At 72.1% G+C, this 55,443-nt stretch carries 60 protein-coding genes (2 of these 60 running past the window's edge); 18 read left to right on the top strand and 42 right to left on the bottom strand.

The features are described 5' to 3' along the window. The 9 genes from NE236_RS13045 to NE236_RS13005 form a co-directional block, all read right to left on the bottom strand. Positions 1–279: the 5' end (the start) of a DoxX family protein gene (locus NE236_RS13045; RefSeq protein ID WP_252842177.1), read on the bottom strand. The gene continues 390 nt to the left of window position 1, outside the view; 279 of the gene's 669 nt are visible here — the first part of the coding sequence; the start codon lies at positions 277–279; its stop codon lies beyond the left edge, outside the window. Positions 280–393: 114 nt separating this feature from the next. Continuing rightward, positions 394–1,224: a tryptophan synthase subunit alpha gene (gene trpA, locus NE236_RS13040; RefSeq protein WP_252842176.1), complete on the bottom strand. Its 831-nt coding sequence runs from the start codon at positions 1,222–1,224 to the stop codon at positions 394–396. A gap of 77 nt (positions 1,225–1,301) precedes the next feature. After that, entirely contained in the window at positions 1,302–2,528 is a 1,227-nt protein-coding gene (trpB, locus tag NE236_RS13035) for a tryptophan synthase subunit beta (RefSeq protein WP_252842175.1), read from the bottom strand. Between the two features lie 109 nt (positions 2,529–2,637). Further along, on the bottom strand, positions 2,638–3,444 hold the full coding sequence (trpC, locus tag NE236_RS13030; RefSeq protein ID WP_252842174.1) for an indole-3-glycerol phosphate synthase TrpC: 807 nt from the start codon (positions 3,442–3,444) through the stop codon (positions 2,638–2,640). Positions 3,445–3,673: 229 nt separating this feature from the next. Then, a complete protein-coding gene (locus NE236_RS13025; protein ID WP_252842173.1) occupies positions 3,674–4,114 on the bottom strand; it encodes a DUF2752 domain-containing protein in 441 nt (146 codons plus the stop codon). Positions 4,115–4,346: 232 nt separating this feature from the next. Then, positions 4,347–5,213 (bottom strand): response regulator transcription factor, encoded by an 867-nt coding sequence (locus tag NE236_RS44460; protein ID WP_252842172.1) that lies wholly within the window; start codon positions 5,211–5,213, stop codon positions 4,347–4,349. Position 5,214: 1 nt separating this feature from the next. Next, positions 5,215–5,805 carry a Trp biosynthesis-associated membrane protein gene (locus NE236_RS13015; protein WP_252842171.1) on the bottom strand — a complete coding sequence of 197 codons (591 nt, stop codon included), beginning with the start codon at positions 5,803–5,805 and terminating at the stop codon, positions 5,215–5,217. Further along, positions 5,802–6,170 carry a phosphoribosyl-AMP cyclohydrolase gene (hisI, locus tag NE236_RS13010; protein ID WP_252842170.1) on the bottom strand — a complete coding sequence of 123 codons (369 nt, stop codon included), beginning with the start codon at positions 6,168–6,170 and terminating at the stop codon, positions 5,802–5,804. Before hisI ends, NE236_RS13015 begins: the two co-directional genes overlap by 4 nt. 9 nt (positions 6,171–6,179) lie before the next feature. After that, positions 6,180–6,407 (bottom strand): hypothetical protein, encoded by a 228-nt coding sequence (locus tag NE236_RS13005; protein ID WP_252842169.1) that lies wholly within the window; start codon positions 6,405–6,407, stop codon positions 6,180–6,182. Between NE236_RS13005 and NE236_RS13000 the strand changes: the two genes are divergently transcribed. Beyond that, entirely contained in the window at positions 6,376–6,789 is a 414-nt protein-coding gene (locus NE236_RS13000; protein WP_252842168.1) for a PadR family transcriptional regulator, read from the top strand. The genes NE236_RS13005 and NE236_RS13000 overlap by 32 nt on opposite strands. A gap of 23 nt (positions 6,790–6,812) precedes the next feature. Here the strand turns inward: NE236_RS13000 and NE236_RS12995 are convergent, their stop codons facing one another. From NE236_RS12995 to NE236_RS12985, 3 genes are all read right to left on the bottom strand, one after another. Continuing rightward, the gene (locus tag NE236_RS12995; RefSeq protein WP_252842167.1) at positions 6,813–7,016 is read right to left on the bottom strand and encodes a cold-shock protein; all 204 of its coding nucleotides are present in this window, start codon (positions 7,014–7,016) and stop codon (positions 6,813–6,815) included. Between the two features lie 288 nt (positions 7,017–7,304). Next, positions 7,305–9,080, bottom strand: coding sequence for an ABC transporter ATP-binding protein (locus NE236_RS12990; RefSeq protein ID WP_252842166.1), 1,776 nt, complete (start codon positions 9,078–9,080; stop codon positions 7,305–7,307). Beyond that, positions 9,077–10,873, bottom strand: coding sequence for an ABC transporter ATP-binding protein (locus NE236_RS12985; RefSeq protein ID WP_252842165.1), 1,797 nt, complete (start codon positions 10,871–10,873; stop codon positions 9,077–9,079). The genes NE236_RS12990 and NE236_RS12985 overlap by 4 nt, the downstream gene beginning before the upstream one ends. Before the next feature lie 112 nt (positions 10,874–10,985). On the opposite strand from NE236_RS12985, the gene NE236_RS12980 reads away from it, so the two are divergent. After that, positions 10,986–11,624 carry a TIGR03085 family metal-binding protein gene (locus tag NE236_RS12980; RefSeq protein ID WP_252842164.1) on the top strand — a complete coding sequence of 213 codons (639 nt, stop codon included), beginning with the start codon at positions 10,986–10,988 and terminating at the stop codon, positions 11,622–11,624. Positions 11,625–11,795: 171 nt separating this feature from the next. Next, the gene (locus NE236_RS12975) at positions 11,796–13,025 is read left to right on the top strand and encodes a HEAT repeat domain-containing protein (protein WP_252842163.1); all 1,230 of its coding nucleotides are present in this window, start codon (positions 11,796–11,798) and stop codon (positions 13,023–13,025) included. A gap of 79 nt (positions 13,026–13,104) precedes the next feature. Here the strand turns inward: NE236_RS12975 and NE236_RS12970 are convergent, their stop codons facing one another. Continuing rightward, positions 13,105–14,241, bottom strand: coding sequence for an FAD-dependent oxidoreductase (locus tag NE236_RS12970; protein WP_252842162.1), 1,137 nt, complete (start codon positions 14,239–14,241; stop codon positions 13,105–13,107). A 102-nt stretch (positions 14,242–14,343) separates the two neighbouring features. Between NE236_RS12970 and NE236_RS12965 the strand changes: the two genes are divergently transcribed. The 3 genes from NE236_RS12965 (at position 14,344) to rfbB (ending at position 17,775) form a co-directional block, all read left to right on the top strand. Continuing rightward, positions 14,344–14,904, top strand: coding sequence for a TetR/AcrR family transcriptional regulator (locus NE236_RS12965; protein WP_252842161.1), 561 nt, complete (start codon positions 14,344–14,346; stop codon positions 14,902–14,904). 27 nt (positions 14,905–14,931) lie between these two features. Further along, complete coding sequence (locus NE236_RS12960; protein WP_252842160.1) at positions 14,932–16,305, top strand: glutamine synthetase family protein; 1,374 nt, start codon at positions 14,932–14,934, stop codon at positions 16,303–16,305. A 441-nt stretch (positions 16,306–16,746) separates the two neighbouring features. Then, entirely contained in the window at positions 16,747–17,775 is a 1,029-nt protein-coding gene (gene rfbB, locus NE236_RS12955) for a dTDP-glucose 4,6-dehydratase (protein WP_252842159.1), read from the top strand. A gap of 46 nt (positions 17,776–17,821) precedes the next feature. On the opposite strand, the gene NE236_RS12950 is transcribed toward rfbB, so the two are convergent. The 12 genes from NE236_RS12950 to NE236_RS12895 form a co-directional block, all read right to left on the bottom strand. Continuing rightward, positions 17,822–18,802 carry an aldo/keto reductase gene (locus NE236_RS12950; RefSeq protein WP_252842158.1) on the bottom strand — a complete coding sequence of 327 codons (981 nt, stop codon included), beginning with the start codon at positions 18,800–18,802 and terminating at the stop codon, positions 17,822–17,824. A 30-nt stretch (positions 18,803–18,832) separates the two neighbouring features. Further along, the gene (locus NE236_RS12945; RefSeq protein WP_252842157.1) at positions 18,833–20,239 is read right to left on the bottom strand and encodes a sugar porter family MFS transporter; all 1,407 of its coding nucleotides are present in this window, start codon (positions 20,237–20,239) and stop codon (positions 18,833–18,835) included. A gap of 12 nt (positions 20,240–20,251) precedes the next feature. Then, on the bottom strand, positions 20,252–21,301 hold the full coding sequence (locus NE236_RS12940; RefSeq protein WP_252842156.1) for a glucose 1-dehydrogenase: 1,050 nt from the start codon (positions 21,299–21,301) through the stop codon (positions 20,252–20,254). A 209-nt stretch (positions 21,302–21,510) separates the two neighbouring features. Continuing rightward, the gene (gene hisF / locus NE236_RS12935; protein WP_252842155.1) at positions 21,511–22,263 is read right to left on the bottom strand and encodes an imidazole glycerol phosphate synthase subunit HisF; all 753 of its coding nucleotides are present in this window, start codon (positions 22,261–22,263) and stop codon (positions 21,511–21,513) included. Beyond that, positions 22,260–22,664 carry a RidA family protein gene (locus tag NE236_RS12930; RefSeq protein ID WP_252842154.1) on the bottom strand — a complete coding sequence of 135 codons (405 nt, stop codon included), beginning with the start codon at positions 22,662–22,664 and terminating at the stop codon, positions 22,260–22,262. The genes hisF and NE236_RS12930 overlap by 4 nt, the downstream gene beginning before the upstream one ends. Beyond that, the gene (priA, locus tag NE236_RS12925; RefSeq protein ID WP_252842153.1) at positions 22,661–23,389 is read right to left on the bottom strand and encodes a bifunctional 1-(5-phosphoribosyl)-5-((5-phosphoribosylamino)methylideneamino)imidazole-4-carboxamide isomerase/phosphoribosylanthranilate isomerase PriA; all 729 of its coding nucleotides are present in this window, start codon (positions 23,387–23,389) and stop codon (positions 22,661–22,663) included. Before priA ends, NE236_RS12930 begins: the two co-directional genes overlap by 4 nt. A 187-nt stretch (positions 23,390–23,576) precedes the next feature. Continuing rightward, positions 23,577–23,909, bottom strand: a complete 333-nt coding sequence (locus NE236_RS12920; RefSeq protein WP_252842152.1) for a hypothetical protein — start codon at positions 23,907–23,909, stop codon at positions 23,577–23,579. Continuing rightward, positions 23,906–24,535, bottom strand: coding sequence for an imidazole glycerol phosphate synthase subunit HisH (gene hisH / locus NE236_RS12915; RefSeq protein WP_252842151.1), 630 nt, complete (start codon positions 24,533–24,535; stop codon positions 23,906–23,908). Before hisH ends, NE236_RS12920 begins: the two co-directional genes overlap by 4 nt. Continuing rightward, positions 24,532–25,149: an imidazoleglycerol-phosphate dehydratase HisB gene (gene hisB, locus NE236_RS12910; RefSeq protein WP_252842150.1), complete on the bottom strand. Its 618-nt coding sequence runs from the start codon at positions 25,147–25,149 to the stop codon at positions 24,532–24,534. The genes hisH and hisB overlap by 4 nt, the downstream gene beginning before the upstream one ends. Beyond that, positions 25,146–26,222 (bottom strand): histidinol-phosphate transaminase, encoded by a 1,077-nt coding sequence (locus tag NE236_RS12905; RefSeq protein WP_252842149.1) that lies wholly within the window; start codon positions 26,220–26,222, stop codon positions 25,146–25,148. The genes hisB and NE236_RS12905 overlap by 4 nt, the downstream gene beginning before the upstream one ends. Further along, on the bottom strand, positions 26,219–27,526 hold the full coding sequence (gene hisD / locus NE236_RS12900; RefSeq protein WP_252842148.1) for a histidinol dehydrogenase: 1,308 nt from the start codon (positions 27,524–27,526) through the stop codon (positions 26,219–26,221). Before hisD ends, NE236_RS12905 begins: the two co-directional genes overlap by 4 nt. A 296-nt stretch (positions 27,527–27,822) precedes the next feature. Next, positions 27,823–27,984 (bottom strand): hypothetical protein, encoded by a 162-nt coding sequence (locus tag NE236_RS12895; protein ID WP_252842147.1) that lies wholly within the window; start codon positions 27,982–27,984, stop codon positions 27,823–27,825. A 279-nt stretch (positions 27,985–28,263) separates the two neighbouring features. Between NE236_RS12895 and NE236_RS12890 the strand changes: the two genes are divergently transcribed. Then, the gene (locus tag NE236_RS12890; protein ID WP_252842146.1) at positions 28,264–28,926 is read left to right on the top strand and encodes an LON peptidase substrate-binding domain-containing protein; all 663 of its coding nucleotides are present in this window, start codon (positions 28,264–28,266) and stop codon (positions 28,924–28,926) included. Positions 28,927–28,955: 29 nt separating this feature from the next. Then, complete coding sequence (ybaK, locus tag NE236_RS12885; protein ID WP_252842145.1) at positions 28,956–29,453, top strand: Cys-tRNA(Pro) deacylase; 498 nt, start codon at positions 28,956–28,958, stop codon at positions 29,451–29,453. Here the strand turns inward: ybaK and NE236_RS12880 are convergent. After that, the gene (locus tag NE236_RS12880; protein WP_252842144.1) at positions 29,337–29,948 is read right to left on the bottom strand and encodes a hypothetical protein; all 612 of its coding nucleotides are present in this window, start codon (positions 29,946–29,948) and stop codon (positions 29,337–29,339) included. The genes ybaK and NE236_RS12880 overlap by 117 nt on opposite strands. A 102-nt stretch (positions 29,949–30,050) precedes the next feature. Here NE236_RS12880 and NE236_RS12875 point away from each other — a divergent pair, with 102 nt between their 5' ends. Then, positions 30,051–30,734, top strand: coding sequence for a DUF6882 domain-containing protein (locus tag NE236_RS12875; protein WP_252842143.1), 684 nt, complete (start codon positions 30,051–30,053; stop codon positions 30,732–30,734). 103 nt (positions 30,735–30,837) lie between these two features. Here the strand turns inward: NE236_RS12875 and NE236_RS12870 are convergent, their stop codons facing one another. From NE236_RS12870 to NE236_RS12860, 3 genes are all read right to left on the bottom strand, one after another. After that, entirely contained in the window at positions 30,838–32,427 is a 1,590-nt protein-coding gene (locus NE236_RS12870; protein ID WP_252842142.1) for an N-acyl-D-amino-acid deacylase family protein, read from the bottom strand. 119 nt (positions 32,428–32,546) lie between these two features. Next, complete coding sequence (locus NE236_RS12865) at positions 32,547–33,164, bottom strand: GOLPH3/VPS74 family protein (protein ID WP_252842206.1); 618 nt, start codon at positions 33,162–33,164, stop codon at positions 32,547–32,549. 63 nt (positions 33,165–33,227) lie between these two features. Continuing rightward, positions 33,228–34,493: an MFS transporter gene (locus NE236_RS12860; RefSeq protein WP_252842141.1), complete on the bottom strand. Its 1,266-nt coding sequence runs from the start codon at positions 34,491–34,493 to the stop codon at positions 33,228–33,230. Between the two features lie 71 nt (positions 34,494–34,564). On the opposite strand from NE236_RS12860, the gene NE236_RS12855 reads away from it, so the two are divergent. Beyond that, the gene (locus NE236_RS12855; protein WP_252842140.1) at positions 34,565–35,530 is read left to right on the top strand and encodes a GlxA family transcriptional regulator; all 966 of its coding nucleotides are present in this window, start codon (positions 34,565–34,567) and stop codon (positions 35,528–35,530) included. Here NE236_RS12855 and NE236_RS12850 read toward each other — a convergent pair. After that, entirely contained in the window at positions 35,519–36,205 is a 687-nt protein-coding gene (locus NE236_RS12850; protein WP_252842139.1) for a response regulator, read from the bottom strand. The two genes, NE236_RS12855 and NE236_RS12850, sit on opposite strands and share 12 nt — an antisense overlap. Beyond that, entirely contained in the window at positions 36,202–37,440 is a 1,239-nt protein-coding gene (locus NE236_RS12845) for a sensor histidine kinase (protein ID WP_252842138.1), read from the bottom strand. Before NE236_RS12845 ends, NE236_RS12850 begins: the two co-directional genes overlap by 4 nt. Before the next feature lie 200 nt (positions 37,441–37,640). Between NE236_RS12845 and NE236_RS12840 the strand changes: the two genes are divergently transcribed. After that, complete coding sequence (locus NE236_RS12840; RefSeq protein ID WP_252842137.1) at positions 37,641–39,047, top strand: FAD-binding oxidoreductase; 1,407 nt, start codon at positions 37,641–37,643, stop codon at positions 39,045–39,047. Positions 39,048–39,164: 117 nt separating this feature from the next. On the opposite strand, the gene NE236_RS44455 is transcribed toward NE236_RS12840, so the two are convergent. After that, positions 39,165–40,046, bottom strand: coding sequence for a chorismate mutase (locus NE236_RS44455; RefSeq protein WP_308209087.1), 882 nt, complete (start codon positions 40,044–40,046; stop codon positions 39,165–39,167). Between the two features lie 370 nt (positions 40,047–40,416). Between NE236_RS44455 and NE236_RS12825 the strand changes: the two genes are divergently transcribed. Both NE236_RS12825 and NE236_RS12820 read left to right on the top strand, forming a co-directional pair. Beyond that, positions 40,417–41,433, top strand: a complete 1,017-nt coding sequence (locus tag NE236_RS12825; RefSeq protein WP_372494330.1) for a sigma-70 family RNA polymerase sigma factor — start codon at positions 40,417–40,419, stop codon at positions 41,431–41,433. Then, complete coding sequence (locus NE236_RS12820) at positions 41,430–42,248, top strand: AraC family transcriptional regulator (RefSeq protein ID WP_252842135.1); 819 nt, start codon at positions 41,430–41,432, stop codon at positions 42,246–42,248. The genes NE236_RS12825 and NE236_RS12820 overlap by 4 nt, the downstream gene beginning before the upstream one ends. A gap of 34 nt (positions 42,249–42,282) precedes the next feature. Here NE236_RS12820 and NE236_RS12815 read toward each other — a convergent pair whose 3' ends face one another. Next, positions 42,283–42,708: an ATP-binding protein gene (locus NE236_RS12815; RefSeq protein ID WP_252842134.1), complete on the bottom strand. Its 426-nt coding sequence runs from the start codon at positions 42,706–42,708 to the stop codon at positions 42,283–42,285. A 121-nt stretch (positions 42,709–42,829) separates the two neighbouring features. Here NE236_RS12815 and NE236_RS12810 point away from each other — a divergent pair, with 121 nt between their 5' ends. From NE236_RS12810 to NE236_RS12795, 4 genes are all read left to right on the top strand, one after another. Beyond that, complete coding sequence (locus NE236_RS12810; protein ID WP_252842133.1) at positions 42,830–43,642, top strand: helix-turn-helix domain-containing protein; 813 nt, start codon at positions 42,830–42,832, stop codon at positions 43,640–43,642. 407 nt (positions 43,643–44,049) lie between these two features. Beyond that, the gene (fxlM, locus tag NE236_RS12805; protein WP_252842132.1) at positions 44,050–45,282 is read left to right on the top strand and encodes a methyltransferase, FxLD system; all 1,233 of its coding nucleotides are present in this window, start codon (positions 44,050–44,052) and stop codon (positions 45,280–45,282) included. Positions 45,283–45,423: 141 nt separating this feature from the next. Continuing rightward, the gene (locus NE236_RS12800; protein ID WP_252842131.1) at positions 45,424–46,134 is read left to right on the top strand and encodes an AzlC family ABC transporter permease; all 711 of its coding nucleotides are present in this window, start codon (positions 45,424–45,426) and stop codon (positions 46,132–46,134) included. 31 nt (positions 46,135–46,165) lie between these two features. Then, positions 46,166–46,477, top strand: coding sequence for an AzlD domain-containing protein (locus NE236_RS12795; RefSeq protein WP_252842130.1), 312 nt, complete (start codon positions 46,166–46,168; stop codon positions 46,475–46,477). Positions 46,478–46,519: 42 nt separating this feature from the next. On the opposite strand, the gene NE236_RS12790 is transcribed toward NE236_RS12795, so the two are convergent. The 6 genes from NE236_RS12790 to NE236_RS12765 are packed head-to-tail and all read right to left on the bottom strand — an operon-like array spanning position 46,520 to position 52,664. Next, on the bottom strand, positions 46,520–47,521 hold the full coding sequence (locus tag NE236_RS12790; RefSeq protein ID WP_252842129.1) for a M24 family metallopeptidase: 1,002 nt from the start codon (positions 47,519–47,521) through the stop codon (positions 46,520–46,522). Next, positions 47,518–48,438 (bottom strand): ABC transporter ATP-binding protein, encoded by a 921-nt coding sequence (locus NE236_RS12785; RefSeq protein WP_252842128.1) that lies wholly within the window; start codon positions 48,436–48,438, stop codon positions 47,518–47,520. Before NE236_RS12785 ends, NE236_RS12790 begins: the two co-directional genes overlap by 4 nt. Beyond that, the gene (locus tag NE236_RS12780) at positions 48,435–49,211 is read right to left on the bottom strand and encodes an ABC transporter ATP-binding protein (protein WP_252842127.1); all 777 of its coding nucleotides are present in this window, start codon (positions 49,209–49,211) and stop codon (positions 48,435–48,437) included. The genes NE236_RS12785 and NE236_RS12780 overlap by 4 nt, the downstream gene beginning before the upstream one ends. Further along, a complete protein-coding gene (locus NE236_RS12775) occupies positions 49,208–50,053 on the bottom strand; it encodes an ABC transporter permease (RefSeq protein WP_252842126.1) in 846 nt (281 codons plus the stop codon). Before NE236_RS12775 ends, NE236_RS12780 begins: the two co-directional genes overlap by 4 nt. Beyond that, positions 50,050–51,078, bottom strand: coding sequence for an ABC transporter permease (locus NE236_RS12770; protein ID WP_252842125.1), 1,029 nt, complete (start codon positions 51,076–51,078; stop codon positions 50,050–50,052). The genes NE236_RS12775 and NE236_RS12770 overlap by 4 nt, the downstream gene beginning before the upstream one ends. Next, positions 51,075–52,664 carry an ABC transporter substrate-binding protein gene (locus NE236_RS12765; protein WP_252842124.1) on the bottom strand — a complete coding sequence of 530 codons (1,590 nt, stop codon included), beginning with the start codon at positions 52,662–52,664 and terminating at the stop codon, positions 51,075–51,077. The genes NE236_RS12770 and NE236_RS12765 overlap by 4 nt, the downstream gene beginning before the upstream one ends. 135 nt (positions 52,665–52,799) lie before the next feature. Between NE236_RS12765 and NE236_RS12760 the strand changes: the two genes are divergently transcribed. Beyond that, positions 52,800–53,423 carry an Lrp/AsnC family transcriptional regulator gene (locus tag NE236_RS12760; protein WP_252842123.1) on the top strand — a complete coding sequence of 208 codons (624 nt, stop codon included), beginning with the start codon at positions 52,800–52,802 and terminating at the stop codon, positions 53,421–53,423. Positions 53,424–53,490: 67 nt separating this feature from the next. Here NE236_RS12760 and NE236_RS12755 read toward each other — a convergent pair whose 3' ends face one another. The 3 genes from NE236_RS12755 to lspA all read right to left on the bottom strand — a co-directional run. Next, the gene (locus NE236_RS12755) at positions 53,491–53,850 is read right to left on the bottom strand and encodes an avidin-fold protein (RefSeq protein ID WP_252842122.1); all 360 of its coding nucleotides are present in this window, start codon (positions 53,848–53,850) and stop codon (positions 53,491–53,493) included. A 260-nt stretch (positions 53,851–54,110) separates the two neighbouring features. Next, positions 54,111–55,040 (bottom strand): RluA family pseudouridine synthase, encoded by a 930-nt coding sequence (locus tag NE236_RS12750; protein WP_252842121.1) that lies wholly within the window; start codon positions 55,038–55,040, stop codon positions 54,111–54,113. Continuing rightward, a protein-coding gene (gene lspA, locus NE236_RS12745) for a signal peptidase II (protein WP_252842120.1) crosses the window boundary here: on the bottom strand, positions 55,040–55,443 show its 3' end. 421 nt of this gene lie beyond the right edge of the window; only the last 404 of its 825 coding nucleotides appear in the window; the start codon falls outside the window, past its right edge; it ends in the stop codon at positions 55,040–55,042. The genes NE236_RS12750 and lspA overlap by 1 nt, the downstream gene beginning before the upstream one ends.

The following is a 55,443-nucleotide window of genomic DNA, read 5'->3' as shown; positions in this document are numbered from 1 at the left end:
CTTCGCGTATCCGGCGTATCCGAGGATGACCGCGAGTGCGACGCGAACGACGAGCGTGATCCACTGCTGGTGGCGCTGGAGGGCCGACGGGAGGCGGACGCGCCCGAGCAGGCCGGTCCTCTCCTCGGCGACGTCGGTCGCCCCGCCCGCCGGGCGGGTCTTCCCGCCCGGCGATCCGGCCCGTGCCCTCGTGGAGGCCGTCTTCCCGCCCGCGGACCTGGAAGCCCCGCCGGTCGCCTTGCTGCTGCGTCTGGCGGAGTCAGCCTTGGATTCAGCCACTGTCGTTCCTCACCCTGTCATGATCCCGGCGCGCGCCAGCATAGGCGACGGGAATGTAAGGACGCCGTCAAGTACGCGGTAGATCCTGTCACCTTCGCGACGCAAGTGAGTCCACTATCTCCGGACGCCATCGGCGAGCTCGGCGGTGAGCCGCCGGACGGCGTCGATCCCGGCCTCGAGGGACGGCGCGTCGAGCAGCCGGCGGATGAACGCCGAGCCGACGATCACGCCGTCGGCGAAGCCCGCGACCTCCGCTGCCTGCTCGCCGGTGCTGACGCCCAGGCCGAGCCCGACCGGCAGCGGTGACCGCCCGGCCATGGCCTTACGGGTGCGCTCGACCAGATGCGCGGCGCCGGTGTCGACGGCGGAGCGGGCTCCGGTGACACCCATGAGCGAGGCGGCGTACACGAAGCCGCGGCTCACGCCGGTGATCTCGGCCAGGCGCTCGTCGGTGGAGCTGAGGGCGACCAGGAACACCCGGTCGAGGTCGTACGCGTCGGAGGCGGCGAGCCACGGCTCGGCCTCCTCCGGCGTGAGATCCGGGGTGATCAGGCCGCAACCGCCCGCCGAGGACAGGTCACGGGCGAAGGCGTCGACGCCGTACCGGTCCACGGGGTTCCAGTAGGTCATGACGAGCGTGCGCGCCCCGGTCGCGGCGACCGCCTCGACGGTGCGGAACACGTCGGTGATCCGGATGCCGCCGGTCAGCGCCTGGTGGACGGCGTCCTGGATGGTCGGGCCGTCCATGAGGGGGTCGCTGTAGGGCAGGCCGATCTCGATGACGTCGCAGCCGGCCTCGACCATGGCCGTGGCGGCGGCGACGGCCCCCTCGTAGGAGGGGAACCCGGCGGGCAGGTAGCCGACGAGCGCGGCGCGCCCTTCGGCCCTGGCCTTCTCGAACGCCGTCGCGACGGTCGGCGCCGGTGCGCCCTCGGTCCGCTCCATCGATTCACTCCGCCCACTCGGCCGATCGTCTCGCGCGTGGCCGGTCCGCGTGTCGCGCTCGGCCACCGGTCCCCCGCTCACAGCGCGGACCCTTCGCCCTCGACCAGCCCGAACCATTCGGCGGCCGTGTGCATGTCCTTGTCGCCCCGGCCGGAGAGGCAGACCACGATCGTGGCGTCCGGGCCGAGCTCCTGGCCGACGCGCAGCGCGCCGGCCAGGGCGTGCGCGGACTCGATGGCCGGAATGATGCCCTCCGTGCGGCACAGGAGCGCGAAGGCGTCCATGGCCTCGGAGTCGGTGACGGCCTGGTAGGTCGCGCGGCCGGTGTCGCGCAGCCAGGAGTGCTCGGGGCCGACGCCGGGATAGTCGAGCCCGGCCGACACCGAGTGGGTCTCCAGGGTCTGGCCGTCGTCGTCCTGCAGCAGATAGGTGCGCATGCCGTGGATGACCCCGACGGACCCGCCGACGAGCGTGGCGGCGTGCTTGCCGCTGTCGACGCCGGCGCCACCGGCCTCGAAGCCGTACAGCCGGACGTCCTCGTCGGGGATGAAGGCGTGGAAGGCACCGATGGCGTTCGAGCCGCCACCGACGCAGGCCACGACCGCGTCGGGCAGCTTCCCGGTCAGCTCGAGGACCTGCTCACGGGCCTCGACGCCGATGATCCGCTGGAAGTCGCGGACCATCATCGGGAACGGGTGCGGGCCCATGGTGGAGCCGATGCAGTAGTGGGTGTGCTGCACGCTCGCCACCCAGTCGCGGAACGCCTCGTTGCAGGCGTCCTTGAGCGTGCGGCTGCCGTTCTTGACCGGGATCACCTCGGCGCCGAGCATCCGCATCCGGGCGACGTTGAGCGCCTGGCGGACGGTGTCGACCTCGCCCATGTAGACGACGCACTCGAGGCCGAGGAGCGCCGCGGCGGTCGCGGTCGCGACGCCGTGCTGGCCGGCGCCCGTCTCGGCGATGATCCGGGTCTTGCCCATGCGCCGGGTGAGCAGCGCCTGCCCGAGCACATTGTTGATCTTGTGGGAGCCGGTGTGGTTGAGGTCCTCGCGTTTGAGGAGGATCCGCGCCCCGCCGGCCTCCGCGCCGAAGCGCTTGGCCTCGGTGAGCAGGCTCGGGCGCCCGGCGTAGGTCTTCAGCAGGTGGTTGAGCTCGGCTCGGAACGCCGGGTCCGCCACGGCGGTCTGGTAGGCGGTGGTCAGCTCGTCGAGCGCCGCCATGAGCGCCTCAGGTGCGAACCGGCCGCCGAAACGGCCGAAGTGCCCGGTCAGATCGGGAAGATCGCGTGCGGCATCGATGGTCATCGCAATGGTCCTGTCGCAGGTGGGTAAGGCCGAATCCGGTCAGCTGGGATGCGAATGGCCTCGCCATCGTTCGCGCAGGAGCATGCCCATAGCCTACTTGGTCCGCCGCCTACTTGCCCTGTCGCAACGCGGGGTGCGCACCGGCGGCCACGAGGTCGGACACCGCCGAGCGCGGGTCCTTGCCCATGACGAGGCTCTCCCCGACCAGGACCGCGTCGGCCCCGGAGGAGGCGTACGCGAGCAGATCGTGCGGCCCGCGCACGCCCGATTCGGCGATCTTCACGATGCCGTCGGGGATCTGCGGCGCGATCCGGGCGAAGGTGCTCCGGTCGACGCGCAGCGTGGTCAGGTCCCGGGCGTTGACGCCGACGACCTTCGCGCCCGCGTCGAGCGCGCGCTCCAGTTCGTCCTCGGTGTGCACCTCGACGAGCGGCGTCAGCCCGATCGACTCGGACCGCTCGATCAGGGAGACCAGGGCCTGCTGCTCGAGAGCGGCCACGATCAGCAGCACGAGGTCCGCGCCGTACGCCCGCGCCTCCCACAGCTGGTACGAGGAGACGACGAAGTCCTTGCGCAGCACCGGGATGTCGACGCGGTTGCGGACCGCGGCCAGGTCGTCGATGGTGCCGCCGAAGCGCCGGCGCTCGGTCAGCACGCTGATCACGGCGGCGCCGCCGGCCTCGTAGTCGGCGGCGAGCGCGGCCGGGTCGGCGATCGCGGCGAGCGCGCCCTTCGACGGACTGCACCGCTTGACCTCGGCGATCACCGCCACGCCCTGGCCTCGGAGCGCGCCGATGGCGTTCCGCGGTGACGGCGCGTGGGTCGCCATCTGTTTGAGCGCGTCCAGCGACACGGCCTGCTGCCGCTCCGCGAGGTCCACGCGCACCCCATCCAGGATCTCGTCGAGGACGCTCACGAGCCCACCTTTCCCGCGCTCATCGGACGCGTACGCGACGGCGCCGTGCCGAGTCGGTCGCTCACAAGCTCGCTCACATGCCCTCCCCGCAGACGCTGGACGGACGTCCGTACCGCCGCCGTGCCGAACCGCCTCACAAGCTCGCTCACGGGTACGGTCCCCCTTTGTCGGACGTCGTGTGTCTCGATCGTAGCCCGGCCGCTCCGGTCGCCCTTCCGGGGGTGGGAGATCACGGGGCCAGGGCGCGCCCGACCGGCAGGTTGCGGACCACCCAGAACACGAGGATGACCACGGTGAATCCGATGATCGCCGCAGGGTGGAGGATCCGGGAGCGTACCGGCTCGGCCTCCCGGGCCGCCGACGCCCACCTGACCCAGAGGTAAGCCAGAAGTGGCAGTGTGGCGAAGGCCAGCGGGTTGCGCCCGAACGCCTCGGCGAGGTGGCCGTGGCCGATCGCATGGATCATGCGCAGCGATCCGCAGCCGGGGCAGTAGTACCCCGTCAGGGTGAGGAAGGGGCAGGTCGGGTAGTGCCCCGGACGGTTCGGGTCGACCATCGAGACGTAACCGGCGGCGCCGATCACCCCGGCCAGCACGGCGTACGGCGCCCAGCGCCCCGTGCGATGACGGGCCACGGCCGCCGGCCGGCCTCCTGACTGCAGTGGTGCCACGGTCCCAGCGTACGGCCCGGGCGCTCTCCACCGGCGCGGTGACGGCTCCCGAGCACCACGCACGGCGCGGGTGGCTCAGGCGTCGGCGCGGGTGGCCTGGGTGGCTGCGTCGGCGCGGGTGACGTAGCGGGGGTGGCCCGAGTGGCGCGCAAGGGCTGGCGCGGGTGGCCCGAGGGGCGGCTCAGGGGTCGGCGCGGGTGGCGCGGTGGCGGCCCAGGATTCGGGGGGCGGCTCAGGCGTCGGCGACGTAGCCGACGCCACGGACGGTGCGCAGCGGACTGCCGGTGCCCAGTTTGGCGCGCAGCTGGGCGATGTGGACGTCGACGGTGCGGGCGCCGGCCGACTCGACCGTCCCCCACACGGCGACGAGCAGCTGCTCGCGGCCGAACACCCGTCCCGGGTGGCCCATCAAGAAGGCCAGCAGTTCGAACTCCACCGTGGTCAGCGCCTTCGACGCACCGGCCACCGTCACGGCGCGGGTCACGGGGTCCAGGATCACGTTCCCGGCCCGCAGCACGTCGTCGCCGGGCGCGGCGATCTGGTGGCGCCGCAGGGCGCGGCCGACGACGGCGAGGAGCACCCGGGGGCTGAACGGGCGAGGCACGGTGTGCCCACTCGGCGCGGTCATGCCGGGCGGCACCACGGACACGATGACCGCCGGGCCGGCGGCCGCCGCCACATCCCGGTGCACGCCCGTGGTCAGGTCGAGGACGATCGCGTCGGGTCGCAGGCGGCGGGCCACCCCGGCGGCTGCGGCCGGGTCGGTGAGGAGCCGGACGCGGTATCCCTCGCGGGTGAGATAGAGCCGGATGAGCTCGGCGACGCCCGGGTCGTGCTCGACCACCAGCACGGTCGGGTGGCCTCCCCCGCCGGCCGGGCCGGTGGCTCGCGTCTGATGGCTCTCGCCGCGCGAACGCGGTGAGCGCGCGTCCGACGCGCCGTCCTCCACGCCCGATGGCTCTCGCTTCCGCGAACGCGGTGAGCGGGCGCCCGGCGCGCCGCCCTCCGTGGCCGACGGCGTTCGCTGCCGTGAGCGCGGTTCGCGGGCGCCCGGCGCGCCGTCCTCGCTCGTCGGTCCGGACGGGGCGCGCCCGCTCACGTCAGCGCTCCTGGAGTTCCTCGCTGGTGGGGTCGTCGCCGCGGTCGAGCGACTTCCACAGCGAGGCGGGATCGTCGCCCGCACGCGGGGCGGCGCCGGGACGGTCGTAGCGCGCGGACATGCCGGGCCAACGCCGGCCGCGTACGACGGTGAGCAGCCCGGCCGCGGCGAGCAGGACGCCTCCGGTCAGCGACACGATCCACCAGCCGTGAACGTGCACGGTGACGTGGCCGGCCAGCCGGAGGAGGTTGCTCTTGTCCGCGGCGGCGGAGATGACGTGCCCGCGGCGGACCGCCGCGGGCGACAGGATCGCGATGAGCACGCCGAAGGCGGTCAGTAGCGCGCCGACGGACGTCCGGGCCCAGCCGCGCGTGGCGAACAGCGCCGCGATCCCGGCCAGCCCGGCCAGGCCGAGCGCGGCGAGGCCCCCGTTGAGGGCACGCCCGGTGATCGCCTGCAGGGCCGGCATCGGGTCGATGCCGGCCGACCGCGCGGTGACGGTGGCCCAGGTCTGCCCGGCGAAACCGGCGGCGAGCCCCGCGCCGGCCGCGCCGAGCAGCGCGGCGGCGACGAGTTCGCGGCGGGTGGTCACCGCGGCCGCTCTCCCACGACCGCGTCGAGGACGTCGGCGTCCCAGCAGGTGCGGTCGCCGGTGTGGCAGGCGGCCCCGACCTGGTCGACCTTGATGAGGATGGCGTCGCCGTCGCAGTCGAGGGCGACCTCCTTGATCCACTGCTGGTGGCCGGAGGACTCGCCCTTCACCCAGTACTCCTGGCGGCTGCGCGACCAGTAGGTGGCGCGGCCGGTGGTCAGCGTGCGGTGCAGGGCCTCGTCGTCCATCCAGGCCAGCATGAGCACCTCACCGGTGTCGTACTGCTGGGCGATGGCCGGGACGAGTCCGTCTTCGGTCCGCTTGAGACGATCGGCGATCTTGGGGTCCAAGGACATGACATCCATTGTGCCGTGTCACTCGGCCGAAGGAGCGGAGGGGGCGAAGCGCCGCAGCGGACGCTCGGGCATCAGCGCGAAGACCACCAGTGCGACGGCGGCACCGGTCGCGCCCAGCCACGGGATGACGGTCGCGGTGGCGGACGCCGAGGCGGCGACCAGGCCGTGCGCGGGAGCGGCGGCCCGTACGTGGGAGGCGTACGTGGTGCCGGCGATGGCCAGGGCTCCGGCGGACGGGCTGCTCACGGTCGAGGAGGAGGGTCCGCGCGGCCGCAAGACGTACGCCATCACGGAGGCCGGCGCGGCGGAACTGCGCCAGTGGCTGATCAGGACCCGGCCCGAACAGCGCGTACGCAATGAGGCGTCGCTGCGAGCCTTTCTGCTCCCCACGCTGCCCAGGGACAAGGCCGTCGAGTTGCTCCTGGAAGAGGCGCGCACCGTCGAGGCGAGGGCGGCCGAACTGGAGGCACTGCGATGCCGGGTCGTCGAGTCCAGTTTTGGGCATTTTGCCATCGAACGCGGCATTCGGCACTTGGCCGCGTCACGGGACTGGGCGCTCTGGGCGGCCGACCGGCTACAGAAAAGCGAAGAGGCCCGTACCGAGAACGGCACGGACCCCAACGGGTGAACCCTACGTGAACGGAATGCGAACTACAGCGGGCGGACCTGGTCCGCCTGCGGGCCGCGGTCGCCCTGGACGACCTCGAACTCCACGCGCTGGTTGTCCTCGAGCGTACGGTATCCGTTGGTAGTGATCGCCGAGTAGTGCACGAAGACGTCCGGACCACCACCGTCAATGGCGATGAAGCCGAACCCCTTGTCGGCGTTGAACCACTTCACGGTGCCCTGGGCCATGCCTAACTCCTTGCGGGACAAACAAAAACCCACACTTCGTGGGTCACTTTATGGTCACCGCGGGTGTGCGCAGGCCCTTGAAGAAGCAAGAACACGCCCGCCAGTCATCGGTCCGCGGGCGTCTGGCAAACGAACGTGGAACTACGACAGCAACCGGTTTCAGTTTACCAAGTTCGGTGCTCTGTCACACGCCCTGGTGCGAAAGACTGTTTTCCGCCGTCGGTATTCCCCGCCGTTCTCGCGGCAACCCACCTCTCACCGGCGAGAACGGCGCAGGAGTCCGACAAATCAAATCTTCAACTGTGCTGCCCACGACGCGTACAACTCGGCATATCGTCCCGGTTCGGCGACCAGCGCGGCGTGCGGCCCCCGCTGGACGAGACGCCCCTGGTCGAAGACGAGCACCTCGTCGGCGGCCTCCGCGGTCGACAACCGGTGGGCGATCGACACGGCCGTACGGCCCCGGGTGATGCTCTCGATGGCGCGCTGGAGACGCACCTCGGTGGCGGGGTCGACCGCGGAGGTCGCCTCGTCGAGCACCAGCAGGTCCGGGTCGGCCAGGTAGGCGCGGGCCAGCGCCACCAGCTGACGCTCCCCCGCCGACAGCGACTCGCCGCGCTGCCCTACGGGGGTCGCGAGCCCCCCGGGCAGGCCGTCGAGCCAGTCGGCCAGCCCCAGTTCGGTCAGCACGAGGCAGATCTCCTCGTCGGACGCGTCCGGCCGCCCGAACCGGAGGTTGTCGGCCAGCGGCGCGTCGAACAGGAAGCCGTCCTGCGGGACCATCACGATCCGCTCGCGCAGCGAGGAGAACCGCACGTCGGTCAGGGGCACGCCGTCGACCAGCACCCGCCCCGACACCGGGTCCATCATCCGGGTCAGCAGCTTGGCGAAGGTGGTCTTGCCCGAGCCCGTCTCCCCCACGATCGCGATCCGGGAGCGCGGAGCGATGTGCGCGGACACCTCGTGCAGCACGGTCGGCCCACCGGGATACGCGAACGAGACGTCCTCGAACCGCACGTCGATCGCGCCACGCGGCAGTTCGGCTCCCGCGGGGCCCGGGTCGGCCACGTCCGGCGTCATGTCCAGCACGCCGAGCACGCGCTGCCACCCGGCGATGGCGTTCTGGGCGTCGTTGAGGACCTCTGTGGCGACCTGCAGGGGGCTGACGAACAGGGTGACGAGGAACAGGAACGCCACGAGCTCTCCGGCGGTGAGGTGGCCGCCGATCCCCAGCGCCGTGCCCGCCACGACCACGGCGGCGGTCGCGATCGCCGAGGCGAGCTCGGTCGAGGGGAAGGTCAGGGCGACCAGGCTCTGCGCCCGTACCTGCGCGTCGCGGTACGCGCCGACGGACTCGTCGATCCGGTGGGCGGTGCGCTCCTCCGCGCCGTACGCGCGGATGACCGGCGCGCCGACGACCGACTCGCCCACCGCCGACAGCATGTCGCCGACCCTCTCCCGGACCGTCCCGTACGCCCTCGACAGCCAGCGCTGGAAGACCCGCAGCGCGTACGCGAGGGGTGCGAAGACGACCCACACGAGCAGCGCGAGCGGCCAGGAGTAGACGGCCATGAGCACGGTGGCGACGATGAGCTGGCCGCCGGCGATGATCAGCATCAGGCCGCCGTACTGCATGAACTGGCTGATCTGGTCGACGTCGCTGGTCACGCGGGAGACCAGCGAGCCGCGCCGCTCGCCGCTCTGGGTCAGCATCGACAGGTCGTGCACGTGCCGGAACGCGCGGACGCGCAGTGCCGCCAGGCCGTTCTCGCTGGTGCGGTACAGGCGGACGTTCATCAGGTACGCCGCGACGGCCGTCATGACGACGGCGCCGGCGCTGATGATGACGGCGGTGCGGATGAAGCCGATGTCGGCGCCGCCGTGGGTGCGCAGCCCCCGGTCGAGCGTCTGCTGTACCGCCACCGGGACGACGACGCGGCCGGCCGTGGCGACGAGCGCGAGCAGCAGCGTGCCGGCGATGCCGCGCCGGAACTCCGGGGTCAGCCGCAGGCCCCGGCGGAGCGTGGCCAGACCGGACTGCGGGCGTGTCTCGACGGCCGTCACGCCACCGCCTCCTCGTTCTCTTCGTCCTCGTCCTCGGCCGGACCGGGTTCGCCGTCGTCGCGTTCGTAGGCGGTGACCAGGTTCCGGTATCCGGCGGACCGTTCCAGCAGTTCCTTGTGCGAGCCCTGGGCGGTGACCCGGCCGCGTTCGACGTAGACGACCTCGTCGGCCAGTTCGATCGTCGCCTTGCGGTAGGCCACCACCACGACCGTGGCCGCCGAGCCGCGCAGCCCCTCCAGGATTCGGGACTCCACCTGCGAGTCGACACTGGAGGTCGCGTCGTCGAGCACGAGAAGCCGCGGCCGCCGCAGCAGCGCGCGGGCCAGCGCGAGCCGCTGCCGCTGCCCGCCGGACAACGTGGTGCCCCGCTCCCCGACGCGGGTGTCGAGGCCCTCCGCGAGCGCGGAGACGAAACCGTCGGCCTGGGCCAGCCGCAGCACCTCCCACACGTCCTCGTCCGGGACGTCCAGGCCGAGCGTCACGTTGCCGCGCACGGTGTCGTCGAACAGGAAGGCCTGCTGCGGCACGAGCGCCGTCGTCGCGGACAGGCCGTGCCGCTTCACGTCGCGCGCGTCGACGCCGTCGAGCAGCACGTTCCCGCCCGCCGGGTCGACGAGACGGACGAGCAGGTTCGTCAGCGTCGACTTGCCGGAACCGGTGGGGCCGACGACCGCGATCGTACGGCCGGGCGCGGCGGTGAAGGCCACGTCGCGCAGGACGTCGTCCTCTGTGTAGCCGAAGCGGACGTCGCGCACCTCCAGGAGCGCCGGCCCCTCCCCCTCCACGGACCGGTCGCCGTACGGGAGCGAGCCGGTGGCGTCGAGCACGCCGCGTACGCGCTCCCAGCCGACGACGCTGCGCGGCACCTCGGCCAGGACCCAGCCGAGCGCGCGGATCGGGAAGGCCAGCAGGGTGAACAGGTACGCGACGTGCACGAGGTCGCCGGGCGAGATCGCGCCGGACCGCAGCCGGATCGACCCGACGAGCAGGACGGCGAGCACGCCGAGGTTGGGCAGGGCCTCCAGGACCGGGTCGAAGAGCCCGCGCAGGCGGCCGACCGCCACGTTGGCGTCACGCAGTTCGTCCGCGACGGCGGCGAAGCGCTCGGTCTCGTCCGCCTCACGGCCGAGGGTCTTGACGACCAGCGCGCCCTCGAAGCTCTCGTGCGCGACCTCGCTGACGCCCGCCCGAAGGCGCTGCGCCCGCGCGGCGACCGGTGCGAGCCGCCGCTGGTAGATCACGTTGAGTCCGGCGATCGCCGGGAAGACGAGGAAGCCGACGATCGCCACGACGAGATCGGTGGCGAGGATGGCGACGGCGCCGATGACCAGCATCAGCACGACGCCGAGCGCCATGGGCAGCGGTGCCAGCGGGGCCCAGGCGGCCTCGACGTCCGCGTTGGCGTTGGACAGGAGCCGGCCGGTGGGGTGCCGCTGATGCCAGGCCAGGGGCAGCCGGAGGTACTGGCGGGTGACCGCGCGCCGGTATTCCGCCTGCATGTTGTACTGCACCATCCCGGCGTACAGGCGCCGCCCCGCGATGCCGAGCGCCTTGAGCGCGGCCACGCCGACGATCGCCAGGCCGCCGAGAACGAGCGCGCCGGTCGTGGTGCGGCCGTCGCGGAAGGCCGGCAGGACGACGTCCTGGGTGACCCGGCCGAGGACCCAGGCGCTGCCCACGGTCATCGCCGCGTACAGCCCGCTGCTGAGCACGGCGAGGGTGAGCAGGCGCGGCTCCGCGCGGGCAGCGACCCACAGGACGCCGATCCCCTTCTTCAGGATGTCCGATGTCACTTTTTGTGACAACAAAGTCCCCCTTCGTGGCAGATAGTGGGGCCGCTAATCCCTATCACTCGGGAACGCCCGGTTATTCCGCTCCGGGGAAGGGCGGGCCTAGGATCATTGGATGGGGAACGAGAACTGGGCGCGCGCCGAGCGCCATGCCCTCAGCGACGCCCTGGTCGACGCCGGCCCCGACGCTCCCACCCTCTGCCAGGGCTGGACCACCGGTGACCTGGCCGCCCATCTCGTCATTCGGGAGCACCGGCCCGACGCCGCGCCCGGAATCATGATCCCGCTGCTGGCGGGCCACACCGAGAAGGTGCGGCTCCGGTTCCGGGACTCCGGACCGTACGCCGAGCTCGTGGAGCGATTCCGTGCCGGGCCGCCGGCCTGGTCGCCGTTCGCGCTGTCCGTCATGGACGCCGCGGCCAACACCACCGAGTACTTCGTCCACCATGAGGACGTGCGCCGTGCCCGGGAAGGGTGGGAGCCGCGCGAGCTGCCCGCGGCCCTGGAAGAGCACCTGTGGCGGCGGCTGCGGGCGGCCCGGCTCGTTCTGCGGCGCCTGCCGGTGGAGATCACGTTCGCGGACCCGCGCGGCCGCACCCAGCGCGTCACCAAGGGCGGCAAGCTGGTCACGGTGCGCGGCCCGGCGAGCGAGCTGACGCTGTGGGCGCTCGGCCGCAAGGGCGCCGCGCGGGTCGAGATGACGGGCGAGGCCGAGGCGATCAACGTCCTGAACCAGGGCCGCTGGCGCCTGTGACCGCACCTGGAGGTTGAGCGGCCGTCGGCGCCTGCGATCCGTCCGGGCCCCCGGCTCCCGTGACCGTACCCAGAGGCCGAGCAGCCGTCGGCGCCTGTGATCCGGCCGGGGCGCGCTGCTCATCTCATAATTTGCTTGCCCGATTTGTGGTCGAGTGCGCATCCTGCAGCGGTGGAACCCATCGTCATTCACCCGGCGGAATCACTGCACGGCCGACTGCAGCGCGGCCGGGGCTGCGCGGCACGCCGCGCCGCAGGCACGCCCGGCGCACGCGACCTGATCTACGACTGCGTGAGCCGCGACCCTCGGTGGGACACCCTCGAGGCCCGCGGCCTGTACTACGCACGACTGATCCTGGATCTGGAGCTCCAGACCACTCCCATAGTCGAACATATATTCGATCCCGAGGATCGCCTGGATACCGAGCCGGACCGGACCAATCTGGCGCTCGACGTCCTCACCCACCTCGTCCGCCTCGGCCGGCGGGAGGCCGCCGTGCCGCTGCGCCGGTACGCCACCGAGGGCGGGAACTGGTACACCGCCTTGCAGTCCCTGGTCGAACTCGACGACCCCGTCCTGGCCGACGGCCTCGACGAGGTCGCGGCGGACCGCTGCGACGACCGCGCCCTCGCCTGGCTGTGCGGAGTGGACGGCGCGGTCACGCGAATGTGGGCGCGCCGCCAGCCCCGGATCGCCGCCGCGCGCCGGCCCGAGACACGCCCGCACGAGCCGCGCGCCTCGCTCACCGGCCATACCGACGCCGACCTGGCGGCACTCGTCCGTACGCACGGTGACGGCGCGACCGCCGCCATCCTCGAACTCGGCCGCCGCCGCAGCCGCCTGGTCCTCGACCTGGTCGAGGAGTTCCTGCCCGGCGGCTCCTACGACGGCCCGCTGTGCCGCGCGGTACGCGACCTGGGCCCCGCCGCACTGGCCCGCGCCCGGGTCTGGGCCGGGGAGCAGCGGTCCTATCAGGACGTCGGCATCGACGTCATCGCCGCGCACGGCACCGAGTCGGACGCCCCGCCGCTCCTGACGGCCCTCAAGGTCGCCCTCGACGAAGAGGATTGGGACCTTGCCGCCGTGCCCGTCGACGGGCTCGGCCGCCTGCGATCACGATCCGCGATCCCGCTGCTGCTGTACGGCTGGCAGGAGAGCGCCTCGTCGCGGCTGCGCGCCAACCTGCTCGGCGCGCTTGCCCGGATCGACCCGCATGTGGCGGAGCCGTACCTGGTGGAGGCCCTGTGGGACTGCGAGGGCGGGGCGCGCCGGATCGCCGCCGGGGCGGTGCCCCTCGACGGCTCGACCCGGGCCCGGCTGCGGCGGCTCAGACACGAGGAGGCCGAGGAGGCGGACGTACGATCCGCCGCCACCGCCCGCCTGACCGGCAACCCGAACTGAGCCGGCGCGCTCGGCCCTACATCCGCGGCGATCCATCGGGGAGCCGTGCGGTAAACCGGACAACGAGGCGGGGTCGCGCTCAGCGGTCGACGCTCAGCTCGGACAGCCGCATCGCCAGCTTCCGGCGCACGGCCGCGTTCTGGCCGGCCACCGTCAGGAGGGTGTTGCGCACGGCGCGGGCGGCGGGTCCGCCGGCGGTCGCGGCACGGGTCATGCGGTCGGTCATCGCCACGACCCCGGCGGCCACCGGACGCCGCGCGGCCTCATAGCCGTCCTCGGTGCCGTCGGCGATGCGACGGGCGAGCTCCACGGCGTCCTGGATGCCGGTGTTCATCCCCTGTCCCCCGGCCGGGCTGTGCACGTGGGCGGCGTCCCCGGCGAGGAGGATCCGCCCGGCCCGATAATGGTCGGCGATCCGGTGGTGCACCCGGAACCGTGAGCCCCACACAATGTCCCGCACGCGTGCCGGCTCGGTGCGCGGACCTCGGGCGCCCAGCAGCTCCTGGACGTCGGTGACGTCCGGATGCTCGGGGGCGTCGTCGACGGTGGCGACGATCCGGTGCCGGCCCTCGGGAAGGGGAGCGACCACGACGAGACCGTCCGGGGAGAAGAACAGCTGGACCTCGTCGCCGCTCAGCCCCCATTCGAGGTGCACGTCGGCGAGGATGAACGACTGGGCGTAGGCGTCGCCCGTGAAGCCGATGCCGGCCTGCTCGCGGACGACACTGTGCATGCCGTCGGCGCCGACGACGTACCGCGCCCGGACCGTCGCCCCGTCCGCCAGCCGCACGGTGGCGCCCTCGGCGTCCTGCGTCACCGCCGTCACCTCGTGGCCCCGGTGCGGCTCACCGCCGAGTGCCCGCAGCCGCCGGGCGAGGACCTCCTCCGTGACGCTCTGCGGGAGCATCAGCGTGTACGGATGCTCGGTGGGCAGCCCGCCGAAATCGACCTTCATCAGCGTCCGGTCCCGGTCACGTACCGCGAACGTCGGGACGATCACCCCGCGCTCGACGAGCTCGCCGGTCACCCCTAGAGGGGCGAGGACCTCCAGGGTGCGGGCGTGGACGACGGCCGCGCGGGAGGTGTTCGCCCCTTCGGCCGCCTTGTCCAGCAGGAGGACGTCGATGCCGCGCGCGGCCAGCGCGGCGGCCAGGGTGAGGCCGGTGGGGCCGGCGCCGACGATGGCGACGTCGGTCGTGTCGGGAAGCTTCGGCATGGCGACCTCCAGAGGTCAACAGTTGATGGCCAACACCCGTTGACAAGAACACTAGCCGCTCGGCGAGGCTTTGCCAACGGTTGTTGGCCTACACTTGTGGACATGGCATTCACCGCCCGTTCCCAGGAGACCCGCGCGGCGATCCTCGCCGCGGCCCGCCGTCGCTTCGCCGCCGACGGCTACGAGCGGGCGACCGTCCGCGCCATCGCCGCCGACGCGGGCATCGATCCCTCGATGGTCATCCGCTACTACCGGTCCAAGGACGGCCTGTTCGCTGCCGCCGTCGACATCGACCTGCGGCTCCCCGACCCGGCCTCACTGCCCCCCGGCCGCGCCGGAGAGGCCCTCGTACGCCACTTCCTCGAGCTGTGGGAGGGCGACGGGCCCGGTGAGGTGCTGACCGTGCTGCTCCGATCCGCAGTCACCAACGAGAACGCGGCCGAACGCATGCGCACGATCTTCGCCACCCAGGTCGCCACGGCCCTGGGCCCGGACGTCGACGACGGCCCCACCCGGGGCGCCCTCGTGGCCAGCCAGCTGCTCGGCCTCGCCCTGTGCCGCTACATCCTGCGGCTGCCGCCGCTCGTGGCCCTCCCCGTCGACACGCTCGTGGCCGACCTGGCCCCCACGGTCCAGCGGTACATCGGCGCGCCTCTGGAATAGCCGCACCGCCCGTGTTACTCCAGAAACATGGACGCCAGAAAAAGGCGCGACGACCCGGTGGCCGCGCACGTGGTCGAGCGGGTCGAAACGGGCCGCATCGACCTCGTCCGGTTCCTCTACGCCGACCACGGCGGGATCATCCGCGGCAAGGCCGCCGCCGGTGCGCGGATCGCCGACCGGCTCTACACGGGCATCGGGCACACCGTCGCGATGATGGCCATGACCATGCTCGACACGCTCCAGCCGGTCGAGGGCATGGGCCCCGTCGGGGAGGTCCGCATCCTCGCAGACCCCTCGACCTTCACGCCCCTCCCCTACGCCGCCGGTGCCGCGGCGATGCTGTCGGACCTCGTCCACCCCGGCGGCGAACCGTGGGAGGCGTGCCCGCGCGCCTTCCTCAAACAGGCGGTCGCCGAACTCGCCGACGCCGGCTACTCCCTCCTCGCGGCGTTCGAACCGGAGTTCACCCTGGGCCGCCGGATGCCCGCCGACCGCGGCCCGGACCGTCTCGTCCCCATCGACGACAGCCTCTGCTACTCCGCCACCGGCTTCCACGCCGCCCACGACTTCACCATCGAGCTGGTCCACGCCCTGGAGTCCCAGGGGATGCGCGTCGAGCACTACTACCCGGAACTCGGGCACGGTCAGCAGGAGTTGTCCATCCGGCCCGCCTCCGCCCTCCGCGCCGCCGACCACCACGTGCTCTACCGCGAGACCGTACGCGCCGTGGCGATGCGGCGCGGACTGTGGGCGTCCTTCGCCCCCAAGCCCATTCCCGACCAGCCGGGCAACGGCTGCCACCTGCACCTGTCGCTGTGGTCCGGCGACCACAACGCCTTCCACGACCCGGCCGGCGCGTACGGGCTGTCCGATGAGGCCCGCTGGTTCATCGGCGGCCTCCTCGCGCATCTGCCCGCTCTGACGGCCCTCACCTCCGGCACCGTCAACGGCTTCCGCCGCCTCGTCCCCCAGTCGTGGGCGAGCGCGTACGCCTGCTACGGCATGGACAACCGCGAGGCCGCCGTCCGCGTCTGCTCACCGATGCGCGACGCGGCCGAGGCGACCACGAACCTGGAGTTCAAACCGTCGGACTCCGGCGCCAACCCGTACCTGTCGCTCGGCGCGGTCATCCACGCGGGACTGGACGGCGTCCGATCCAGGATGGACCCCGGCACGGCCGTCGACGCCGACCCGGCCACCCTCCCGGAGGCCGACCGGCCGCCCCGCCTGCCCTCCTCCCTCGGCGACGCGCTCGACGCCCTGCAGGCCGACGAACTCCTCATGAACGCCCTCGGCCCCTTGCGCAGCGCGGCCTACCTCGCCGTGAAACGCGCCGACGTCGAGGCATTCGCCGCCCAGGACACCGCCTACGAGTGCTTCCACCACTTCACCAAGTTCTGAGAACCGCCCGACGGCAGGCGATACCCCGCTTCGCCCAGACTCCCGTCGGACGAACCGTGGCGAGAGGTCATGGTGGCAAGGCCGTCACAGCAGTTCTGGACGGCCCTCGCCGGACGCGTCTTTGCCCAGGGAGTAGGGAATCGCGCGAGCCACCCGGCCATCCAGGGTGCCGTCGCGTTCTGAGGTGTTTCGCTGGAGTAGAAATTCTCGTCTGGTGAAACCCCCGAGAACGAGCGGCCATGCCCGCGACTATCCGGTGATTACGCCGATCGATCCGGACGAAGCCACGCCACCGCGACTTCGACGCAGCTTGATCGGGATGATCCCTGGTGTCCGCTGCCATCCTTACCGCAGTACACGCCAAGGATCACCGGCCAAGGCACCCCTGACCTCGCCGGTATCCTGCGAAGTTCCGATTCCTGGTTCGCGGATGGCGGGGAGATGGCGAGGACGATCGTGGTCACGGGGGCGGCCGGGTTCATCGGCGGTAACCTCGTGCGGCACTGGCGGACGGCCCGGCCGGCGGACACGATCATCGCGGTCGACGCGCTCACCTACGCCGGGGACCTCCGGAACCTCGCCGGCCTGGAGGACGAGATCGAGTTCGCGCACGCGGACATCGGCGGCGAGGAGCGGATGCTCACCCTGCTGGGCGACCGGGAGATCGACGTCGTCGTCAACCTCGCCGCCGAGTCGCACAACAGCCTCGCCGTGGTCGAGCCGGAACGCTTCTTCCGCACGAACGTGCTCGGCACCCAGGTGCTCCTCGACGTGTGCCGCCGGGTCGGAGTCGGGCGCTTCCACCACGTCTCGACCTGTGAGGTGTACGGGGATCTTCCCCTCGACGCCGTGGAGGGCTTCACGGAGGCCGACCCGTACCGGCCCAACACCCCGTACAGCGCCAGCAAGGCGGGGGCCGACCACCTGGTGCGCGCCTACCACAGCACGTACGGGATGCCGGTGACGATCTCGAACTGCGCCAACAACCACGGGCCGTACCAGTTCCCCGAGAAGGTACTGCCGTTGTTCGTCACCAACGCGCTGGCGGGGCGGCCGCTGCCGATGTACGCGTCGACGCGCCACCGCCGGGAGTGGATCTCCGTCGCGGACCACTGCGCGGCGATCGAGACGATCGTCGCGCACGGCACCGTCGGTTCCACCTATCACGTCGGCACGGGCGAGGAGGCGAGCATCGAGGAGCTCGCCGACCTCGTGCTCGACGAGCTGGGGCTGCCCGGGTCGCTGAAGACGGTGGTGCCGGACCGCCCGGGGCACGACCGGCGCTACCTGCTGGACGCCCGGAAGATCCGGCGGGAGCTCGGCTGGCGGCCGGCCGTCCCGTTCGAGGCGGGGGTCCGCGAGACGATCCGCTGGTACCGCGACAACCGCGCCTGGTGGGAGCCCCTGCTGTCCCGCCGCCTGGTCACCGAGGACGCCTGGCCGAACCGCGCCCTCACCCGCTTCTGCTGAACACCGTCGTACTACTCGTGCCGGGGCCTACGAGATCGCCTGACGATCAGGGATGTTCGGGGCCCCGGCCGGCGCCGGTGCGCTCGACGGCCGCGGCGATCTCGCCCAGGTCCTCCGGGGTGAGCTCCAGGGACGCGGCGGGGAGCCAGCCGTCGACCTGGTCCGGGCGGCGGGCACCGACGATCGCGCCTGTCACGCCCGGCCAGGCCAGCGTCCAGGCGACCGCGACGGCCGCCTGGGACACGCCGTGCCGCTCGGCCACGGGCCGCAGGGCGTCGGCCAGCGCCAGGTTGGCATCGAGACCGCCGGTGAAGTCCGGGGAACGCCGACGCCAGTCGTCCTCGGGCAGCGAGTCGACCCGTTGCCGTGAGAACGCCCCGGTGAGCAGGCCGGACTGCATCGGCGAGTAGACGATCACTCCGGCGCCGTTCCGGGCGCACCAGTCGATCTCCGGGGCGCAGGTCCGGTCGATCAGGGAGAACGGCGGCTGCAGCGAGTCGACGTGCGCCACCTGCTCCGCCTTCTCCAGCCGCAGCGCGCTGTGGTTGGACAGCCCGATCGCCCGGACCTTGCCCTCCTGTTTCAGCTCCGCCATGGTCTCCCAGTACATCTCGACCGGCGTGTCGTCGTCGGGCGTCTGGTGCACCTGGTAGAGGTCGATCCGCTCGACCTTCAACCGCCGCAGCGACGCCTCGACCTCGCGCCGGATCGTCTCCGGCCGGGCGACGCGAGAGATCTCGCCGTCGTCGTCCCAGATCATCCCGCACTTGGTGAAGACGTACGGGCGGTCGGCGATCCCCTTGAGCGCCTGCGCGACGATCTCCTCGGAGTGCCCGAGCCCGTACACCGCCGCGGTGTCGATCCAGTTGACGCCCTCCTCGACGGCGTGCCGGATGGCCGTGATCGACTCCTCGTCGTTCTGAGGACCCCAGCCGTACTCCCAGGACCCCCCGGCCGCCCAGGCGCCGAAGCCGACGCGTGTGATCTCCATGTCGGTGGTGCCCAGGTGCACTGTGGGCAGTGTCATGCTGTCCTCCTTGTGGATCGGCGCGGGCGGTCAGCCCATCTCCTCGAGCTTCTTGCCCTTGGTCTCGCGCAGGAACCGGACCACGAAGAGCACCGACAGCGCGGCGAAGATCGAGTATCCGACGTACGCCCCGGACAGGCTCCACTCGGACAGGCTCGGGAAGGTCACCGTGACCAGCCAGTTGGCGATCCACTGGGCCGCGACGGCCACGGACATCGCCGCCGCCCTGATCTTGTTCGGGAAGATCTCGCCCAGCATCACCCAGACGACCACACCCCACGACAACGCGAAGAACAGCACGTAGGTGTGCGCGGTGAACAGCGCCACCAGACCCTCGGCGTGCGGCAGCCGGACCTCGTTGGGACCGACCTTGTGCGCGGTGCTGAACGCCCAGGCCATCGTGGCCAGCGAGAACGTCATCCCGACCGAGCCGATCAGGGCCAGCGGCTTGCGGCCGATCTTGTCCACGAACGCGATCGCGATCAACGTGCCGAGGATGTTGATGATCGAGGTGGACAGGCTGATGAGCAGCGAGTTGGTCTGGGAGATGCCGACCGAGTGCCACAGCGACGCGGAGTAGTAGAAGATCACATTGATGCCCACGAACTGCTGCAGGACGGACAGGCCGATGCCCACCCAGACGATCGGCAGCAGCCCCGCCGTGCGTCCCCGGAGGTCCCGCAGGCGCGGCTTGTGCTCGGCCCGCAGCGACCCCTGGATCTCGCGGATGCGGGCGTCGAGGTTCACGTCGCCCTCGACCTCGGCGAGGACGGTACGGGCCCTGTCCAGCTTCCCGTCCTCCACGAGATAGCGCGGCGACTCGGGAATGATCAGGGCGAATACGAGGTAGATCGCCGCAGGGACCGCCGCGGCGCCCAGCATCCACTGCCATGCCTCGAGGCCGACGAGGTGGTTGCGGGTGTTGCCGCCGGCCAGCGCCGCGATCGCGAAGTTGACCAGCTGCGAGATCGCGATGCCGAGCACGATCGCCAGTTGCTGGAACGACGCGAGCCGGCCACGGTAGGCGGGCGGCGCCACCTCGGCGATATAGGCGGGGGAGACCATTGAGGCCATCCCGATGGCGATGCCGCTGATGACCCGCCAGAACGCCAGCTCCCAGTCGGCGAACGGGAACATCGCGCCGAAGCTGCTGACCACGAAAAGCGTGGCCGCCAGCCGCATGACGATGAGACGGCCTTTGAGGTCGGCGAGCTTGCCGGCGATCGCCGCACCCAGCGCCGATCCCAGCAGGGCCGCGGACACGATCAGGCCGGTGGTGCCGGCTCCGACGCCGAAGTGGCCCTTGATGCCGTCCACGGCTCCGTTGATGACGGCGCTGTCATATCCGAACAGGAAACCGCCGAGGGCCGCCGCGGCGGAGATGAAGACGACATGCGCGAGGTGTTCCTGTCGCGCCGCAGGAGCCCTTACTGTCATGGTCACCCCGTTCTAGAGGTCGATGACGACCTTCACGTCGTCGCCGGGGCCGGGCTCGAACGCCTCAAGGGCCCGTGCGAGGGGCAACCGGCGGGTGATGAGATACTCCAGCCACGAGCGGTCCGCCCGGGCGAGCGCCTCGGCGGCCAGCTGGTAGTGGCGATGGTTGGCGTTGACCGTCCCGAAGACCACTTCGTTGCCCAGGACCATGTCGCGGCTCAGCGCGCCGGCGTCGACCTCGACCTGACCGCCGGGCCGTGAGACGCCGGTCAGGCACACGATGGCCGCCTCCGCGTTGTTGACCACGGCCTCCACGACGAGCCTCGGGGCACCGGTGGCTTCGATGACGATGTCCGGACACGCCTTGGCGGCCACGTCGGCGATCGAACCCGTGTGGTAGGTGCCGCCGAGGTCCGCGACGAGTTTCGGCTTCATTCCACCGGCGACCCGGTCGAGGACGTGCACGTCGAGCCCTCGCTGGGCGCCCAGCAGGGCGGCCAGGAGCCCGATCGGGCCCGCGCCCGTGACCAGCAGCCGGCGTGGTTCGAACCACGCCCGGTTACCGATGCGCTCGATGTGATCCCACGCTTTGGCCACGATCGTCGTGGGCTCCATCAGCACGCCCACGCCCTGCAGCGACGGGTCGAGCCGGACCGCGTAGCCGGTGCCGATCGTCCATCGCTCGGAGCCGAACCCGTGGAGCTGTTTGATGCCCCGTTCGGTGTACCGCCCGTTGCGGCACATGTCGAACTCTCCGCGGGCACAGGCGCCGCACGGCGCCGGGTCGGGACGCCGGACGATGCCGACGACCAGGTCGCCGGGGCTGAATCCGCTGCCCGGAGGCGCCCGTCGTACCCGGCCGAGCGACTCGTGCCCGAGGATCAGGCGCTCCTGGCCTGGCGGTGCCCAGCCGTAGTCGCCGTCGGCCATCTCCCGGTCCGTACCGCAGACACCGAGCGCGACACCGTCGACGAGCAGTTCTCCGTCACCCGGCGTGGGCTCGGGAACCTCGGTCACCTCGAGCGAACCCGCCTTGAGCGGAACGACGGTCAGAGCACGCATGATCATCTCCTGGTCAGGGCCACACTCCCTTCTTTCCCGGGAAGTAACGTCATGCCCTACACCCGAAATGCATTTTTGGGACAACCATGACGGATGACCTGCTGAAATCCGACCGTCGAGCACACATACTGTCGGCCGCGGCGCCGCCACCACCACGCGTCACGACGGCGACTCACCCACCGTTCGGCCGGCGGGAGATGGCGGAGCGGTCAGCGGACCGGGTGGCCTGCCCGGCGCAGGGACTCCTTGACGTCGCCGATCTTGAGCTCGCCGAAGTGGAAGACGCTCGCGGCGAGGACCGCGTCGGCCCCCGCGTCGATCGCCGGGGCGAAGTGCCCGACCGCGCCCGCTCCCCCGCTCGCGATGACCGGGACGCTCACCACCGCGCGCACCGCGCGCAGCATCTCCAGATCGAAGCCGTTCTTGGTGCCGTCGGCGTCCATCGAGTTGAGCAGGATCTCCCCGACGCCCAGCTCCTCACCGCGCCGCGCCCACTCGATCGCGTCCAGGCCGGTGCCGCGCCGCCCGCCGTGCGTGGTGACCTCGAAGCCGTCGCCGGAGCGGCGGGCGTCCACCGACAGCACGATGCACTGTGAGCCGAACCGGTGGGCCGCCTCCCGGAGGAACTCCGGCCGGGCGATCGCCGCCGTGTTGATCGACACCTTGTCCGCCCCGGCCCGCAGCAACCGGTCGACGTCGTCGACGCTACGGATGCCGCCGCCGACGGTCAGCGGGATGAACACCTGCTCGGCCGTACGGCGCACGACCTCGTACGTCGTCTCCCGGCCGCCGCTGGAGGCGGTGATGTCGAGGAAGGTCAGCTCGTCGGCGCCCTCGGCGTCGTAGCGCCGCGCCAGCTCGACCGGGTCGCCGGCGTCCCGGAGGTTCTCGAAGTTGACGCCCTTGACCACCCGCCCGGCATCGACGTCCAGGCAGGGGATCACCCGGATCGCGACACTCATGGGCTTCCTCCGTCCTGGACCGCCTCGGAATAGGCGTCCACCTCGATCTCTACCAGCATCCGGTGATCGATGAAACCGGAGACCTCGATCATCGTCGTGGCCGGGCGGACCTCGCCGAAGATCTCGCGGTGCGCCCGGCCGACGGCCTCGGCGTCGGCGATGTCCCGGACGTACATGCGGGTCCGTACGACGTCCTCCACCGAGGCGCCGGCCTTCTCCACCGCCTGCAGGGCGATGCCGAAGGCGGTCTTGGTCTGGCCGTACGCGTCGTTCTCGTGGCGCACCTCGCCGTCCACCGTCGACGTGCAGCCCGCGACGAGCACCCACGGGCCGGCCACGACCACGCGGGAGTAGCCGACGAGGTCCTCCCACGGGCCGCCCGAGGAGATCCGCTTGATCACGCGACGCCTCCCACCGCGGCCAGGGCCTCCTCCAGGGTGAACGCGCCGGCGTACAGCGCCTTGCCGACGATGGCGCCCTCGACACCGGCCGGCACCAGCTCGGCGAGGACGCGCAGGTCCTCCAGTGACGAGACGCCGCCCGAGGCGATGACGGGGCGGTCGGTGCGCGCGCACACCTCGCGGAGCAGCTCGGTGTTGGGGCCGCGCAGGGTGCCGTCCTTGGTCACGTCGGTGACGACGTAGCGCGGGCAGCCGTCGGCCTCCAGGCGGTCGAGCACCTCCCACAGGTCGCCGCCCTCACGGGTCCAGCCCCGCGCGGCGAGCGTCGTGCCGCGCACGTCGAGCCCGACCGCGATCTTTTCCTCGTGCTCGGCGATGATCCTCCGGCACCACTCGGGGTTCTCCAGCGCGGCCGTCCCGATGTTGACGCGCGCGCAGCCGGTCGCCAGCGCCGCGGCCAGCGAGTCGTCGTCGCGGATCCCGCCGGACAGCTCGACCTTCACGTCGAGCTTGCCGATCACGGCGGCGAGCAGCTCGCGGTTGGAACCACGCCCGAACGCGGCGTCCAGGTCGACCAGGTGGATCCACTCCGCCCCCGCGCTCTGCCAGGCCAGGGCCGCCTCGACGGGCTCGCCGTAGGAGGTCTCGGTGCCGGCCTCGCCCTGCACGAGGCGCACTGCCTGGCCGTCGGCGACATCAACCGCGGGAAGGAGCGTGAGAGTCATGCCCGTCAGCCTATCGACCCGCCCCCCGGGCGCAGGCCGGTGGCGGCGCGCAGACCTGCCCGGACATACGTGCCGGGCACCCGTCAGCGGGTAGAACGGGCCATATGGTGCCGTCCTGCCCGGCGGATCGTCCCGCCGTCGACGCGGAACCGCGGATCGGCGGAGCCGAATCCGTACCAGGCGGAGGTCAGGACCTTCGGTCGAAGGCGAGCGTGACGAACACTGGGATCAGGAACGCCGACAGCGCCAGCACCCCCAACCGCCCCGTCCACGAGGACAGATTGAGCCAGGCGATCACCTGGACGAGCACGAACACGACCGCGACGATGGCGTTCTGCTCGCGGCGGCGGCGGGCGAGAATGCCGCCCGGCCGCCCGGACCGGTGTGGCACCAGCCGCGTGACCCGCGCGATCAAAACCCGGCGCCGCGCCGTGCGGGCCTGCCGGCGAGCGGCCTCGGCGGCGGCACGCTCCCGCTCGGCCTCGCGCTCCGCACGCCGCCGCTGACGCTCCTTGCTCATGAGAGCGTCGACAGCCAGTTCTTCAGGACGGCGGCACCGGCGTCGCCGGACTTCTCCGGGTGGAACTGCGTCGCGCTGAGCGGGCCGTTCTCCACCGCCGCGACGAAGCGCTCGCCGTGCTCGCTCCAGGTCACCAGGGGCGGGGTGAACCGGCCGGGCGGCAGCTCCCAGCGGCGCACGCCGTAGGAGTGCACGAAGTAGAACCGGGTGTCGGGGTCGAGCCCCGCGAACAGCACCGTCCCTTCGGGCGCGTCGACGGTGTTCCAGCCCATGTGCGGCAGGATCGGCGCCTCGATCCGCTCCACCGTGCCCGGCCACTCCGCGCAGCCGTCCGTGGTGATCCCATGCTCGACGCCCTTCTCGAACAGGATCTGCATGCCGACGCAGATGCCGAGCACCGGACGGCCCCCGGCGAGCCGGCGGCCGATGATCTGGTCGCCGCGGACGCCGCGCAGGCCGTTCATGCAGGCCGCGAACGCACCGACGCCCGGCACCACCAGGCCGTCGGCGTTCAGCGCCGCGTCGAAGTCGCCCGTGACCGTGACGTTCGCGCCGGCGCGGGCGACGGCCCGTTCTGCGGAGCGGAGGTTGCCCGATCCGTAGTCGAGGACGACGACGTTCTTCACAGCGCGCCCTTGGTCGAGGGGATGCCGTGGGCGCGCGGGTCGTGGGCGACGGCGTCGCGCAGCGCCCGCGCCAGGGCCTTGAACTGCGCCTCGACGATGTGATGGGCGTTGCGCCCGTACGGGACGTGGACGTGCAGGCAGATCGCGGCGTTGAACACGAACGCCTCGAAGATGTGCCGGGTCATCGTCGTGTCGTAGTCCGGGCCGATCATCGGGGCGATGCCCTCCGGCTCGGTGTGCACGAGGTACGGCCGGCCGGACAGGTCGACCGTCACCTGGGCGAGCGTCTCGTCCAGCGGCACGCTCGCATCCGCGAACCGCCGGATCCCCGACTTGTCGCCCATGGCCTCGCGGAACGCCTGCCCCAGCGCGATCGCGGTGTCCTCGATCGTGTGATGGCTGTCGATGTGCAGGTCACCGGCGGTCTTCACGGTCAGGTCGAACGACCCGTGCTTGCCCAGCTGCGTCAGCATGTGGTCGAAGAAGCCGACACCGGTGGCGACGTCCACCCGCCCGGTGCCGTCCAGGTCGATCTCGACGACGACCTGCGTCTCCTTCGTGCCCCGCTCGACGCGTCCGGTGCGCATCCGCTGCTCTCCTCTGCTTGTGCTCATACGCTTTCCTTGAGGGCGGCGCGGAACGCCGCCATCTCCTCGGGCGTCCCGACGCTGACGCGCAGCCACTCCGGCGGCCCGACCTCACGGATCAGCACGCCGCGGTCGAGCACACCCTGCCAGACGGCATGCCGGTCGGCGAACCTGCCGAACAGCACGAAGTTGGCGTCGGAGTCGGCGACCTGGAAGCCCTCTCCGCGCAGCCAGCCGACGAGGGCGTCGCGCTCGGCGCGCAGCGCCTCCACCGCGCCCAGCAGCTCGTCCTGGTGCGCGATCGCCGTGCGCGCCACCGCCTGCGTCACCGCCGACAGGTGGTACGGCAGGCGGACGAGCAGCAGTGCGTCGATCACGGCCGGGTCGGCGGCGAGGTAGCCGACACGGGTGCCCGCCATCGCGAACGCCTTGCTCATCGTCCGGGTCACGATCAGCCGGGGGTGGCCGGGCAGCAGCGACAGCGCGCTCGGCGTGCCAGCCCGGCGGAACTCGGCGTACGCCTCGTCGACCACCACCATGCCCGGCGCGGCCTTCAGCACCGCCTCGACCGCGTCGAGCGGCAGGGACGTGCCCGTCGGGTTGTTCGGCGAGGTCAGGAACACGATGTCGGGACGGTGCTCCTCGATCGCGGCGACCGCCCGTTCGGCCTCCAGCCCGAAGTCCTCGTCGCGGTGTGCGTTGATCCACCCGGTGCCGCTGACCCGCGTGATGATCGGGTGCATGGAGTACGACGGCTCGAAGCCCATCGCGGTGCGCCCGGGGCCGCCGAACGCCTGCAGGATCTGCTGAATGATCTCGTTGGAGCCGTTGGCGACCCACACCTGCCGCGCGGTGACCCCGTGGCCGAGGTAGTCGGCGAGGTCCTTGCGCAGCTCGACGGCGTCACGGTCCGGATAGCGGTTCAGTTCCCCGGCGATGCCGGCGACCGCGCGGCCGAGCGCCTCGACCAGCCGCGGTGACGGCGGGTAGGGGTTCTCGTTCGTGTTGAGGCGCACCGGCACGTCGAGCTGCGGCGCGCCGTACGGCGCCTCCCCCCGCAGATCGTCGCGGATCGGAAGGTCGCTCAAGGAGAAGGTCACTCGGGGATTCCCCAATCGAACCGGGCCTTCATGGCGGCGCCGTGGGCGGGCAGGTCCTCCGCCTCGGCGAGCGTGACGACCCGCCTGGTCGCCTCCGCGAGGGCGCTCTCGTCGTAGTCGACCACGTGGATGCCGCGCAGGAACGTCTGCACCGACAGACCGCTGGAGTGGCACGCGCACCCGCCTGTGGGCAGCACGTGGTTCGACCCGGCCATGTAGTCGCCGAGCGACACCGGCGCGTGCGGGCCGACGAAGATCGCACCGGCGTTGCGGACCCGGGCCGCGACCGTACGGGCGTCGGCGGTCTGGATCTCCAGGTGCTCGGCGGCGTAGGCGTCGACGACCTTCAGGCCGGCGTCGACGTCGTCGACGAGCACAATCCTGGACTGGCGGCCCGCCAGGGCCGCGGTGATGCGCTCGGCGTGCTTGGTCCGGCCGACCTGCACGGCCAGCTCGCGCTCCACCGCGCCGGCGAGCTCCTCGGAGTCGGTCACCAGGACGGCCGCGGCCAGCGTGTCGTGCTCGGCCTGGCTGATCAGGTCGGCGGCGACGTGCACCGGGTCGGCCGTAGCGTCGGCCAGGACCGCGACCTCGGTGGGGCCCGCCTCGGAGTCGATGCCGATGACGCCCTTCAGCAGCCGCTTGGCCGCCGCGACCCAGATGTTGCCCGGGCCGGTGACCATGTCGACGCGCCGGCATTCCTCGGTGCCGTAGGCGAACATCGCGATCGCCTGCGCGCCGCCCGCGGCGTACACCTCGTCCACGCCGAGCAGCGCGCACGTCGCGAGGATCGTCGGGTGCGGCAGCCCCCCGAACTCCTGCTGCGCCGGCGACGTCACCGCGAGCGAGTCGACCCGCGCCTCCTGCGCGGGAACGACGTTCATCACGACGCTGGAGGGATAGACGGCCTGGCCGCCGGGGACGTACAGCCCGACCCGCTCCACCGGAACCCACCGCTCGGTGACCGTGCCGCCCGGCACCACCCGGGTCGTCACGTCGGTGCGGCGCTGGTCGCGGTGCACGATGCGCGTGCGCCGGATGCACTCCTCGAGGGCGTCGCGGACGCCCGGGTCCAGCTCGTCCAGGGCACGCCGAAGGGTCGCGGCGGGCACCCGCAGCGACTCGGGGGTGACCCCGTCGAAGCGCGCGGTGTAGTCCCGTACGGCCTCGGCGCCGCGATGGCGTACGTCATCGCAGATGGGCCGCACCTTCTCCAGGGCGGCCTCGACGTCGAGCTCGGCTCTAGGCAGCACGGAGCGCAGGTCGTCCGGCAGGGACCCGCGCAGGTCGATACGGGATATCACCTGATCAGTCTACGAAGGACCCCCACCGGCCCGGACGCCGGTCTCACCCACCGAGATGTCAAGAATCCATGGAAGTGACGGCAGGCCGATGCCACGGTGCGCATACTTGAGACCACGCGGAATCCGTTCACCAACCGCAAGCGGCAGCATCATCATGATCTGCTCCGCTTTTGTCCGAATGTCGACAGGCGGACTGCACCTACCGGACCTCGACCACCGCAAGTAGCGCACGACCGCGGCCGACACCGACTCGGCATCGAGCTGCCCCAATAAGGCGTTAGGCACACGCCAGGGCGCTACACGCCCGGTCGCGCGCCTCCGGTGAACTCCGGCCGGCTCTCCGGCCGCTCGGCGCCGGCCGGGCCGCCGCCGGGGAAGGCGCCCCAGCGGCGGGGGCGGGCGACGATCCAGCCGAGGATGAATCCGACGCAAAGACTGGCGATCGTCAGAAAGAACATGCTGAGCCACATACGGGCCTCCGAGCGAAAACACCGGCGGGAAGTACCGCCGTGCCGCGGTGGCTTGGCCGCGCGGTCGTCCGACCCTAACTCCGCAGGTCGTGGTGGTGTGTGCCGGTTGACGCGATCTAGTTCAAGGTGACTACGGTCACATCCTCCGTGGAACGTTCCGCACACCGCCCTGCTGATCGTTTCGGGCCAGCGGCTTTACGTTGTAGATCACAAGCGGTGCCGGAATCCGAGGCGACGGCGAGGGCCGGAACGTCGTACGCTGACGCCGTGACCGAACGGCTGCCGATCTTTCCGCTGGGAGCCGTGCTGTTCCCGGGGCTGGTGCTGCCCCTCCAGATCTTCGAGGAGCGGTACCGCGACCTCATGCGCGACCTCCTCGAAGGCGAGGAGCCCTACCGGTTCGGCGTCGTCTCCATCGAGCTCGGCCACGAGGTCGGTCCCGGCGCCGCCCGCCGGCTCGCGGCGGTCGGCTGCACCGCGGAGATCCGGGGCGTCGAGCGGCACGACGACGGCCGGTACGACGTCGTCACGACCGGCGGCACGCGCTTTCGCGTCGAGGACGTCGATGACTCCCTGACCTATCTCCGTGCCGACGTCACCCCGCTGCCCGAGGAGGACGGCCCGGGCGCCGACAAGGTCACCGGGCCGATCGCCCACCTGTTCCGCCGCTACTGCGACCGGCTGTCCGAACACGGCGCCGAGGTGGCCGACCTCAGCGATCTACCGGCCGACCCGGTCGAGCTCTCCTACCTGGTCGCCGCCTCGGTGGTCCTGGACCGCCCCGACAAACAGCGGCTGCTGCAGGCCGCGGACGCCGCGACCCGGCTCCACCTGGAGTACGACCTGCTGCGCCGGGAGAACCTCCTGCTGGAGGCCTTTCCCACCGTGCCCGCGTCGGAGTTCCTCGGCGGCACCGTCAGCCCCAATTGACCCCATCCCGCGGAAGGGAAGAATCACCCGTGGCATCCAACCGGCGATCGGGCGGCAAGGGCACGCCCGCGACCGTGTCGGCGACGCGCGCCGGGATCGCCTTCACCCTGCACCCCTACGAGGTCGACCCGGACGCGGACTCCTACGGCGAGGCCGCGGCCGACGCCCTCGGCGTCGGCCACGACCGGCTCTTCAAGACCCTGGTGGCCGAGGTCGACGGTGACCTCACCGTCGCGGTCGTGCCGGTGTCGTCCTCGCTGGACCTCAAGTCCCTGGCCGCGGCGGCGGGAGGCAAGCGCGCCGCCATGGCCGATCCGTCGCACGCCGAGCGCGTGACCGGATACGTACGGGGCGGCATCAGCCCGCTCGGGCAGCGCAAGCGACTGCCGACGGTCGTCGACTCGTCCGCGTCAGGATTCCCGACGGTCTACGTCTCGGCCGGTCGGCGCGGCCTCCAGATCGAGCTGGCCCCCGCCGACCTGGTCCGGCTGACCGGGGCCTCCACCGCCGGGATCGCCCGCGGATAGCCGCCCGCGCGACTCGCGGCCCGCCACGTCGAGCGCCTCCAACAGGCCGAACGCCACCACCGCCACCAGCGGCCAGGCGAGCACCACGCCGAGGGCGTGCAGGGCGAGCGGAGCCCGGACCAGCGCACCGTCGCCGCCCGTGCGCAGCGCGTGGTGGTAGGCGCCCAGGCCGATCAGGTGCCCCAGCCGCCACGCCACGACCGCCCCCGCGACACCGCCCGCCGCGATCCCCGCGAGCGGGCCCAGCTCCCCGACCCTCCCGGCCAGGACATAGGCGGCAACGCCGCAGAGCAGGCCCGCGGCGGCGGTCAGCGCCGCGAACCAACCGTCCGCCGCGATCAGTGTCTGGGTCTCCGGATCCGCGAGCAGCCCCTTGCCGCCCGAGACCTGGTAGGCCGTGCGGGGCGCGATCGCGACCCACAGCAACCCGATGGGTACTCCCAGCACGGTGATCGCAAGCGCCGCCAGCACTCCCATGCGAATCCGGCTCGCCACTCGCCCTCCCCCGGCATCGGTGAACATCGCAGCGTAGCGCCTCAACCTGGACGCCTCCTGGCCTGCTCCGCTGCGCAGATCTTCTGAGATAGTGTGCCCGCCATGTCTGGATTCAGCCCGGCGTTCGAGCGACTGGGAGCCGCGTACGCGGCGGTCGCCGCCCAGCAGCAGGAGGTTCTGGCGGAATTCTTGCCGGCGGCCGACTGGAACACCGATCTGGCGACCGGCACCTACACGCAGGGTGACGTCGTCCTGCACGTCGCCCTCATCGGAAGCTTCGCCGAGGACGACCGCAGCTGGCTGTGGGGCTGGGCCAATCCGCAGTTCGGCGCCGAGCACCCGGCGGTGCTGAACCCGCGCGCCATGGGCTCCCGTTTCGGGGTGCCGGAGATGACCACGCCCGAGCTGGACCTGTCCTGGTACGAGGGACCGGCGCGCAATGGCGGCGACCTGGTCGCCATGGTGGCGACGAGTCTGCTCGGCCTGACCGGCATGATCCCCGGCCGCTACGACGGCGGCGTCGCCTACTTCGCCGTCCGCGACCCGGCCGTCCCCACGGCCGCGTGGGACTCCGTCACCGCGCCCCGCCTGATCACCAGCGGGCTCTCCCTCTTCCCCGCCGACCACCGGCTGACCGTCATGCGGTTCCTCGGCCACCACCGGCTGCCCTACCGGCAGACCGAGACGTCGATCACCGCGAAGCTGCCGGACGGCGGCTCCTGCGTCGCGGAGTTCGACGAGCAGGACCGCCTGGCGAACCTCTCGATGACCCTCCCCGGACGCTGACGACGGCGCGTCCGACCCCGGTCATGGCTCGCCACCAAGAGTCCGGTGACGCGGGAGGTGGAAGAGACGATCGGGTGGCCGGCGGCGGTCTCGATCGCCGGACTCAGCGGGTGTCTCCTCGCGGTGTGCGGCGCAGTGACCGTCCGGGCAGGGCGCCGGTGTGCCGGCCGTCGGCGATGACCGCGACGCCGGCGACGAAGACGTAGGGGATGCCCTCGGCCTGCCGCCGCGGTTCGTCGAACGTCGCGGTGTCGCGCACGGCGGCCGGGTCGAAGAGGACGAGGTCGGCGGCGTGGCCGGGCCGGATCAGTCCGCGATCGGTCAGCCGGAGCCGCCGTGCCGGCCGCCCCGTCAGGTGCGCGACGCACTCCTCCAGCGTGAGGACGCCCAGCTCGCGGACGTAGTGGCCGAGGTAGCGAGGGAACGTCCCCCAGGCACGGGGATGCGGTCTGGCCGCGGCGAGCAGCCCGTCGCTTCCGCCCGTGTGCGCCGGATGCCGCATGATCGCCCGGACGTTCTCCTCGTCCCCGACGAGCTGCAGGATCGTCGTCGCGAGATCGTCGGCGAGCAGCCGGTCGCAGTAGGCGTCGAACGGGGTCCGGCCCGACGCGGCGCCCAGCTCCGCGAGATTCCTGCCGACGACGGCGGGATCGCGCGCGCCGGAGATCTGGATGGTCTCCCACTCGACCGGCACGCCGTGGCAGCCGTCGGAGCCCTCGATCTCCAGGGCGTGCCGGATCCGCTCACGTGCGGCGGGGTCGCGCAGCCGTGCCGCGATGGCGGCCGGGCCGCCCGCGGACGCCCAGCCGGGCAACAGCGCCGCGAGCGTGGTGGAGCCCGGCAGGTACGGATAGGTGTCCAGCGTGAGGTCGCAGCCGCCGGCGATCGCGGCGTCCAGCAGGGCCAGCAGTTCGGGGGCCCGGCCGGCGTTGACGCGGAAGTTCATCGTCGCGTGCGCGAGATGCAGCGGGCAGCCGGAGGCGCGGGAGACCTCGATCATCTCGGCGTAGGCGTCCAGCGCTCCGGCGCCGTAGGAGCGGTGGTGGGGCGCGTAGAAGCCGCCGAGGCCGGCCACGACCCGGCACAGCTCCACGAGCTCGGCCGTCGTCGCGTACATGCCGGGGGCGTAGGTGAGCCCGCTGGACATCCCCACGGCGCCTTCGCGCATTCCGGTGGCCAGCAGGTCCTTCTGCCGGGCCAGCTCGGCCTCGGAGGCCGGCCGGTCCGCCCAGCCCATCGCGAGCATCCGCACCGAGCCCTGCGGGACGAGGTAGCAGGCGTTCACCGCGATGCCCCGGTCCAGCCGGTCGAGGTACTCGCCGACGCTTCGCCAGTTCCAGTCGAAGCCGGGCGGGTCGCCGTTCCAGCCCGCGGTGGCGTGGCGGATCTGTCCCAGGGTGACGTCGTCGACCGGGGCGTAGGACAGGCCGTCCTGGCCCAGGACCTCCGTGGTGACACCCTGGCCGACCTTGGCCAGGTGGTCCGGCTCGCTGAGCAACCGCAGGTCCGAGTGGGCGTGCATGTCGATGAAGCCGGGGGCGAGCGCGAGCCCTGAGGCGTCGAGGACCGTGCGGGCGCTCACGGCGCCGCCGACGTCGCTGATCCGGCCGTTCGTGACGGCGACGTCGGCGATGCGCCCGGGCGCGCCCGTGCCGTCGATGACGTGCGCGCCCCGGATCACCAGGTCGGCCATGACCGGGACCACCTCCGGTATCGCGTCCCGCGCGACGGCCGTCGCGCGGTCGGACGATCGTCATGGTAGACGGATCGCCGGAGGGCGCGCGGCCGGAGGTCTCCGGTGGAAGGCGCTGGTCAGGCGGGAACGCTTCGCTGCTCGACGGCGAGGGCCCGGCGTACGGCGTCGGCGATCGGGTCGCCGGCGGTCATCTCGCGCATCCGGTCGCGGAGCGTCCGCCAGTTCCCCGAGGTGGAGAAGACCGCCTTGCCGAGTCCGGAGGCCGCCACGAGCGCGCCGAGCGCGAGAGTACGGGCGTCGGCGGGCGCGCCGGTCGTGACGGCGGCGACCACGCGCTGCTGCGCCTCCCACAGCCCCACGATGTCGCGTACGGGATAGCGGGTCTCGACGAAGACGCCGAGCGTACGGTGGCGGTCGACGGCGACCTGGCCACGGTCGGCCAGGCGCGCGAGCAGCCGCTGCTGGTGGTCGGTCGCGCGCAGCCGGGTGACCCATTCCTGCGGGGTCCGGCTGCGGGGCGAGCCCGCGACGTCGGCGAGCAGGGCGTCGAGGATCGGGTCGCCGACGGGCTCGGTGTCGGTGACGGCCAGCGCCGTGTCGTCCAGCCGGAGCCGGCCGGCGAGCGTCAGTTCGGACAGCATCGCGCCGCCGACCCCGCAGTCGAGTTCGACGGGGCCGATGCGGCACTTGCCGCGCAGGTCATAGGCGAGGAGGAGCAGTTCCTCGGCCAGCATCTCGGGCACGTTCCGCACTGTAAGCGGCCTGTACGACGTCTTGGTAAACAATAGGCAAAGCGTTCAACCCGTCGTGACCCGCTTCTTGATCCGGACCGACAGCAGGGCGGCGAGGAGGCACAGGGCCCCGGCGCCGTACCAGGCGGCCGCGTAGTCGCCCAGGTGGTCCCGGATGACGCCGGCCGTGATGGCGGCGGCGGCCGCGCCGATCTGGTGGGACGCGAAGACCCAGCCGAAGACAATGGGGCCGCCCATCCCGAAGTGCTCGCGGCACAGGGCGACCGTCGGCGGCACGGTCGCCACCCAGTCCAGGCCGTAGAAGATCACGAACACCAGCATGCTGGGGTGCGTGGTCCGGGCGAACAGGCTCGGCAGCACCAGCAGCGAGCAGCCGCGCAGGGCGTAGTAGACGCCGAGCAGCACGCGGGAGTCGGCCCGGTCGGTGAGCCAGCCGGAGAAGATCGTGCCGGCCACGTCGAAGATCCCCACGAGGGCCAGCAGGCTCGCCGCCGTCGTCTCCGGCATGCCGTGGTCGTGCGCCGCCGGGATGAAGTGCGTGCCCACCAGGCCGTTCGTGGACGCGCCACAGATCGCGAAACCGCCCGCGAGCAGCCAGAAGACCGGGGTACGGGCGGCCGTGGCGAGCGAGCCGAGCGCCCGCCGCGCCGCGCCCTCGTTGCGCGGCTTCGGGACCACCTCGGTGGCTCCGTACGGCGGGAGGCCGACGTCCGAGGGATGGTCGCGCAGCAGGAGGACGACGAGCGGCACGACGGCCAGCGCGGCGAGACAGACGGTCACCGCGGCGGACCGCCAGCCGTACATGTGGGTCAGGTGCGCGAGGACCGGCAGGAAGACCAGTTGCCCGGCGGCGCCGCCCGCGGTCAGCACGCCGGTCACCACACCCCGGCGCCGGACGAACCACCGGGAGGTCACGGTCGCGACGAACGCCATGGCCATCGACCCGGTCCCGAGGCCGGTGAGCACGCCCCAGCAGGCGATGAGCTGCCAGGGCTCCGTCATGAAGACGGTGAGGCCGCTGCCCACCGCCACGAGCAGGAGCGCGGCCGACACCACCCTGCGGATCCCGAACCGGTCCATCAGGGCCGCCGCGAACGGCGAGGTCAGGCCGTACAGCAGGAGGTTGACCGAGACGGCCGAGGCGATCGTGCCCCGCGGCCAGCCGAACTCGGCCCGGAGCGGGTCGATGAGGACGCCGGGGGTGGCGCGGAACCCGGCGGCACCGACGAGGGCGACGAGGGTCACGGCGGCGACGATCCAGGCGCGGTGCGGGCGGGTCCGCACCGGCGTGTCGGGAAGTGTCTGGGTCACCCGATGGAGTCTCGCCGCCGCGGGCACGGACGACGAGCGGCCCGAAAGCCAACATATGAAAGAATCGGGCCATGCCTCATGAGGTGGTCGTGCTGGCCCTCGACGACGTGGTCGCGTTCGACCTCGGCGTGCCGTCGCAGGTCTTCGGCGCGGCCCGGGACGCCGACGGGCGGCCTTTCTACCGGATCCGCGTCTGCACACCGGACGGCCGCCCGGTGCGCACGTCGGCCGGGTTCACGGCCGTCCCCGAGCACGGTCCGGAGATCCTCGCGGCGGCCGACACCGTCGTCGTCCCGGGAGTGCACGGCGGCACGGCCCTGTTGGACGGCACCCTCGAGCCCCCGGTGGCCGCCGCGCTGGCGCGCCGACGGCCGGACTCGCGGATCATGTCGATCTGCACGGGGGCGTTCGTGCTGGCCGCCGCGGGCACGCTCGACGGCCGTCCGGCGACGACGCACTGGGCGTACGTCGAACGGTTCCGCGCACTGCACCCGACGGTGCGGCTGGACCCGGACGTGCTGTTCGTGGACGACGGCGACGTGCTGTCCTCGGCCGGAGTCGGGGCGGGCGTCGACCTGTGCCTGCACGTCATCCGCCAGGACCACGGCAGCGCCGTGGCGAACGGCGCGGCCCGGCGTTCGGTGATGCCGCCGTGGCGGGAGGGCGGCCAGTCGCAGTTCATCGAGCGGCCGATGCCCGCGCCCACCGGGGCCTCGACGGCGGAGGCCCGCGCGTGGGCCCTGGAGCGGCTGCACGAGCCGCTGGACCTGGCGCGGCTGGCGCGGCGGGCGGGCATGAGCGTGCGCACGTTCACCCGCAGGTTCCGCGAGGAGACCGGGATCAGCCCGGCGCAGTGGCTGGTCCGGCAGCGGATCGAGGAGGCCCGGCGGCTGCTGGAGACGACCGACCTGCCGGTCGACCAGGTGGCCGAGCGTGCCGGCCTGGGCACCGCCGCGTCATTGCGCCAGCACCTGCACACGACGGTGGGGGTGTCCCCGGCCGCGTACCGCAGGACGTTCGGCGCCTCAGCGGTCTGAGTCCCGCGCCTCAGCGGAGGCGTTCCCGGCCGTGACGAGGCCCGACTCGTAGGCCAGGACGACGAGCTGGGCCCGGTCGCGGGTGCGCAGCTTGGTCATGGCCCGGCTGACGTGCGTCTTGACCGTCGTCGGGCTGATCACCATGTGCGCGGCGATCTCGTCGTTGGACATGCCGCGGGCGACCAGCGCGGTCACCTCCCGTTCCCGGTTGGTCAGGACGTCGAGCGCCTGCGGAGAGGCGGCGGGGCGCCGCGAGACGAACTCCTTGATCAGCCGGCGGGTGATGGCGGGGGCGAGCAGCGCGTCACCGCGCGCGGCGACGCGGATGCCGTGCAGCAGGTCGGCGGGTTCGGTGTCCTTGACGAGGAAGCCGCTCGCGCCCGCGCGCAGCGCGTCGAAGACGTACTCGTCCAGCCCGTAGTTGGTGAGCATGACCACGTGGACGCCGGACAGGCGCTCGTCGGCGGTGATCCGCCGGGTCGCCGCGATGCCGTCGAGGACGGGCATCTGCACGTCGACGAGGGCGACGTCGGGCAGGTGGGCGGCGGCGAGCGCGACGGCCTCCCGCCCGTCGGCCGCCTCGCCGACCACCTCGATGTCGTCCTCGGCCTGGAGCAGGGCACGGAATCCGGCGCGGATCAGCGCCTGGTCGTCGGCGAGCAGCACACGGATCACAGCGCCGCCTCCCCACCGCGCAGGGCGGCGGCGCGGACGGCGGCGTTCACGGTCACCTCGCCGGCGGCTCCGGGGAGCGGATCGCCGCCCGTCCAGGGCTCGCCGGCCAGGGGAAGCTCGGCGTCGACGGTGAAACCCCCCTCCGGACGGGGTTCGGCGCGCAGCCGCCCGCCCAGCGCGGCGACGCGCTCGCGCATGCCGATCAGGCCCACGCCCGGTTCCGGAGAGGCGCCGGGCCGGGCCAGGCCGTCGTCGTCGACCCGGACGGTGAGGGTGTCGTCGCCGTACCGGACGTGGACGGACGCGGCGGCGGGCCCGGCGTGCCGCGCGACGTTGGTCAGCGCCTCCTGGACGATCCGGTACGCCGCGAGGTCGACCGCGGCCGGCAGCGCGCGGGGCCGGCCGGTGACCGTGACGTCGGCCGGCAGGCCGGCGGATCGCGCCCGGCGCACGAGGTCCGGCAGCCGGTCGAGGCCGCTGCCGGCGGGCTCGCCCTCGCGCAGCACCTCCAGGGTGGCGCGCAGCTCCCGCATCGCCTCGCCGCTCGCCTCCTGGATGGCCAGCAGCGCCTCGGGGACCTCCTCGCCGCGCTTGCGGGCGAGGTGGACCGCCACCCCGGCCTGGACCTTCACGATGGAGATGCTGTGGGTGAGCGAGTCGTGGAGCTCGCGGGCGATCCGCAGGCGTTCCTCACCGGCGCGGCGCAGGGCCATCTCCTCACGCGTGCGCTCGGCCTCCGCCGCCCGCTGCCGCGCCTCGCGGACGTAGGCGTCCCACTGCCGGAACGCCCCGCCCATCATGGCGCTGGCCGCCAGCCACCCGGCGAGCAGGAACCGGTCCTGCAGCACCTGGCGGACCGGTTCCCCGTGGTGAACCGTCACGTCCGTGATCACCACGATCACGAGGGCGGCCTTGGGCGCCAGGACGATGAACCGGTGCCCGGCGCGCATCGCGGTGAACAACGCGACCATCACCGGCTCGGCGGCGGCCACGCCCGGATAGCCGCGGACCAGATAGGCGAGGACGCACGCCGTGGTGACCAGCAGGACCGTGACCGGGGCGCGGCGGCGCACCACCAGCGCGAACGACCCTGCCAGCAGGAGCAGGTAGCCGAGGGCGTCCAGATGGGTACGCCCGGGCGGCGCGATCGCGGCGCCGATCAGGGCGACGCCGGCGGCGGCCATCGAAATGATCAGGTCGGACACGGGTGGGCGCAACCGGTGGTGGATCCCCATCCGGGCAGCGTAAACCGGCGGGCTCGCCTCCCGGCTCCTCCCGGAAGCGGAGCCGTGCGCTACTTCGCCGGGAGTACGCCGGCTCGGGCTGCGCCGAACGCGGCAGCGCCACTGCCGCCCTCCGGCCGATGACGGCGGGGCGGTCGGGCGGAGAGCATCGGATCGATCGATGACGGCCGACACTCACGGGGAGCGGAACCATGGCGCGGACGACGACGACCACCGGCCCGGCGGGCATCGCACGCACGCTGCGCGAGAGTTTCGCCGGACCGGTGCACCTGCCCGGCGACGCTGCGTACGACGAGGCGCGCTCGGGCTGGAACCTCCGGATCGACCACCGGCCGCTGACGGTCGCCGAGGCGACCGGTCCCGACGACGTACGGGCCGCGGTCGTCGCCGCGCGCGAGCACGCCCTGCCGTTCGCCGTCCAGGCGACGGGCCACGGCACGCTCGTGCCCGCCGACGGCGGCCTGCTCCTCACGACGCGGCGGATGGCGGAGGTGCGGGTCGATCCCTACCGGCGCGTCGCCCGGGTCGGTCCCGGCGCGCGCTGGTCGGAGGTGATCGCCGCCGCCGCGTTGTACGGCCTGGCGCCGCTGTCCGGCACCCCGTCCGTCGGCGTGACCGGCTACACCCTGGGCGGCGGCACCGGATGGCTCTCCCGCAGGCACGGCTACGCCGCCGACGGCCTGCTGCGGGCCGACCTGGTGACCGCCGAGGGCGAGCACGTCACGGCCGACGCCGATCACCACGCCGACCTGTTCTGGGCGCTGCGCGGCGGAGGCGGCAACTTCGGCGCCGTGACCGCGCTGGAGGTACGGCTGCACGCCGTCGGGCGGGTCTACGCGGGCGTCTCGCTGTACGACGCCGGCCGCGCGGCCGAGACGCTCGCCCGCTACCGGGACTGGGCGGACGGCGAGCCGGACGAGCTGAACACGGCCGTCATGCTGATGCGGATGCCGGACGCCCCGGCCGTCCCCGAACCGGTGCGCGGCCGGCCGGTCCTCGCCGTCCGGGTCTTCCACCTGGGCGGGTACGAGGAGGCCGAGCCCCGGCTCCGGCCGCTGCTGGAGGCGGCGGGCACGCCGCTGCTCGACGGCTTCCGTGCGATGACGTTCGCGGAGGCGGGCGTCACGATCGCCGGGCCGACGGCGCCCCCGATGGCGGTCCGCCAGCACATCGACCTGTTCCGCGACCTGCCCGGCGCGGTGCTGGAGGCACTGCCGGACGCGGCGTTCGGCGGGTCACCGGGGCCGGCGGTCGAGGTCCGGCACTGGGGCGGGGCGATGGCACGGCCCGCGCCGGACGCCGGGCCGGTGGGCCACCGCGACGTGCCGTTCTCCGTGATCGCGACCGCGCCGTACGGCGCGGGCGGGACCGGGCACGGCGACGCGGACGAGCGGTCCCGTGTCGACGCGTCCGTCGACGGCCTGGCCGGTCGGCTGCGGCCGTACGCGACCGGTGGGACCTTCCTGAACTTCCTGACCGACCCGGCCCGGACGCGGACCGCGTACACGCCCGAGGACCACGCCCGCCTGAGCCGGATCAAGAGGACCTGGGACCCGGATGACGTGTTCCGTCCGGGCCACCACATCCCGCCGGAGTGACCGAAGCCACCCGCTCAGCCCAGGCAGGTGGGCCCCTCCATCGCGATCAGCTTCGGCCGAGGTTCTTCGTCGCCGACGATACGAAGAACCTCGATGATCATTCGTCGGGCGGCCCTCTCAAGCTCGGGACAAATCACGCTCCTCCGATGCTTCCAAACCCGTCTCGATTACGGCTGCCATGATGCGCGCGAGCCGGTCTGTGCCCAGGCGGGGGGCGCGCGGCGCCATGGCCTCGACGATCTCGCGTTCGCGCCGGGGGTCCCGGCCGGCGAAGCCACCGACCGGCTTGAGCCGCTGCACGGTGGCCGCCAGCTCGGCCCGGCGCTCCAGCAGCGTCGCCAGCGCCGCGTCGATCCGGTCGATGGCCGCCCGCGCGCCGGGGATCGTCTCCGGCGCGTCGTCGCGGACCAGCGGCCCGAGCAGGGCCGCCTTGGCGCGCACCGCGGTCACCAGGTCCGGTTCAGCGTCCTCGCCGAGGATCAATCCGCGCGCGCCGGCCGACAGGGCCGCGACGGCGAGGTCAGGGGCGGCCGAGACGTCCACCAGGACGGGCCGGCGGCGCCCGGCCTCCCGCACCAGTGCCAGGTCGATGGTCGCGTGCGGCAGGTGCGTGCGGGTGCCCGTCTCGCACAGGACGACGTCCCGGTTGCCCTCGGCGACGCAGTACTCCGCCGCCGACAGCCACTCCTCGAGCGTGGCGGCCGGGGCGCGCTGCACGACCACGGGACGTCCCGTACGGGCCACCGCCCGCAGCAGCTGGAAGTCCTGCATCCAGGCGCCGCCGACCACGACGCCGTTGGCGTGCGTCACGATGGCCGGCAGGTCGCGCGCGGAGAACGGCTCGACCAGCAGTGGTCCGCGGTACGACCGGCGCACCCGTGCCAGCTCGGCGGCGGCGTCCACGCGGCCGTGCAGGCGGCGCAGGCTGACCACGGCGACGTCCGGGCCGGCGGCGGGTCCGGCGATCATGACGGGGGTGTCCGCGTCGTGCAGGTTCATCGGTCTCTCCCTCCGGGCGGGCCCGGAGCCGAGCCGCCCACTCACGGTGGAAATGCGAAAGGCAGAGCCCGTGGGGCTCTGCCTTGGCCGGCTCGGGGGTCGTCGCTCAGGTCACGGCGACCGGCTCACCCGGAGCCGGCTGCATAAACGCGAAATAACGACGATCCACGTGCCCAGGGTAACCGTGGCGCCGGGCGGGATGCCACCGGACGGAGTTCTCGTCTCGGTCATTGAGACCAGATCCGCGTGGGGCGACCCTCACCGCCGGGTACGCCGATGTCCTGTTCCGGGTCACGGCCGTTCTGTCGGGGGGCGGGCGTATACAGGGGTGGTGGCCTGCGGCCACCGTCGGTCGCCGAAGCAATGAGGGATCACCATGAGCACGGACAAGGCGGTCAAAGAAGACTTCCTGCGGCAGGCGGCTCCGTACCGGCGCGAGCTGCTGGCGCACTGCTACCGCATGCTCGGCTCGGTGCACGACGCGGAGGACCAGGTCCAGGAGACCTACCTGCGGGCGTGGCGCTCCTACGACGGGTTCGAGGGCCGGTCCTCGCTGCGGACGTGGCTGCACCGGATCGCCACCCGCACCTGCCTCACCGCCCTGGAGAGCCGCGGCCGCCGGCCCCTGCCGACGGGTCTCGGCGACCCGAGCGCCGACCCGTACGACACGCTGGTCGAGCGGTCCGAGGTGCCCTGGCTGGAGCCGATCCCCGACGCCATGGCCGGCGCCGAGGACGCCGATCCGGCCGCGATCGTCACCTCCCGGGAGAGCATCCGGCTCGCGCTGATCGCCGCGTTGCAGCACCTGCCGCCCCGGCACCGGGCGGTGCTGATCCTGCGCGACGTGCTGAAGTGGCGGGCCGCCGAGGTCGCGGAGGTGCTCGACACGACGACCACCGCGGTCAACAGCGTCCTGCAGCGCGCCCGTGCCCGGCTCGACGAGGTGGCGCCACAGGAGGATCTCACCGAGCCGACGTCGCCGGAGGATCGCGAGCTGCTCGCCCGTTACGTCCGGGCCTTCGAGGAGTACGACGTCGCCGCCATCGTGCGGTTGCTCACCGCCGACGCCGTCTGGGAGATGCCGCCCTACACGGGGTGGTACCAGGGCAACGAGGACATCGGCCGCCTCATCAGCACGCAGTGCCCGGCCGACGGCCCCGGCGCGATGCGGCTGCTCCCGACGCGGGCCAACGGGCAGCCGGCGTTCGCCGTCTACATGCGGGCCGCCGACGGCGCGCACCACGCGTTCGCGCTGCAGGTGCTCACGCCGGCGCCCGCGGGGGTCGCGCACGTCGCCATGTTCTTCGACCTGCGCCTCTTCACGGCCTTCGGCCTGCCCGCCGTCCTGCCGTCCTCGATGGAGCGGTCGGTAGCATCGGTGCCATGAGCCGGGAGGTGGCGCACTATCGGCGGCACCCGGCGGAGCCGGGCGTCGATCTGCTGAGCGCCCGCTATGTCACCCACCGCTACACCAGGCACGCGCACGCGACCTACACGGTGGGGCTGATCGAATACGGCGTGGAGGAGTTCGAGCACGCCGGGTCGACCCTCCGGGCCGGCGCCGGTCAGGTCGCGCTCCTCAACCCGGACGTCGTCCACACCGGTCACGCGGGCGTCCCCGAAGGCTGGCGCTACCGCGTGCTCTACCCCGCCGTGGACGTCGTCGCGCAGATCGCCGCCGAGCTGGGCGCCCCGGGCGGCACGCCCTACTTCCCCGTCACGGTGGTGGACGACCCGGAGGCCGCCCGGCTGATCCGTGCCGTGCACCGCAGCGCCGAGAACGGCGACGCCCTCGCGTCCTCCTCCACGCTGCACCGGGCGCTGGCCGGGCTCCTGCGCCGCCACGCCGCCCGGCCGCCCGGACTGGTTGCCCGGGGCGCGCCGCCGCGGGCGGTCCGCGCCGCCCGTGACATCCTCCACGAGCGGGTTCCCGACCCGCCGACCCTCGACGACCTGGCCGGCATGGTGGGCACCGGGCGGTTCGCCCTGCTCCGCGCCTTCCGCGCCGCGTACGGCCTGCCGCCCCACGCCTACCTGACCAACCTCCGCGTCCAGCGCGCCCGCACCCTCCTGGACTCCGGTGCGCGGCCCGCGGACGTCGCCGCCGACCTCGGCTTCACCGACCAGGCGCATCTGACCCGGCATTTCAAGCGGATCGTCGGCGTGCCGCCCGGGGCGTACCTGCTCGGCCGCCCCACCTGACCGCCTCGGCCGAAAGGGCGATCCGGTTGGACATCTACCCCGGAATAATGGCCCAGACGCACTTGCCGGATGCCGTTAGACGGGATCCCCACATCTCCGAGAGGGACGCGATGATGTGCATTCCGCGTCCGGACTCCTTCTCGAAGTCGATAGGGATGATTAGAGGACGGTCGGGGCAATCATCCCACATCTCCAAGCGAATTCGCCCACCGTTCCAGTCGATGGCAGCGACGAATTCCTTGGATTTGGCGTGCAGGAGAGCGTTATTGAACAACTCCCCGATGATTACGGCGGCGTCTTCGACCTGATCGGCGCGGCCCCAGATTCTAAGACGGGACTCCACGAAGTCTCGGGCCGTCCCTGCGGCGGCCTTGACGGGGGGAAGGTGCCATTCGTAGCGGTACTGAACGTACTGAAGGCACCAAGGCGTCCCGTCCTGAACCGGTCTGCTCTGATCCATCACTGTCTCCTTGCCGTGTACGTGACAGCGTGGCGCGACAGAGTTACCCTCGGGAGCGGTTCAACCCTTCTTTTGATGTGAATGGTTACTCGTCCGTCACAACGAGTGATAGGCAAAGATCGTGAATAGAGGAAGCGACCTAGACCCAAAAGAGTCCCTAAGCCACCTACTGGCTTACTACCTGCGGAAGTACCGCGAATCGGCCAGCCTGACCCAGTTGGAGCTGGCCAGGAAGCTACACGTCGGAGAAAGCCACCTAGGCAACCTCGAACGAGGCCGCAGGCGGATCACGATCGACCAAGCCAAGGAAGCCGACAACGTCTTCAACTTGCCTGGCTGGTTCGAGAACCTTCACCACCACGCCCAGCGACAGCACCGAGACTGGCTGGAGCAGTATGCAGCACTGGAGGCCGAGACATCAGACATCAAGACGTGGCAGCCACTATGGCTACCTGGCCTGCTACAGACCCTGGCATACGCCAAGGCATCACTCGGAAGCAGCCGCGCAGAGGACATCGAGGCCAGGGCAGAAGCCCGCCTACAGCGGCAACACGTCCTTGATCGAGACAAACCGCCCCGTCTATGGATCTTGATCGATGAGAAGGCTCTCCTCCAGGGCGTAGGAGGGCATAAGGCCATGCGCGAGCAGATAGAACACCTGTTGGTGCTCGCGGAGCGACCCTCGGTTACCCTCCAAATCGTTCCAGCCCGAGCCGGTTCTCACGCTGGCCTAGATGGAGGCTTCAACGTCCTGACGACAGAAGAAGGCGACGTGGGCTTCGTAGAGGCTCCGCTTGGTGGAAGACTCATTCAGGACGAGCAAGAGGTTCGGAAGCTCCTAAGACGATGGGACGACATTCGATCCCTGGCACTTCCGGTCACCGAAACCCGAGAAAAACTCCTCAGCATCCTGAAGGGATTGAACGAAGGATGAAGATTCTCGAAGTCATCGAGGACTTCCGGAAGACGAAGCGCTCCGAAGGCGAAAGCAACTGCGTCGAGGTCGCCGAAGTGGTTGCGACTAAAGCATAGCCTGACTCGGCCCCCTCAAGAGTCCCCCTGCCTTTCCTCGCATGACGGGCAGGGGGACTTTTTGCGCCTCGGGTGGCCGAAAACGGACGGCGCGGGGAGCTGGGGTCAAAGATAGCGGCCCGACGCCGGCCAAAACGCGCCCTGCCGTTCGGCCTGAAAACGATCCGCTGGTCGGGAAGCATGGCGCAGCGGGAGATGAGAGACGTCGGGTCATCCGGCCGGATTCACTCCGCCGCCGGGTCGCCTGCGGGAAGACCAGGGACCGCCCGAACTGCGGCGGCCCGCACACATCCGGAAGAGGACACCGTCATGAGCGTCGGCACCATAGGCAGCGAGAGCCTCCGTCACGAGATGGTCGACCGGCTGGCCGCCGATCATGCGGCGAAGGGCCTCACGCTGCGCCCCGAGGTGGAGGCGGCGATGCGGACCGTTCCCCGCGAGCTGTACACGCCGGGCCTCCCGCTGGAGGAGGCGTACCAGAACACTGCGGTCATCACGAAGCGGCGCGGTGAGGAGACCATCAGCTCGGTGTCGGCGCCGTTCCTGATCGCGGAGATGCTCGGTCAGGCGGTGGACGCGCTCGAGGGCCTGGAAGGCCGTCACGCGCTGGAGATCGGCAGTGGCGGCTACAACGCCTCGATCCTCCGGGAGCTCGTCGGCCCGGCCGGGTCGGTCACGACCGTCGACATCGACCCCGAGGTGACCGATCGGGCGGCCACCTGCCTGGCGGCGGCTGGTTACAACGACGTCACCGTGGTGTGCGCGGACGCCGAGCAGCCGATCGAGCCGGGCCGCCGCTACGACCTGATCATCGTCACGGCCGGCGCGTGGGACATCCCGCCCGCGTGGCGCGACCAGCTCACCGACGACGGCGTCCTCGTCGTGCCGCTGCGGACGTTCGGGATGACCCGATCGTGGGCGCTGCGACGCTCGGGAGACCGGCTGGCCAGTGCGAGCCACCGCCAGTGCGGGTTCGTGTCCGTGCAGGGCGCCGGAGCCCACGAAATGCGGTACGTCGACATCGCCGACGGTGTCCACCTGAGGCTGGATGAGGGCCAGCAGATCGACACCGCTGCTGTCGGCGGCCTCCTCCTCCAGCCCCGGCAAGAGGCGTGGGCCGAGTTGAACCTGCCGCCCCGTACCGTCCTGTCCGATCTGGACCTGTGGCTGGCGACCCGCCTCAGGCGCGAGGTGAGCGAGTTCGTGGTGCTGTCGGCGCAGGAGGAGGCCGTCACCTCCGGTGTCGTCGCCCCGGCCTGGCGGTTCGGTACCCCTGCGGCCGTCCACGACGGCACGTTCTCCTACCGGTCGGCGCTGCGCTGGACCGGCAGGATGTTCGATATCGGCGCATACGCCCACGGATCGGCGGCTGCTGCGGCGGCCGGGCGGATGGTCGAGCACATGCGCGCGTGGGTGGACGCCGACAGCCCGTCGCCGGTGCTGCACGTCCTCCCCGCGTCTACCCCCGACCGCGACCTGCCGGAGGGGGCGGTGCTGGACAAACGGCACAACCGCGTCGTCCTCGCCTTCACCCCCGCATGAGAAGGGAAGAGCGGAGCCTGGCTTGCGACACGAGCAAGGGCGGATCTGGCGTCACGCTGCGATGAGGAGTACGACGCCGGCCTCGCGGCGGGCCGCAATTTCGTGCAAGACCACCACAATCTGGGCCCCTAGCCTGCGGATATGGATTCGGACATACGCTCAGCGGTCCGCGACGGGCTGGGGGTCGGCGTGGCCGTCGGCCTGTCGGGGCTGGCATTTGGGGCCGCGGCCGTCGCGGCCGGGCTGGGGGTGGCGCAGGCCTGCGTCCTGAGCCTGGTGGCGTTCTCGGGAGCGTCGCAGTTCGCGCTGATCGGCGTGGTCGCCGGCGGCGGCAACCTGATCGCGGGAGCCGCCGGCGCGGTGCTGCTCGGGGGCCGGAACGCCCTTTACGGCCTGCGGCTCGCGCCGACGCTCGGCGTACGCGGATGGCGCCGGCTGCTGACGGCCCACGTCGTCATCGACGAGTCGACGGCGGTGGCCACCGCCCAGCCCGGCCCGCGGTCGGCCCGCGCGGGGTTCTGGGCCACCGCCATCAGCATCTACACCACCTGGAACCTCGCCACCCTGCTCGGCGCGGTCGGCGCGGCCCGGCTGGGCGACCCCAAGACGTACGGCCTCGACGTGGTCGGCCCGGCGGCCTTCCTCGCCCTGCTGTGGCCACGGCTTACCTCCGGGGGCACCGAACGCGTGGTCGCGCTGCTCGCGATGGCGATCGCGGTCGCGACGACGCCGCTGCTGCCCCCGGGCGTGCCGGTCATGCTCGCCGCCGTCGCCGCGCTGGCCGGGCTCCTACGCCGCCGGACGCCCCCGTCGGGTCAGTCCGACCGGCAGCGGGAGCTTTCGCACTCATGAGCCGGGTGCGACGATCACGAAGGAGGACCTGATGACCGTCTGGATCGCCGTCGTCGCGACCGGGCTGGGCTGCTACGCGCTCAAGCTCGCCGGGCTGGTCGCCCCGCAACGCGTGCTGGAGGACGAGCGGGTGCGGCGGTTCACCGCGCTGGTGCCGGTCGCGCTGCTGACCGCGCTGGTCGCCGTGCAGACCCTCGCGCACGGCCGGGCCCTGGAGCTGAACGGCCCCCGCCTGGCCGGGCTGGCCGCCGCCGTCGTCGCGCTGCTGCTGCGCGCCCCGTTCCTCGTGGTGCTGGTCGTCGCGGCGGCCGTCGCCGCCGGACTGCGCGTGCTCGGTCTGTAGGGGCTGTTTCAGGCGCGCGTTCGCACGGCGACCGCCCCCGTTCTAGAGGTCGACGACGTCGAGGAGGCGGGGGGTCTGGTTGAGCCGGCGGGCGCCGATGTCGGTGCAGACGACGACGTCCTCGATGCGTGCGCCGTACAACTCGGGCAGGTAGATGCCCGGTTCGATCGACATGGTCATGCCCGCGTCGAGGATGGTGTCCTCCTCGGGCGTGAGGTACGGCGGCTCGTACTGGTCGAGGCCGATGCCGTGGCCGGTGCGGTGGGCGATGAACGCGCCGTACCCGCTCTCGATGATGACGTCGCGGGCGATCGTGTCGATCTCGGCGGCCGCGACACCGGGGCGTACCGCCTCGCAGGCGGCGGTCTGGGCCGCGAGCACGACGGAGTACATGGCCTCGAAGTCCTCGGGGGGCTCGGCCACCGCGAACATCCGCGCGGTGTCGGAGCAGTAACCGCCGCACCGGCCGCCCACGTTCACCAGGACGGCGTCGCCGGGGTTGATCACCCGGCCGGCCGGCCGGTGGTGCGGGTCGGCCGAGTTCTCCCCCGCCGCGACGGTCACGAAGGTGACCTCGTCGTGGCCGGAGTCCAGCAGCAGGGTGTGCAGCCGCCGCGCCACCTCGCGCTCGGTCGAGCCGGACCAGGTGAACGCGCGGGCCGCGGTCAGCGCCCGGTCCGCCGCGATCGCCGCGCGCTCCATCAGCTCGATCTCCTCGGCGGACTTGCGGATCCGCAGTGGCGCGAGCAGTGGTGCCGCCGAGACCAGCGGTGTTCCGGGGCCGAGCCGTTCCTGGAGCGCGAGCAGTTCGTCCGCCGGCATCCGCGGGTCGACCGCCACCCGCGCGCCGGCGGGAATGAGCGAGCACACGTCGCCGTGCACCGCGCCGACGTGGACCGGCGGGCCGTCAGGCGTGATGACGAGGCATCCCGGGGGCGTCGCTCCGACCAGATACCTCAGGTCCGACGACCGCGACAGGACGAGCGCGCCGACGTCGTGCGCGGTGAGCAGGTCGCGCAGCCGGTCCAGGCGTTCCTCGCTCACTCGGCGGCCGGTTCCGCGGAGTCGTACAGCCAGCAGGCCACCCCGTCCCGTGGCACCGGTTCCCGGACCGAGCAGACGTCCATCACGTGCGGGCAACGCGGGTGGAAGCGGCAGCCCGAGGGCGGAGCGGCGGGGTTCGGCACGTCGCCGGGCAGCTCGGCGGGCAGTGTCCCGGAGCCGTCCGGTTCGGGGATCGCGGCGAGCAGCGCCCGGGTGTAGGGGTGTTTCGGATCGTCCCAGACCTCGGCGGTGGGACCGGTCTCCACGATCTTGCCGAGGTACATCACCGCGATCCGGTCCGCGATGAGCCGTACCACCGAAAGGTCGTGGCTGATGAACAGCAGCCCGGCGCCGGACTCGACGGCCAGGGCCCGCATCAGCCCGGCGACCTGTGCCTGCGCGGACGCGTCCAGCGCCGAGATGGGCTCGTCGCCGATCAGCAGGGACGGCTGTGCGGCGATGGCGCGGGCGATGGCGATGCGCTGCCGCTGCCCGCCGGAGAACTCATGGGGGTAGCGGCCGGCCATGTCCGCGTCGAGCCCGACCCGCTCCAGGAGCTCACCCGGCGTCGCGTCGCCGCGGAGCCCGTCGGCGATCTGCCTGCCCACCCGGCGGCGCGGGTTGAGGGACGCGAACGGGTCCTGGAACACCATCTGGATCCGGGTCAGCGCCGGGTCGCGGCGGCGCAGGCCGAGCGGGCCCACCGGACGGCCCTCGAAGTCGATCGAACCGGAGGTGGGGGCGGTGATCCCGCAGATGGCGCGGGCGAGCGTCGACTTGCCGCAGCCGGACTCGCCGACGAGGCCGACGACCTCGCCCGGCTCGACGGTGAGGCCGACCCCGGCGACCGCCCGGACCGGCGGCCGGTCCGGGCTGCGGTGGTCGACGACCAGGTCCTCGACGGACAGAAGGCTCATGGAGTGCTCCGGTCGGGCAGCGCGTCCAGCAGTTCGCGCGTGTACGGATCGGCGGGGTCGCGCATGACCCGGGCGCGCGGCCCGGTCTCGACGAGCCGGCCGTCCCGCATCACGCTGATCACGTCGGCGACCGCCGACATGACGCCGAGGTCGTGGGTGACGAGCAGGACCGCGAGGCCGAGGTCGTCGCACAGGTCGCGGAGCAGCCGGAGGATGCCGGCCTGCACGGTGACGTCCAGCGCCGTCGTCGGCTCGTCCGCGATCAGCACCCGGGGTTCGCAGGCGAGCGCGATGGCGATCGCGATGCGCTGCCGCATCCCGCCGGAGAACTGGTGCGGGTACCGGTCGAACGCGCCCTCAGGGTCGGGGATGCGGACCTTCCCGAGCAGTTCCACCGCCCGTTCCCGTGCCCGCCGGCGATCCAGGCCCAGATGATGGCGCATGTGGTCGGTGAGCTGACGCCCAGCGGAGAGCATGGGATGCAGGCTGGTCGACTGGTCCTGGAAGACCATCCCGATCTCGCTGCCCCGCCGCCGGTTCATCTCCTTCGGCGAGAGGCTCAGCAGGTCGGTGCCGCCCAGCGAGATCGTTCCGCCGGTGCGCGCGCCGTGCGGCAGCAGGCCGAGGACGGCCAGGCCGGTCATGGTCTTGCCCGAGCCGCTCTCCCCCGCCAGCCCGTGGACGTTCCCCGACTCCAGGGCGAGGTCGACGCCGCGGATGATCGGCCTGCCGCCCAGTTCGACGGTGAGTCCTTCGATGGCCAGGATCGTCACAGCGCCCGCTCCTTGATCGCCCGAGCGGTCCGCGGGTCGAGCGCGTCGCGCAGGGTGTCGCCGAGGAAGTTGAACGCCAGCACCACCGTGAGGATGGCCAGCCCCGGGAAGACCCCGACCCACCACTTGTCGAACACCTGGGTCGCCGACGCCACCATCGCCCCCCACTCCGCGGTCGGCGGCTTGGCGCCGAGACCGAGGAACGACAGGCCGGACAGCAGCAGCAGCTGGGTGCCGATGTCGAGGGTGGCCAGCACCAGGACCGGACCGGCCACGTTGGGCACCACGTCGGTGCGGAGCGAGCGCCACACGGAGAAGCCGAGCAGCCGTCCGCTGAGCACGAACTCGCGTGTTCGCAGGCCGAGCACGAGACCCCGGGTGACGCGCGCGTACGCCGGCCAGGAGACGACGAGGACCGCGAGCACCGCGTTGCGCAGGCTGGCGCCGAGCGAGGCGGCCACGGCCATCGCCAGGATGACCGTCGGGAAGGCGAAGACCAGGTCGGCGACGCGCATGATCGTCTCGTCCACCCAGCGGCCGAAGTAGCCGGCGCACGCGCCGAGCAGGCCGCCGATGACCACCGACAGCGCCACCAGCAGCAGGGTCAGCGGGATCGAAAGCCGCGCGCCGTACAGGACCCTGCTGAGCACGTCCCGGCCCAGGTCGTCGGTGCCGAACCAGTGCTCGCCGCCGGGTGGGCGGAGCCGGGGGAACTTCTGCGCGAGCGGATCGTACGGCGCGAGCAGCGGCGCCGCGACCACGACGATCAGCCAGGCGGCGGTGACGACGAGGCCGGTCACGGCGAGGGGCCTGCGCCACGCCTCCGGAAGACGGCGGATCACGTCGTGCTCCTCACTCTCGGGTCGATCACGCCGTACAGCACGTCGACGATGAGGTTGACCACGACGTAGATCGCGCCGACGACGAGGCCGACGCCCATGACCGCGGGAAGGTCGAGGTTGGTCGCGCTCTTGTAGGCGTACTGACCGATGCCGGGCCAGGCGAAGATCGACTCCACCAGCACCGTGCCGGACAGCAGGCTGCCGAACGCCAGCCCGGCCACCGTGATGATCGGGACCAGCGCGGCCCGCAGCACGTACTGCAGCAGCACCACACGGCCGGGCAGGCCCTTGGCACGGGCCGCCCGCACGTAGTCCTGGCCGAGCACCTCCAGCACCGCGGAGCGGGTGAACCGGGTCAGCAGCCCGATCGTGTACGCGGCGAGCACCAGGGCGGGCAGTGCCAGGTGCCCGACGGCGCCGGCGAACACGTCCCACTGCCCGGCCATCGCCGCGTCCACCGTGTACAGGCCGGTGACGTGCGGCGGCGGTGTCATGGTGGGGGCGAGGCGACCGGACCCGGGGGCCAGCCGCAGCCGGTAGAAGACGAAGTAGAACGCGAGCAGGGCCAGCCAGAAGGTCGGCACCGACACCCCGGCGAGGCTGGTCACCCGCAGGAACTGGTCGACGAGCCGGTCCCGGCGCAACGCCGCGATCACGCCGAACGCGACGCCGACCACCAGCGACAGCACCAGCGCCGCGCCGGCCAGCTCGAACGTCGCCGGCACGAACTCCGCCAGGTCCGCGTCGACCGGGCGGTGGCTCTGCTGCGACTCGCCCAGGTCGCCCTGGACGAGGTGGCCGAGGTAGGTGACGTACTGGACCGGGAGTGGCTTGTCCAGGCCGTTCTGCTCGCGGAACTGCTTGACGATCGCGGGGTTGCCGAGGGCCTGCTGTCCCAGGTTGGCGGCGGCGGGGTCACCCGGCACCAGATTGGTGAGGGTGAAGGTGATCAGGGTCACCCCGACGGCCAGCAGTACGGAGACCGCCAGCCGCCGGGCCAGGAAGCGGAACAGCGGGTGCTTCATTTGCTGCCGAGCGCCGCGATGTCGATGGTCCACACCGGGTTGAGCGCCAGTCCCGTCACGGTGCCGGCGGTGACCACGTGCTGGCTCGGCTGGAGCAGCGGCGTGATCGGCCCGGCCGCGTTCAGCTGGGTCTGGATCTGCTGGTACTGCTGCGTGCGGCCATCGCCGATGGTCTGGGCCGCCTTGTCACCGGCGCTCTCCAGCGCCGCCGCGTCGCCCTTCTTCCAGCCGGCACGCAGGCCGATGAGCTTGCCGGGCAGGAAGGCGAGGTAGTCGCTAGCGTCCGGGTAGTCCGGGCTCCACCACCACAGGCCCATCTCCTCCTTGCCGTCGCGGTAGTTCTGCAGCGCGGTCGCGATCGGCGCGGGGGCCAGGTCGACGGTGATGCCGACCTCTTTCAGGTTCGCCTGGACGCGCTCGGCGAGCGGCTGGAAGGACAGGCCGTTCAGCGTGTAGTCGCTCGGGAACTCCAGCTTGACCTTGGGGTTCGGGATACCGCTCGCGGCGAGCGCCGCCTTGGCGCCGGCCACGTCGCGCTTGGGCGCCTGGTCGGCGGGCAGCGCACCGTTGATCATCGACGGCACGATCCCGGCCGCCTGCACCGAGCCCTCGCCGGCGAGCTGGAGCAGCCCCGGGTAGTCGATGCCCTTCCGGACGGCCTCGACGAACTTCGGGTTGGACGTGGTCTTGCTGACGGCTGCGCTGTGGTTGGCCAGCAGGAAGAACACGTTCGCCGAGGCGCCCTTGGCGACCTGCAATCCCCCGCCGACGCCCTGCGCCTGGTCGGCCGACAGGTCCAGCGCGATCTGGCTGTCGCCACGCTGGACGTTAAGCTTCTGCGTCGGCGCCTGGACGTTGCGGATCACGACCCGGCCGTACGTCGGCTTGGTCTGACCCCAGTACTTGTCGTTGGCCTTGAGCACGACCTGCGTGCTGGCGTTGAACGACTCCAGCACGTACGGGCCGGAGCCCGCCGACTGGCCGTTGAGGAACGACTCCGCCTTGTCATCGGCGCCCTGGGTGCCGCCGTGCGCCTGGAGGACCTTGGAGTTGACGATGCCGAGCGCCGGGTTGGGCAGGATGAACGGCAGCGCCGGATTCGGCTTCGGCGAGACGAGCTCGATGGTCGTGTCATCGACCTTCTTCACGGTCACGCCGTCCAGCAGGAACGACGGGTTGCCCTTGAGGTCACGGACCCGGTTCAGGGAGAACACCACGTCGTCGGCGGTGACCGGGCTGCCGTCGGAGAACGTCGCGCCCTTCCGCAGCTTCAGCGTCATCGTCTTGCCGTCCTTGGACAGCTCGTACGACTCGGCCAGCGCGGGCACCGGCTTGCCGACGTCGGACCCGGCGAAGGTCAGCAGCGTGTCGTACAGCGCCCGGTCGACCAGCAGACCGGTCTGCTCGTACATCCGGCCGGGGTCGGCGGTCTTCAGGTTGAACGACGTGTCGATGACCAGCGATTTCCCCCCGGACGCCGAGGAGGACGAGGAGGATCCGCTGCCGGAGCACGCGGTCAGGCTGATCGCGGACGCCACGAGTACGGGCAGGATCGCCCGCCGCGGCACGGAGCGCAGGCTCGGCATGTACAGCCTCCGATGATTTCGGTCTGGGCGAAAAGTCCGCATCTAGACGTTTAAGCGTCGATAGTGCAGTGTTGCGCCAATGGTGTCCACAAACACCGCGAAAGTCGAGATGAACTGCTCAGGGGGCGCGAGATCATGGCCGAAACGTCGGACGGACCGTCGTCTGGGGAGTGGCGGCCTGGACAAATCCCTCCCGGCCTCGACGCCGTCAGCGTCCGGATGCTGGACGTGCTGCGCGAGGACGGCAGGATCTCCATCGCCGCCCTCGCACAGCAGGTGGGCATCTCCCGCGCCAACGCCTACAGCCGGTTCGAGGCCCTGCGGGCGAACGGCGTGATCGTCCGGTTCACCGCCCAGGTCGACCACGTCCGCAGCGGGCTGGGCGTGTGCGCACTGGTCTTCGTCACCGTCCGCCAGCAGATGTGGCGGCAGTTCCGGAACCAGCTCGCGCTGATGCCCGAGGTGGAGTACTGCGCGATCACCACCGGCCAGCACGACGCGATGATCCAGATCAGGGTCCCCGACGTGGCCACGGTGCATCACCTCGTCACGCATCGGCTGGCGAGCATCCCGGCCGTCAAGGCGACCGAGACGGTGTTCATCCTCGACGAGGTGCTGCGCCGCCCGTACGTCCTGCCCTCGGATCAGCGACCGCTGCCCAAGCCGTCGGACGCCGCCCCCGGCGCCGACTCGATGCCACTGGGAATGACGCGATTCGTGCGCGCGGACGCCGGCCGCGCCGGCCTGAGCGAGCTCTAGAACGACCGGCGACCGGCGACGGGCGCCGGCCGTGGGGCGCCGATCCGGTGCCCATGGCCGGCCGCTCTCAGGCGGGGAGTTCCTCGCAGACGCTGACCTGCGGCGTGTCGTCCCCGTCGAACGTGAACTCCTCGACCAGTCGGAGCCGCCCGTCCGGCAGCGGCTCGATGCGGCTGGTGCTGCGCCCGGCCACCGGCGAGTCGCCGTCCCTGGTCAGGTGCACGTAACTGAGTTCGATCTCGTCCTGGCGCCGGACTCCGACGAACCGCCCGTGCAGCACCGTGTCACCCTCGTAGCCACCCCAGATCACGCCGTCCTCCTCCCGGTAGTCGAACCGGGTGGGCGCGTCGGGATCCACCCGGCTCGCCGTCGAGCTGACCATGGCGAACCGCCGGCCGTCCAGGTTGAGCTGCGTCGTCTCGTTCACGGCATGCATCGTGCCGGGTTTCGCGCCATCCGCAACCGGCGCTGAACACTTCGCCGAGCACGCGCCCTTCGCTTGGACGAACCGCGGGATCCCACCCCGGAAACCGCCCATACGTCTCGATCCGGGGCTGCCTGCGCGACGACCGGAACCTGGAGGCCGCCACCGGCGTGGCGGAGCCAGGCGTTCCGGAACCACCCTCGCCCCGCATGCCGGTCACGGCCGCGAGATCGGCACCGTCTCCGCCCGGCGCGGCGAAGAGGTCAGGACTCGGCGGCGACCAGGTCGAGGGCTCGCGCCAGGTCGTCCGGGTAGGGACTCTCGAACTCCACCCAGTGGCCCTGCGTCGGGTGCTCGAATCCGAGACGGACCGCGTGCAGCCACTGCCGGGTCACCCCCAGCCGGGCGGACAGGGTGGGGTCGGCGCCGTAGAGCAGGTCCCCGACACAGGGATGACGGACCGCCGACATGTGCACGCGGATCTGGTGGGTGCGCCCGGTCTCGAGCTTGATGTCGAGCAGGCTGGCCGCCCGGAACGCCTCGATGGTGTCGTAGTGGGTGACCGAGGGCCGGCCTCCCGCCACCACGGCCCACCGGCCGTCGCCGGACGGGTGCCGATCGATCGGCGCGTCGATGGTGCCGCGCAGCGGGTCCGGGTGTCCCTGGACGAGCGCGTGGTACCGCTTGTCGACGGTCCGTTCCTTGAACGCGCGCTTCAGCCGGGAGTAGGCGATCTCGCTCTTGGCGACGGCCATCGCCCCGGTCGTGTTGGCGTCCAGGCGGTGCACGATGCCCTGACGCTCGGCGGCGCCGCTCGTGGCGATGGTGTGACCGGAGCCGAGCAGGCCGCCCAGCACCGTCGGGCCGGTCCAGCCGGTCGTGGGGTGGGCGGCGACACCGATCGGCTTGTTGACGACGACGATGTCGGCGTCCTCGTACAGGATCGTCATGCCCGGAACCGGCTCCGGCTGCGGCGTCGGCGCGGACGGCGGCGCCGGGAGGGTCACCTCGAGCCAGGTGCCCGCCTGCATGCGGTCGGACTTGGCGGCTGCGCGTCCGTCGACCAGGACGTCACCGGCCGCGATGACCTCGGCCGCGCGGGTGCGCGACAGCCCGAAGAGCCGGGCCAGCGCCGCGTCGAGCCGCTCCCCCTCCAGGCCGTCGGGCACGGGCAGGCCGCGATGCTCGCCCATCAGTGCTTCGCATCCGGGACGGAGGCCTCTGGCGCGGTCGGGCCGTCGTCGGAGGAGGACTCGTCGCGCGGGGCGGAACCGTCGGCGTTCCGGCCGGCCGGAACGCCACCGTCGGCCGCGGAGCGGTCTTCGCCTGGCCCGGCGGACGCCGGCGCCGCGGAATCGGCGGATTCGTGCTCGGCCGGGCCCTTGACGGGCTTCGCCGGGCCGTCGTCCTTCGCCTGGCCGCCGTCGTTGGCCTGGCCGCCGTCGTCGGCCGATCCGTCGTCCTTCACGGGATCGCCGCTCTTCGCGGCGTCGCTTTTCTCACCGCCGTCGCGGTAGACGGTGCCGTCCACCTGGAGTCCGCGGGAGGCCAGCACGACGGCGAGCGCCCCGCCGCACACGATCGCCGAGTCGGCCA

Origin of the sequence: Actinoallomurus purpureus (genome assembly GCF_024055795.1) — a bacterium.
In the GTDB taxonomy this organism is placed as follows: domain Bacteria; phylum Actinomycetota; class Actinomycetes; order Streptosporangiales; family Streptosporangiaceae; genus Actinoallomurus; species Actinoallomurus purpureus.
This window is presented reverse-complemented; position numbering and strand designations above follow the sequence as displayed.

Excerpts from the sequence above, each read along its gene's own strand:
- NE236_RS12960 (WP_252842160.1), top strand. The coding sequence starts at position 14,932 with ATGGACGCCAGAAAAAGGCGCGACGACCCGGTGGCCGCGCACGTGGTC.
- fxlM (WP_252842132.1), top strand. The coding sequence starts at position 44,050 with ATGAGCGTCGGCACCATAGGCAGCGAGAGCCTCCGTCACGAGATGGTC.
- NE236_RS12920 (WP_252842152.1), bottom strand. The coding sequence starts at position 23,909 with ATGAGCAAGGAGCGTCAGCGGCGGCGTGCGGAGCGCGAGGCCGAGCGG.
- NE236_RS12795 (WP_252842130.1), top strand. The coding sequence starts at position 46,166 with ATGACCGTCTGGATCGCCGTCGTCGCGACCGGGCTGGGCTGCTACGCG.
- NE236_RS12895 (WP_252842147.1), bottom strand. The coding sequence starts at position 27,984 with ATGTTCTTTCTGACGATCGCCAGTCTTTGCGTCGGATTCATCCTCGGC.
- NE236_RS12845 (WP_252842138.1), bottom strand. The coding sequence starts at position 37,440 with ATGGGGATCCACCACCGGTTGCGCCCACCCGTGTCCGACCTGATCATT.
- hisF (WP_252842155.1), bottom strand. The coding sequence starts at position 22,263 with ATGAGTGTCGCGATCCGGGTGATCCCCTGCCTGGACGTCGATGCCGGG.
- NE236_RS12995 (WP_252842167.1), bottom strand. The coding sequence starts at position 7,016 with ATGGCCCAGGGCACCGTGAAGTGGTTCAACGCCGACAAGGGGTTCGGC.
- NE236_RS12865 (WP_252842206.1), bottom strand. The coding sequence starts at position 33,164 with ATGCTGGCCGAGGAACTGCTCCTCCTCGCCTATGACCTGCGCGGCAAG.
- NE236_RS12800 (WP_252842131.1), top strand. The coding sequence starts at position 45,424 with ATGGATTCGGACATACGCTCAGCGGTCCGCGACGGGCTGGGGGTCGGC.
- NE236_RS12870 (WP_252842142.1), bottom strand. The coding sequence starts at position 32,427 with ATGGCCGACCTGGTGATCCGGGGCGCGCACGTCATCGACGGCACGGGC.
- hisB (WP_252842150.1), bottom strand. The coding sequence starts at position 25,149 with ATGAGCACAAGCAGAGGAGAGCAGCGGATGCGCACCGGACGCGTCGAG.
- NE236_RS12945 (WP_252842157.1), bottom strand. The coding sequence starts at position 20,239 with ATGACAGTAAGGGCTCCTGCGGCGCGACAGGAACACCTCGCGCATGTC.
- NE236_RS12750 (WP_252842121.1), bottom strand. The coding sequence starts at position 55,040 with ATGGGCGAGCATCGCGGCCTGCCCGTGCCCGACGGCCTGGAGGGGGAG.
- priA (WP_252842153.1), bottom strand. The coding sequence starts at position 23,389 with ATGACTCTCACGCTCCTTCCCGCGGTTGATGTCGCCGACGGCCAGGCA.
- NE236_RS12815 (WP_252842134.1), bottom strand. The coding sequence starts at position 42,708 with ATGGATCAGAGCAGACCGGTTCAGGACGGGACGCCTTGGTGCCTTCAG.
- NE236_RS44455 (WP_308209087.1), bottom strand. The coding sequence starts at position 40,046 with ATGAACCTGCACGACGCGGACACCCCCGTCATGATCGCCGGACCCGCC.
- NE236_RS13000 (WP_252842168.1), top strand. The coding sequence starts at position 6,376 with ATGGCCAGGGCTCCGGCGGACGGGCTGCTCACGGTCGAGGAGGAGGGT.
- NE236_RS12820 (WP_252842135.1), top strand. The coding sequence starts at position 41,430 with ATGAGCCGGGAGGTGGCGCACTATCGGCGGCACCCGGCGGAGCCGGGC.
- NE236_RS12785 (WP_252842128.1), bottom strand. The coding sequence starts at position 48,438 with ATGAGCCTTCTGTCCGTCGAGGACCTGGTCGTCGACCACCGCAGCCCG.
- NE236_RS12950 (WP_252842158.1), bottom strand. The coding sequence starts at position 18,802 with ATGACACTGCCCACAGTGCACCTGGGCACCACCGACATGGAGATCACA.
- NE236_RS12840 (WP_252842137.1), top strand. The coding sequence starts at position 37,641 with ATGGCGCGGACGACGACGACCACCGGCCCGGCGGGCATCGCACGCACG.
- trpA (WP_252842176.1), bottom strand. The coding sequence starts at position 1,224 with ATGGAGCGGACCGAGGGCGCACCGGCGCCGACCGTCGCGACGGCGTTC.
- hisI (WP_252842170.1), bottom strand. The coding sequence starts at position 6,170 with ATGGATGTCATGTCCTTGGACCCCAAGATCGCCGATCGTCTCAAGCGG.
- NE236_RS12760 (WP_252842123.1), top strand. The coding sequence starts at position 52,800 with ATGGCCGAAACGTCGGACGGACCGTCGTCTGGGGAGTGGCGGCCTGGA.
- NE236_RS12770 (WP_252842125.1), bottom strand. The coding sequence starts at position 51,078 with ATGAAGCACCCGCTGTTCCGCTTCCTGGCCCGGCGGCTGGCGGTCTCC.
- NE236_RS12875 (WP_252842143.1), top strand. The coding sequence starts at position 30,051 with ATGTCTGGATTCAGCCCGGCGTTCGAGCGACTGGGAGCCGCGTACGCG.
- NE236_RS12965 (WP_252842161.1), top strand. The coding sequence starts at position 14,344 with ATGGCATTCACCGCCCGTTCCCAGGAGACCCGCGCGGCGATCCTCGCC.
- NE236_RS12980 (WP_252842164.1), top strand. The coding sequence starts at position 10,986 with ATGGGGAACGAGAACTGGGCGCGCGCCGAGCGCCATGCCCTCAGCGAC.
- NE236_RS12940 (WP_252842156.1), bottom strand. The coding sequence starts at position 21,301 with ATGCGTGCTCTGACCGTCGTTCCGCTCAAGGCGGGTTCGCTCGAGGTG.
- NE236_RS12765 (WP_252842124.1), bottom strand. The coding sequence starts at position 52,664 with ATGCCGAGCCTGCGCTCCGTGCCGCGGCGGGCGATCCTGCCCGTACTC.
- rfbB (WP_252842159.1), top strand. The coding sequence starts at position 16,747 with ATGGCGAGGACGATCGTGGTCACGGGGGCGGCCGGGTTCATCGGCGGT.
- NE236_RS12855 (WP_252842140.1), top strand. The coding sequence starts at position 34,565 with ATGCCTCATGAGGTGGTCGTGCTGGCCCTCGACGACGTGGTCGCGTTC.
- trpB (WP_252842175.1), bottom strand. The coding sequence starts at position 2,528 with ATGACCATCGATGCCGCACGCGATCTTCCCGATCTGACCGGGCACTTC.
- NE236_RS12970 (WP_252842162.1), bottom strand. The coding sequence starts at position 14,241 with ATGCCGAAGCTTCCCGACACGACCGACGTCGCCATCGTCGGCGCCGGC.